Origin of the sequence: Micromonospora sp. NPDC051006 (genome assembly GCF_044456245.1) — a bacterium.
Lineage (GTDB): Bacteria > Actinomycetota > Actinomycetes > Mycobacteriales > Micromonosporaceae > Micromonospora.
The window spans coordinates 1-57,031 of record NZ_JBITFP010000033.1; the positions used below are offsets into that span (position 1 = coordinate 1).

52 protein-coding genes, 1 tRNA gene, 1 rRNA gene and 1 pseudogene (1 of these 55 cut by a window edge) are annotated in these 57,031 nt (G+C 72.7%); 37 read left to right on the top strand and 18 right to left on the bottom strand.

The window, feature by feature from the left end:
- Window positions 1–91, top strand: a 5S ribosomal RNA gene (rrf, locus tag ACIBBA_RS31185); the annotation flags it as partial.
- A gap of 91 nt (window positions 92–182) precedes the next feature.
- On the opposite strand, the gene ACIBBA_RS31190 is transcribed toward rrf, so the two are convergent.
- Complete coding sequence (locus ACIBBA_RS31190; protein ID WP_396702118.1) at window positions 183–1,904, bottom strand: hypothetical protein; 1,722 nt, start codon at window positions 1,902–1,904, stop codon at window positions 183–185.
- Between ACIBBA_RS31190 and ACIBBA_RS31195 the strand changes: the two genes are divergently transcribed.
- Window positions 1,893–2,828, top strand: a complete 936-nt coding sequence (locus tag ACIBBA_RS31195; RefSeq protein ID WP_396702235.1) for a tetratricopeptide repeat protein — start codon at window positions 1,893–1,895, stop codon at window positions 2,826–2,828. The genes ACIBBA_RS31190 and ACIBBA_RS31195 overlap by 12 nt on opposite strands.
- On the top strand, window positions 2,825–3,844 hold the full coding sequence (locus tag ACIBBA_RS31200) for an HAD-IIA family hydrolase (RefSeq protein WP_396702120.1): 1,020 nt from the start codon (window positions 2,825–2,827) through the stop codon (window positions 3,842–3,844). The genes ACIBBA_RS31195 and ACIBBA_RS31200 overlap by 4 nt, the downstream gene beginning before the upstream one ends.
- 90 nt (window positions 3,845–3,934) lie before the next feature.
- Here the strand turns inward: ACIBBA_RS31200 and ACIBBA_RS31205 are convergent, their stop codons facing one another.
- Window positions 3,935–4,273, bottom strand: coding sequence for an SCP2 sterol-binding domain-containing protein (locus tag ACIBBA_RS31205; protein ID WP_396702122.1), 339 nt, complete (start codon window positions 4,271–4,273; stop codon window positions 3,935–3,937).
- A gap of 115 nt (window positions 4,274–4,388) precedes the next feature.
- Between ACIBBA_RS31205 and ACIBBA_RS31210 the strand changes: the two genes are divergently transcribed.
- The 5 genes from ACIBBA_RS31210 to ACIBBA_RS31230 all read left to right on the top strand — a co-directional run bounded on the left by ACIBBA_RS31210 (window position 4,389) and on the right by ACIBBA_RS31230 (window position 11,313).
- On the top strand, window positions 4,389–5,081 hold the full coding sequence (locus tag ACIBBA_RS31210; protein ID WP_396702124.1) for a hypothetical protein: 693 nt from the start codon (window positions 4,389–4,391) through the stop codon (window positions 5,079–5,081).
- 148 nt (window positions 5,082–5,229) lie between these two features.
- The gene (locus ACIBBA_RS31215) at window positions 5,230–5,502 is read left to right on the top strand and encodes a hypothetical protein (protein ID WP_396702126.1); all 273 of its coding nucleotides are present in this window, start codon (window positions 5,230–5,232) and stop codon (window positions 5,500–5,502) included.
- Window positions 5,503–5,518: 16 nt separating this feature from the next.
- Window positions 5,519–6,373 carry a TlyA family RNA methyltransferase gene (locus ACIBBA_RS31220; RefSeq protein ID WP_396702128.1) on the top strand — a complete coding sequence of 285 codons (855 nt, stop codon included), beginning with the start codon at window positions 5,519–5,521 and terminating at the stop codon, window positions 6,371–6,373.
- Between the two features lie 82 nt (window positions 6,374–6,455).
- Window positions 6,456–7,340 (top strand): NAD kinase, encoded by an 885-nt coding sequence (locus ACIBBA_RS31225; RefSeq protein ID WP_396702130.1) that lies wholly within the window; start codon window positions 6,456–6,458, stop codon window positions 7,338–7,340.
- A gap of 250 nt (window positions 7,341–7,590) precedes the next feature.
- On the top strand, window positions 7,591–11,313 hold the full coding sequence (locus tag ACIBBA_RS31230) for a S8 family serine peptidase (RefSeq protein ID WP_396702132.1): 3,723 nt from the start codon (window positions 7,591–7,593) through the stop codon (window positions 11,311–11,313).
- Between the two features lie 46 nt (window positions 11,314–11,359).
- On the opposite strand, the gene ACIBBA_RS31235 is transcribed toward ACIBBA_RS31230, so the two are convergent.
- The gene (locus tag ACIBBA_RS31235; RefSeq protein WP_396702134.1) at window positions 11,360–12,343 is read right to left on the bottom strand and encodes a helix-turn-helix domain-containing protein; all 984 of its coding nucleotides are present in this window, start codon (window positions 12,341–12,343) and stop codon (window positions 11,360–11,362) included.
- Window positions 12,344–12,434: 91 nt separating this feature from the next.
- On the opposite strand from ACIBBA_RS31235, the gene recN reads away from it, so the two are divergent.
- The 9 genes from recN (at window position 12,435) to ACIBBA_RS31280 (ending at window position 25,120) form a co-directional block, all read left to right on the top strand.
- A complete protein-coding gene (recN, locus tag ACIBBA_RS31240) occupies window positions 12,435–14,192 on the top strand; it encodes a DNA repair protein RecN (RefSeq protein WP_396702136.1) in 1,758 nt (585 codons plus the stop codon).
- 119 nt (window positions 14,193–14,311) lie between these two features.
- The gene (steA, locus tag ACIBBA_RS31245) at window positions 14,312–15,490 is read left to right on the top strand and encodes a putative cytokinetic ring protein SteA (RefSeq protein WP_396702138.1); all 1,179 of its coding nucleotides are present in this window, start codon (window positions 14,312–14,314) and stop codon (window positions 15,488–15,490) included.
- 28 nt (window positions 15,491–15,518) lie between these two features.
- A complete protein-coding gene (locus ACIBBA_RS31250; protein ID WP_396702140.1) occupies window positions 15,519–16,457 on the top strand; it encodes a copper transporter in 939 nt (312 codons plus the stop codon).
- 55 nt (window positions 16,458–16,512) lie between these two features.
- Window positions 16,513–17,373, top strand: a complete 861-nt coding sequence (locus tag ACIBBA_RS31255; RefSeq protein ID WP_396702237.1) for a hypothetical protein — start codon at window positions 16,513–16,515, stop codon at window positions 17,371–17,373.
- A 1-nt stretch (window position 17,374) separates the two neighbouring features.
- Window positions 17,375–19,066: a murein biosynthesis integral membrane protein MurJ gene (gene murJ / locus ACIBBA_RS31260; RefSeq protein WP_396702239.1), complete on the top strand. Its 1,692-nt coding sequence runs from the start codon at window positions 17,375–17,377 to the stop codon at window positions 19,064–19,066.
- On the top strand, window positions 19,063–20,229 hold the full coding sequence (locus ACIBBA_RS31265; RefSeq protein ID WP_396702142.1) for a glycosyltransferase family 4 protein: 1,167 nt from the start codon (window positions 19,063–19,065) through the stop codon (window positions 20,227–20,229). Before murJ ends, ACIBBA_RS31265 begins: the two co-directional genes overlap by 4 nt.
- The gene (locus tag ACIBBA_RS31270; RefSeq protein ID WP_396702144.1) at window positions 20,229–22,619 is read left to right on the top strand and encodes a hypothetical protein; all 2,391 of its coding nucleotides are present in this window, start codon (window positions 20,229–20,231) and stop codon (window positions 22,617–22,619) included. Before ACIBBA_RS31265 ends, ACIBBA_RS31270 begins: the two co-directional genes overlap by 1 nt.
- 159 nt (window positions 22,620–22,778) lie before the next feature.
- Window positions 22,779–24,518, top strand: a complete 1,740-nt coding sequence (locus ACIBBA_RS31275) for a CTP synthase (RefSeq protein WP_396702146.1) — start codon at window positions 22,779–22,781, stop codon at window positions 24,516–24,518.
- A complete protein-coding gene (locus ACIBBA_RS31280; protein ID WP_396702148.1) occupies window positions 24,515–25,120 on the top strand; it encodes an NUDIX domain-containing protein in 606 nt (201 codons plus the stop codon). Before ACIBBA_RS31275 ends, ACIBBA_RS31280 begins: the two co-directional genes overlap by 4 nt.
- A 112-nt stretch (window positions 25,121–25,232) precedes the next feature.
- Here the strand turns inward: ACIBBA_RS31280 and ACIBBA_RS31285 are convergent, their stop codons facing one another.
- On the bottom strand, window positions 25,233–25,610 hold the full coding sequence (locus ACIBBA_RS31285; RefSeq protein ID WP_396702150.1) for a TM2 domain-containing protein: 378 nt from the start codon (window positions 25,608–25,610) through the stop codon (window positions 25,233–25,235).
- Between the two features lie 171 nt (window positions 25,611–25,781).
- On the opposite strand from ACIBBA_RS31285, the gene ald reads away from it, so the two are divergent.
- The 9 genes from ald (at window position 25,782) to ACIBBA_RS31330 (ending at window position 34,479) form a co-directional block, all read left to right on the top strand.
- Window positions 25,782–26,897 (top strand): alanine dehydrogenase, encoded by a 1,116-nt coding sequence (gene ald / locus ACIBBA_RS31290; protein ID WP_350874540.1) that lies wholly within the window; start codon window positions 25,782–25,784, stop codon window positions 26,895–26,897.
- 11 nt (window positions 26,898–26,908) lie between these two features.
- On the top strand, window positions 26,909–27,901 hold the full coding sequence (locus ACIBBA_RS31295) for a site-specific tyrosine recombinase XerD (RefSeq protein ID WP_396702241.1): 993 nt from the start codon (window positions 26,909–26,911) through the stop codon (window positions 27,899–27,901).
- A gap of 239 nt (window positions 27,902–28,140) precedes the next feature.
- Window positions 28,141–29,064, top strand: coding sequence for a ParA family protein (locus ACIBBA_RS31300; protein WP_121397670.1), 924 nt, complete (start codon window positions 28,141–28,143; stop codon window positions 29,062–29,064).
- A gap of 53 nt (window positions 29,065–29,117) precedes the next feature.
- A complete protein-coding gene (locus ACIBBA_RS31305; protein WP_396702153.1) occupies window positions 29,118–30,182 on the top strand; it encodes a segregation and condensation protein A in 1,065 nt (354 codons plus the stop codon).
- A 5-nt stretch (window positions 30,183–30,187) separates the two neighbouring features.
- Complete coding sequence (scpB, locus tag ACIBBA_RS31310) at window positions 30,188–31,162, top strand: SMC-Scp complex subunit ScpB (RefSeq protein WP_396702155.1); 975 nt, start codon at window positions 30,188–30,190, stop codon at window positions 31,160–31,162.
- On the top strand, window positions 31,149–31,919 hold the full coding sequence (locus ACIBBA_RS31315; protein WP_350874544.1) for a pseudouridine synthase: 771 nt from the start codon (window positions 31,149–31,151) through the stop codon (window positions 31,917–31,919). The genes scpB and ACIBBA_RS31315 overlap by 14 nt, the downstream gene beginning before the upstream one ends.
- Before the next feature lie 190 nt (window positions 31,920–32,109).
- Entirely contained in the window at window positions 32,110–32,790 is a 681-nt protein-coding gene (cmk, locus tag ACIBBA_RS31320; RefSeq protein ID WP_396702158.1) for a (d)CMP kinase, read from the top strand.
- Entirely contained in the window at window positions 32,787–34,190 is a 1,404-nt protein-coding gene (der, locus tag ACIBBA_RS31325; RefSeq protein ID WP_396702160.1) for a ribosome biogenesis GTPase Der, read from the top strand. The genes cmk and der overlap by 4 nt, the downstream gene beginning before the upstream one ends.
- A 215-nt stretch (window positions 34,191–34,405) precedes the next feature.
- A tRNA-Pro gene (locus tag ACIBBA_RS31330) sits at window positions 34,406–34,479 on the top strand.
- Window positions 34,480–34,555: 76 nt separating this feature from the next.
- Here ACIBBA_RS31330 and ACIBBA_RS31335 read toward each other — a convergent pair.
- The 6 genes and pseudogenes from ACIBBA_RS31335 to ACIBBA_RS31360 form a co-directional block, all read right to left on the bottom strand.
- Window positions 34,556–34,986, bottom strand: a pseudogene (locus ACIBBA_RS31335) (site-specific integrase); the annotation flags it as partial.
- Between the two features lie 144 nt (window positions 34,987–35,130).
- Window positions 35,131–35,493 carry a YciI family protein gene (locus ACIBBA_RS31340; RefSeq protein ID WP_396702162.1) on the bottom strand — a complete coding sequence of 121 codons (363 nt, stop codon included), beginning with the start codon at window positions 35,491–35,493 and terminating at the stop codon, window positions 35,131–35,133.
- Window positions 35,494–35,774: 281 nt separating this feature from the next.
- Window positions 35,775–36,302, bottom strand: a complete 528-nt coding sequence (locus tag ACIBBA_RS31345) for a hypothetical protein (protein WP_396702164.1) — start codon at window positions 36,300–36,302, stop codon at window positions 35,775–35,777.
- Between the two features lie 131 nt (window positions 36,303–36,433).
- The gene (locus tag ACIBBA_RS31350) at window positions 36,434–37,669 is read right to left on the bottom strand and encodes a low temperature requirement protein A (protein ID WP_396702166.1); all 1,236 of its coding nucleotides are present in this window, start codon (window positions 37,667–37,669) and stop codon (window positions 36,434–36,436) included.
- A gap of 118 nt (window positions 37,670–37,787) precedes the next feature.
- Entirely contained in the window at window positions 37,788–39,230 is a 1,443-nt protein-coding gene (locus tag ACIBBA_RS31355) for a dihydrolipoyl dehydrogenase family protein (RefSeq protein ID WP_396702168.1), read from the bottom strand.
- A gap of 1 nt (window position 39,231) precedes the next feature.
- Entirely contained in the window at window positions 39,232–39,789 is a 558-nt protein-coding gene (locus ACIBBA_RS31360) for a hypothetical protein (RefSeq protein ID WP_396702170.1), read from the bottom strand.
- Between the two features lie 251 nt (window positions 39,790–40,040).
- Between ACIBBA_RS31360 and ACIBBA_RS31365 the strand changes: the two genes are divergently transcribed.
- A complete protein-coding gene (locus ACIBBA_RS31365) occupies window positions 40,041–40,637 on the top strand; it encodes a TetR/AcrR family transcriptional regulator (RefSeq protein ID WP_396702172.1) in 597 nt (198 codons plus the stop codon).
- Between the two features lie 92 nt (window positions 40,638–40,729).
- On the opposite strand, the gene ACIBBA_RS31370 is transcribed toward ACIBBA_RS31365, so the two are convergent.
- The gene (locus ACIBBA_RS31370; protein WP_396702174.1) at window positions 40,730–41,185 is read right to left on the bottom strand and encodes a DUF6069 family protein; all 456 of its coding nucleotides are present in this window, start codon (window positions 41,183–41,185) and stop codon (window positions 40,730–40,732) included.
- A gap of 297 nt (window positions 41,186–41,482) precedes the next feature.
- Window positions 41,483–42,484: an RNA polymerase subunit sigma-70 gene (locus ACIBBA_RS31375; RefSeq protein ID WP_396702176.1), complete on the bottom strand. Its 1,002-nt coding sequence runs from the start codon at window positions 42,482–42,484 to the stop codon at window positions 41,483–41,485.
- 289 nt (window positions 42,485–42,773) lie between these two features.
- Here ACIBBA_RS31375 and ACIBBA_RS31380 point away from each other — a divergent pair, with 289 nt between their 5' ends.
- Entirely contained in the window at window positions 42,774–43,211 is a 438-nt protein-coding gene (locus ACIBBA_RS31380) for a DUF3995 domain-containing protein (RefSeq protein WP_396702178.1), read from the top strand.
- Between the two features lie 95 nt (window positions 43,212–43,306).
- Here ACIBBA_RS31380 and ACIBBA_RS31385 read toward each other — a convergent pair whose 3' ends face one another.
- Window positions 43,307–43,936 (bottom strand): HAD-IA family hydrolase, encoded by a 630-nt coding sequence (locus ACIBBA_RS31385; RefSeq protein WP_396702180.1) that lies wholly within the window; start codon window positions 43,934–43,936, stop codon window positions 43,307–43,309.
- Between the two features lie 39 nt (window positions 43,937–43,975).
- Here ACIBBA_RS31385 and ACIBBA_RS31390 point away from each other — a divergent pair, with 39 nt between their 5' ends.
- Window positions 43,976–45,178: an ROK family transcriptional regulator gene (locus ACIBBA_RS31390; RefSeq protein ID WP_396702182.1), complete on the top strand. Its 1,203-nt coding sequence runs from the start codon at window positions 43,976–43,978 to the stop codon at window positions 45,176–45,178.
- A gap of 28 nt (window positions 45,179–45,206) precedes the next feature.
- Here the strand turns inward: ACIBBA_RS31390 and ACIBBA_RS31395 are convergent, their stop codons facing one another.
- Window positions 45,207–45,851, bottom strand: a complete 645-nt coding sequence (locus ACIBBA_RS31395) for a response regulator (protein ID WP_396702184.1) — start codon at window positions 45,849–45,851, stop codon at window positions 45,207–45,209.
- The gene (locus ACIBBA_RS31400) at window positions 45,848–46,960 is read right to left on the bottom strand and encodes a sensor histidine kinase (RefSeq protein ID WP_396702186.1); all 1,113 of its coding nucleotides are present in this window, start codon (window positions 46,958–46,960) and stop codon (window positions 45,848–45,850) included. The genes ACIBBA_RS31395 and ACIBBA_RS31400 overlap by 4 nt, the downstream gene beginning before the upstream one ends.
- Before the next feature lie 134 nt (window positions 46,961–47,094).
- On the opposite strand from ACIBBA_RS31400, the gene ACIBBA_RS31405 reads away from it, so the two are divergent.
- The 4 genes from ACIBBA_RS31405 to ACIBBA_RS31420 all read left to right on the top strand — a co-directional run bounded on the left by ACIBBA_RS31405 (window position 47,095) and on the right by ACIBBA_RS31420 (window position 50,975).
- Entirely contained in the window at window positions 47,095–47,688 is a 594-nt protein-coding gene (locus ACIBBA_RS31405; protein ID WP_396702188.1) for a CDP-alcohol phosphatidyltransferase family protein, read from the top strand.
- On the top strand, window positions 47,685–48,155 hold the full coding sequence (locus ACIBBA_RS31410) for a VTT domain-containing protein (protein WP_396702190.1): 471 nt from the start codon (window positions 47,685–47,687) through the stop codon (window positions 48,153–48,155). Before ACIBBA_RS31405 ends, ACIBBA_RS31410 begins: the two co-directional genes overlap by 4 nt.
- A gap of 60 nt (window positions 48,156–48,215) precedes the next feature.
- Window positions 48,216–49,712: an MFS transporter gene (locus ACIBBA_RS31415; RefSeq protein WP_396702192.1), complete on the top strand. Its 1,497-nt coding sequence runs from the start codon at window positions 48,216–48,218 to the stop codon at window positions 49,710–49,712.
- 333 nt (window positions 49,713–50,045) lie between these two features.
- Window positions 50,046–50,975, top strand: coding sequence for an SDR family NAD(P)-dependent oxidoreductase (locus ACIBBA_RS31420; protein WP_396702194.1), 930 nt, complete (start codon window positions 50,046–50,048; stop codon window positions 50,973–50,975).
- Between the two features lie 259 nt (window positions 50,976–51,234).
- On the opposite strand, the gene ACIBBA_RS31425 is transcribed toward ACIBBA_RS31420, so the two are convergent.
- Window positions 51,235–51,888 carry a GyrI-like domain-containing protein gene (locus ACIBBA_RS31425; RefSeq protein ID WP_396702196.1) on the bottom strand — a complete coding sequence of 218 codons (654 nt, stop codon included), beginning with the start codon at window positions 51,886–51,888 and terminating at the stop codon, window positions 51,235–51,237.
- On the bottom strand, window positions 51,860–52,405 hold the full coding sequence (locus ACIBBA_RS31430) for a PadR family transcriptional regulator (RefSeq protein WP_396702198.1): 546 nt from the start codon (window positions 52,403–52,405) through the stop codon (window positions 51,860–51,862). The genes ACIBBA_RS31425 and ACIBBA_RS31430 overlap by 29 nt, the downstream gene beginning before the upstream one ends.
- Before the next feature lie 124 nt (window positions 52,406–52,529).
- Here ACIBBA_RS31430 and ACIBBA_RS31435 point away from each other — a divergent pair, with 124 nt between their 5' ends.
- The 4 genes from ACIBBA_RS31435 (at window position 52,530) to ACIBBA_RS31450 (ending at window position 56,332) form a co-directional block, all read left to right on the top strand.
- Window positions 52,530–53,108 carry an alpha/beta fold hydrolase gene (locus tag ACIBBA_RS31435; protein WP_396702200.1) on the top strand — a complete coding sequence of 193 codons (579 nt, stop codon included), beginning with the start codon at window positions 52,530–52,532 and terminating at the stop codon, window positions 53,106–53,108.
- Window positions 53,109–53,308: 200 nt separating this feature from the next.
- On the top strand, window positions 53,309–53,524 hold the full coding sequence (locus ACIBBA_RS31440) for a hypothetical protein (RefSeq protein ID WP_396702202.1): 216 nt from the start codon (window positions 53,309–53,311) through the stop codon (window positions 53,522–53,524).
- An 848-nt stretch (window positions 53,525–54,372) separates the two neighbouring features.
- Entirely contained in the window at window positions 54,373–54,759 is a 387-nt protein-coding gene (locus tag ACIBBA_RS31445; protein ID WP_396702204.1) for a DUF302 domain-containing protein, read from the top strand.
- Between the two features lie 184 nt (window positions 54,760–54,943).
- Window positions 54,944–56,332 carry an FAD-binding oxidoreductase gene (locus tag ACIBBA_RS31450; RefSeq protein ID WP_396702206.1) on the top strand — a complete coding sequence of 463 codons (1,389 nt, stop codon included), beginning with the start codon at window positions 54,944–54,946 and terminating at the stop codon, window positions 56,330–56,332.
- Window positions 56,333–56,518: 186 nt separating this feature from the next.
- On the opposite strand, the gene ACIBBA_RS31455 is transcribed toward ACIBBA_RS31450, so the two are convergent.
- Window positions 56,519–57,031: the 3' portion of a transcriptional regulator gene (locus ACIBBA_RS31455; RefSeq protein WP_396702208.1), read on the bottom strand. 345 nt of this gene lie beyond the right edge of the window; the window shows 513 of its 858 coding nt (coding positions 346–858); its start codon lies off the right edge, out of view; its stop codon occupies window positions 56,519–56,521.

The following is a 57,031-nucleotide window of genomic DNA, read 5'->3' on the forward strand; positions in this document are numbered from 1 at the left end:
GCCCGGTTACATTCCGAACCCGGAAGCTAAGCCCTCCAGCGCCGATGGTACTGCACTCGGGAGGGTGTGGGAGAGTAGGACGCCGCCGGACAATCTTCCAGTCGAGGGGCGCCCCATCCGGGTCGGCCCTCGACTGCGTAGCGCCACAGCTGGCGCAATCAGGAAGGATGTACCCCGTGAGTTCAGGACCGCAGGGCGACGACCGCCCCCGTCGTAACGAGGACCGCACCGACGGGCCGGGTGGGCGAGACCGAGCCCCGCGGCGGGACGACCGCGACCGGCCACCGTACCGAGGCGGCCAGGACAACCGCGGCGGTGCGCGCGGGTACTCCGGAGACCGAGGCGGCGACCGCCGCGAGGGCGGCTTCCGCCCCGGTGGTTCCCGCGGCGGCGACCGTGACCAGGGCTTCCGCGGCGGTGACCGCCGTGAGGGTGGCTTCCGTGGCGGCGACCGTGAGGGCGGCTACCGGTCGGGTCCGCCGCGCGAAGGCGGATTCCGTGGCGGCGATCGGCCCGGAGGCTTCCGTGGCGGTGAGCGCCGCGAGGGTGGTTTCCGCGGTGGCGACCGTGACGGCGCGCCCCGCGAGGGTGGTTTCCGCGGCGGCGACCGTCGTGAGGGCGGCTTCCGTGGCGGCGACCGTGACGGCGCGCCCCGCGAGGGTGGCTTCCGTGGCGGTGACCGTCGTGAGGGTGGCTTCCGTGGTGGCGACCGTCGTGAGGGTGGCTTCCGCGGTGGTGACCGCGAGGGCGGCTACCGCGGTGGAGACCGCCGCGAGGGCCAGGGCGGTGACCGTCGTGAGGGTGGTTTCCGTGGCGGTGAGCGTCGCGAGGGTGGCTTCCGTGGTGGCGACCGTGACGGCGCGCCCCGCGAGGGTGGTTTCCGCGGCGGTGACCGTCGCGAGGGCGGCTTCCGCGGCGGTGAGCGTCGCGAGGGTGGTTTCCGTGGTGGCGACCGTGACGGCGCGCCCCGCGAGGGTGGTTTCCGTGGTGGCGATCGCCGTGAGGGCGGCTTCCGCGGCGGCGACCGTGACGGCGCGCCCCGCGAGGGTGGTTTCCGCGGCGGCGATCGTCGCGAGGGCGGCTTCCGCGGCGGTGACCGTCGTGAGGGTGGTTTCCGTGGTGGCGACCGTGACGGCGCGCCCCGCGAGGGCGGTTTCCGCGGCGGCGATCGTCGCGAGGGTGGCTTCCGTGGTGGCGACCGCGAGGGCGCTCCGCGCGAGGGCGGCTTCCGTGGCGGTGAGCGTCGTGAGGGTGGCTTCCGTGGTGGCGAGCGCCGCGAGGGCGGCTACCGGTCGGGTCCGCCGCGCGAGGGCGGCTTCCGTGGCGGTGACCGTCGCGAGGGTGGTTTCCGCGGCGGCGACCGTGACGGCGCGCCCCGCGAGGGCGGCTTCCGCGGTGGCGAGCGTCGTGAAGGCGGCTTCCGCGGCGGTGACCGTCGCGAGGGTGGCTACCAGGGCGGCGAGCGTCGCGAGGGCGGGTTCCGTGGCGGTGACCGTCGCGAAGGCGGCTACCAGGGCGGCGCGTCCCGCGAGGGCGGCTACCGGGGTGGTGACCGTCGTGAAGGCGGCTTCCGTGGTGGCGACCGCGACGGCGCGCCCCGCGAGGGCGGCTTCCGCGGTGGCGACCGTCGCGAGGGCGGCTTCCGCGGTGGTGACCGTGAGGGCGGCTTCCGTGGCGGCGAGCGGCCGCGCCGGGACGACCGTGGCTTCGACGACCGCCGGCGCGAAGGTGGCTTCGGTGACCGGCGCCGCGAGGATGAGCGCGGTGCGCGTCCGGAGCGGGCGGGTGAGGGCGGTACGGCCCCCGCGTTGCCGGACGAGATCGTCGCGACCGACCTGGACAAGGACGTCCGCGCCGAACTGCTGTCGCTGGCCAAGCCGGTCGCGGACTCCGTGGCCCGGCACCTGGTGGCGACCGGTCAGCTGATCGACGAGGACCCGGCCGAGGCGCTGGCGCACGCGCTGGCCGCCCGACGGCTGGCGTCCCGGATCTCGGCGGTGCGGGAGGCCGTCGGCCTGGCCGCGTACCACGCCGGCGAGTGGCAGACCGCCATCGCCGAGCTGCGGACGTACCACCGGATGACCGGCCTGCAGAGCCACCTGGCGGTGCTGGCCGACTGCGAGCGCGCGCTCGGGCGGCCGGAGCGCGCCATCGACCTGTTCCGCGGCGCCGACCGGGACGCGCTCGACCCGGCCGTCGCCATCGAGCTGCTGATCGTCGCCGCCGGGGCGCGTGGGGATCTCGGCCAGAAGGACGCCGCGGTCGCCATGCTCCAGGTCCGCGAGCTGACCACCGACGTGGCCGAGCCGTGGACGGCCCGGCTCCGCTACGCGTACGCCGATGCGCTGCTCGCGGTCGACCGCCGCGAGGAGGCCCGGGAGTGGTTCGCCCGCGCCTCCGAGGTGGACACCGAGGGTGAGACCGACGCCGCCGAGCGGCTGCTGGAACTCGACGGGGTGGTCATCGAGGGCGACGACGAGGACGAGGAGTCGGCGGAGGAGATCGCCGCCGGTCCGGGTACGCCCGGCACCGTGCCGGCCCGCCCGGACACCGACCTCGTCAGCGACGACGCCGAGCCGGACGCGCCCGCCGAGGTGCTCCCGGAGGCGGCCGACGACGAGGCGCAGGCCGGCGACGACACGGCATCGGTTGACGGCGACGACGCGGCCGACGGCGACGACGAGGCATCCGATGACGATGCCGACCTCAGGACGGTGACCCGTGACGACGCGCTCGGCAGCGGCGGGGCGGACGACCCCGACCTGACCGTGCGCGCCGGAGGGGACGCTCCGGCGGGCCACGACGAGACGGGCCCGGTCGCCCGGTGACCACTGACGCCGGGGCGCGGCTTGTCGACGGGTACGCCCAGGTCGTCTTCGACCTGGACGGTGTGATCTACCTGATCGACCGGCCGATCCCCGGCGCGGTCGAGGCGGTCGGCCGCCTGCACGCCGAGGGCCGGGCGGTCGCGTACGCGACGAACAACGCCTCCCGCCGGTCGAGCGAGGTGGCCGACCTGCTCAGCGGGATGGGCGTGCCGGCCGGGCCCGAGGAGGTGCTGACCTCCGCGGCGGCCGCCGCCGAGCTGCTCCGGGACCGGCTGCCGGCCGGCGCCCCCGTGCTGGTGGTCGGCGCCGAGGCGCTGCGGGCGGAGATCGCCGCGGTCGGCCTCAGCCCGGTCGACCGGGCCGACGAGAAGCCGCACGCGGTGGTGCAGGGGTACGGGCCGCAGGTCGGCTGGACCAACCTGGCCGAGGCGACGGTCGCGGTCCGCGCTGGCGCCACCTGGATCGCCACCAACACCGACCGCACCCTGCCCAGCGGGCGGGGACCGCTGCCCGGCAACGGCGCCCTGGTGGCCGTGCTGCGCACCGCGCTCGGCCGTGAGCCGGACGTCGTGGTCGGCAAGCCCGAGCCGGAACTCTTCGCCACCGCCGCCCGCCGGATCGACGACGGTCGGACCCTGGTGGTCGGGGACCGGCTGGACACCGACATCGAGGGTGCCCGCCGGGCCGGGCTGGACAGCCTGCTCGTGCTCACCGGCGTCAGCGACGTACCCGAACTGCTTGCCGCCGAGCCGGCCCGCCGCCCCACCTTCGTCGCGCACGACCTGGCCGGGCTCTTCGACCCGGCAGCCGTGGTGCGGGTACCGGGCCCGACGGACGCCGGGGGCTGGTCGGTGGCCGCCCGCGACGGCGGTCTGGAGCTGACCGGCGCGGGACGGCCGCTGGACGCCCTCGCCGCGCTCTGCGCGGCGGCATGGTCGGTGCCGGCGGTCCCACCGGTCCGCGCCGGCTCGCCGGACGCCACCCGGGCGCTGACCGCGCTCGGCCTCGCGACCTGATCACCGCCCCCGGGCGCTGACCGCGCTCGGCCTCGCGACCTGAGCACCATCGACCGAGCGCCGACGCGCTCGGCTCAGCCTGCGCGCGACTCAGAGCAACTTGCGCAGCTTCATCAGGTCGAACGGGTTCGCCTTGATCGACACCCGGCGGGACGCGACCGCGCGGGCGATGTCGAGATCGCCCGCGACCAGCGCGACCAGGTCGTCGCTGCTGGTGCTCAGCGCGATCTTGGCTTTCGGGTCGTCGCCGTCGGTCAGGTCGAGCAGCCGGCCGTCGGCGATCCGGCCGTGGAACGCGGTCTCGAGGTCGGTGATCCGGCAGGCGAGCGTCCGATCGAGGTCGACGCGCTCGCGCACCGTCTCGGCGTTGCTGTCGAGCCGGGCGGCTAGCTCCTGCAACGCCTGCCGACACTCGTCCACGCTGGCCACTCGCCGCCTCCTCGCCCTACGCCACGCCGTCCCCGGCACCGTACCGCACAGGCCGGTCCCGGGTGCCCGGTAGCGTGACACCTGCACACCCCCCGCCCCGCGGAAGGACTCAGGCATGCAGGACGCGTGGCGCGCCTACCTCGAGCTGGCCATGGGCCTGACGGAGGCGCCCCGGAAGAAGGCCCAGGACGTGGTCCGCCGACTCGTCGGGTCGGGCGGCGCGACCGCCGCGCAGCTCCAGGCGCTCGGCGAGGAGCTCGTCTCCACCAGCGCGGCGAACCGGGAGGCGCTGACCAAGCTCGTCCGGTTCGAGGTCGACCGGGCGCTCGGCGCGGTCGGGCTCGCCACCGCCGAGGAGGTCGCCGAACTGACCCGCCGGGTGCACGAGCTGGACCGGCAGCTGCGCGATGCCCGGGCCGCGGGCACGCCCGGCGTCGCCGCGCCGGCCGACACCGCGCCGCAGGCCGCCGCGGAGGCCCCGGCCGGGCCGCGCCGCGCCCCGGCCCCGGTGACCGCCGCGCAGACCGGTCCGAAACCGTCGGCCGAGCCGAACACCGGCCCGGGTCCGGTGCCGTCGACCGAGTCGCTCGGCGCGCCGGTCTCCGCGCCGCCGGCCAAGAAGGCCGTGGCGAAGAAGGCGGTCGCGAAGAAGGCCGTGGCGAAGAAGGCGGTGGCCAAGAAGGCCGAGCCCGGCAAGGCGGTGGCACGCAAGTCGCCGGCCGCGCTCACGCCCACCGGCGGGGACGCCGAGCCGGCCCGGCCGCCGCAGAAGGTGGCCCGCAAGCAGCAGCCGGGCGGTGCCGAGTGACCCACCCGACCTCCCGGGGCCGGTCGTGACCGGTCCGCTCCACCCGGGTCCACCGCCGGCCGGCCGCCCCGGCCCACCGCCGTCGGCCCGTCCTGGCCCGCAGCCCGGTGACCCGTCCGCGGCCCGCCCCGGGCCGCCGCCGGGTGGCATGCCGGCAGCCCGCCCGGGGCCGCCGCCGGGTGGCATGCCCGTAGCCCGGCCCGCACCGACGCCCGGGGCGCGACCCGGCTCGCCGCCCGGTGGCGGTGCGCCGTCGTCGGCGCTCGGCGACGACCTGGACGACCAGGGGCACCCGGCGGTCGACGCGGCCGTCCAAGCGATGATCAACGCGGCGTCGCTCGCCCCGGCCGATCAGATCGCCCAGTACGAGGCGGCCTACCAGACGCTGCGCGAGACCCTCGCCACCATCGACCAGTCCTGAGACCGGAGAACCACCCATGGCACGTCGCAACCGGCTGGACGCCGAGCTCGTCCGCCGCGGCCTGGCCCGCTCCCGGGAGCAGGCCGCCGCGCTGGTGGAGGCCGGCCGGGTCCAGCTGCGCGGAGTGCAGGCCCGCAAGCCGGCCGCGATGGTCGACCCCGCCGACCCGCTGCTGGTCACCGGCGAGGACCCGAGTTCCGAGTACGTCTCCCGGGGCGGGCACAAGCTGGCCGGCGCGCTGGCCGCGTTCGGCGGGCTGCCGGTCGCCGGTCGGCGCTGCCTGGACGCCGGGGCGTCGACCGGCGGCTTCACCGACGTGCTGCTGCGCGCCGGTGCGGCCGAGGTGGTCGCGGTGGACGTCGGCTACGGGCAGCTCGCGTGGCCGCTGCGTACCGACGAGCGGGTGCGGGTGCACGAGCGCACCAACGTCCGCTCGCTCACCCCGGAGACCATCGGCGGGCCGGTGGACCTGACCGTCGCCGACCTGTCGTTCATCTCGCTGCGGCTGGTGCTCCCGGCGCTGGCCGGCTGCACCCGCGCCGACGGCGATCTGGCGCTCATGGTGAAGCCCCAGTTCGAGGTCGGCAAGGAACGGGTGGGCACCGGCGGGGTGGTCCGCGACCCGGAGTTGCGCGCCGAGGCGGTGCTCGACGTGGCGGCGGCCGCCGAGCAGCTCGGGCTGGGCCTGGCGGACGTGGCGGCCAGCCCGCTGCCGGGGCCGAGCGGCAACGTCGAGTTCTTCGTATGGTTACGCCGGGACGCGTCGCCTGCCGACCCGCAACGGGTGCGGGCGGTGGTCGCGGCCGGGCCGGAGGGCCCCACGACGTCCGGCGCGGTGCCGGGCTCGGCGGCGGAGGAGGTCGCAGGGTGAGCGCGAGGAGCGGGCGTTGCACGGCGGGCGCGGACCGGCCGGTCGCCGGCCGGCGGTGCGTCGCGACCCGAGGGCGGGCCCGGTGAGCCGGACCGCCCTGCTGGTCACCCACACCGGCCGGCGACGCAGCACCGAGCACGCCCGGGCGGTTGCCGGCGACCTGATCGCCGCCGGTTTCGAGGTACGCGTGGTGGCCGAGGAGGCCGACGACCTCGACCTGCCCGGCGTCGTCCCGGTGACGGGGCTGGCGGCCGCCGACGGCGCCGAGATCGTCTTCGCGCTCGGCGGGGACGGCACGTTCCTGCGGGCGGCGGAGCTGGCCCGGCCGGCCAAGGCGCCGCTGCTCGGCATCAACCTCGGCAAGGTCGGCTTCCTCGCCGAGGCCGAGATCGGCGACCTGGACAGCGCGGTACGCGACGTGGTCTCGCGCAACTACACCGTCGACGAGCGGCTCACCCTCGACGTCACCGCCGAGTTCGACGGCGGGCCGACGATCGAGTCCTGGGCGCTCAACGAGATCAGCGTCGAGAAGGGGGAGCGGGCCCAGATGCTCGAGCTCCTCGTCGACGTGGACGGCCGGCCGCTGTCCCGGTACGGCTGCGACGGGGTGGTCTGCGCGACCCCCACCGGTTCCACCGCGTACGCGTTCTCCGGTGGGGGGCCGGTGGTCTGGCCGGAGGTGGAGGCGCTGCTGCTGGTGCCGATCAGCGCGCACGCGCTGTTCAGCCGGCCGCTGGTGACCGCGCCGACGTCGACCTTCGTGATCACCGTGGATCCGTTCACCACCCTCGCGGTGCTCTCCTGCGACGGGCGGCGGGTCTACGACCTGCCGCCGGGCGCCCGGGTGACGGTGCGCCGCGGCGCGCTGCCGGTGCGGATCGTCCGGCTGCGCGACCGGCCGTTCACCGACCGGTTGGTGGCCAAGTTCGGGTTGCCGGTGCACGGCTGGCGCGGCTCGCGTCGCTGACGCGCCCGCGCCGCCGAACCGGCGCCGATCGTGCTCCGGCGCGGACCGGCGACGGCCCCGAAGACACCACGATCTCGGCGGTAACCTGCCCGACATCTGCGGGTCCGTCAGGTGCCCGCCGGATGTCCACCTGGCGACATGTCGCCGGTGCGGCGGGCCGCAGCTAGTGACCGTGCAGTGATCTGCGCCGCAAACTCCGATCGGTCGATCTTCACCAGAGACCGGCCCCTGGAGTAGAGGAGCGCATCGCATGCACAGGCCCCCTCGCTGGCTCGCCGCCGGCGCGGTCGGCGCGTTGGTCGTCGGACTCGCCGCACCGGCGTCCGCCGACCCGTCCGCCCGGCCCACTGGCCCTACCCCGGCCACGCCCGCCCCGGGCACCGCGCCCGTCCACATCACCCTGATCACCGGCGACCAGGTCGACCTCGTCCAGGCGGCACCCGGCCGGGTCGCCGCCACCGTCCGCCCCGGCCCCGGCCGTGAGCGGATCACCTTCCACACCGTCGAGGCCGACGGCGGTGTGCGGGTGCTGCCCAGCGACGTCGTGCCGTACCTCTCCGCCGGGGTGCTCGACCCCGACCTGTTCGACGTGCAGGAATTGGCCGCCAACGGGTACGGCGACGCCGCGCAGGGCTCGCTGCCGCTGATCGTCCGCTACCAGGAGCCGGCGGCCGGTCGGGTCCGGCCGCTCGCCGGCGCCACCGACGCCCGCCCGCTGGAGAGCATCAACGGCGCGGCGCTGCGAGTCGGCAAGGGCGACCTCGGTGGCCTGTGGACGACGTTGCGCGCCACCCCGCAGGCCCGTACCGCCGGTTCGCCGGCCCGGCTCGGCGCCGGTGTCGCCCGGATCTGGCTGGACGGGAAGGTCCGCCCGGCGCTGGAGCACAGCGTGCCGCAGATCGGCGCTCCGGCGGCCTGGGCCGCCGGCCGGGACGGCAAGGGCGTCCGGGTCGCGGTGCTCGACACCGGCGTCGACTCGACCCACCCTGACCTGGCCGGTCGCATCGCCGAGGCGCAGGACTTCTCCGGCAGCGGCAGCGCCCGCGACGGGCACGGCCACGGCACCCACGTGGCGGCCACCATCGCCGGCAGCGGCGCCGCCTCCGAAGGGTTGCGCAAGGGCGTCGCCCCCGGCGCGCAGCTGCTGGTCGGCAAGGTGCTCGACGACGGCGGCTCCGGCTACAGCTCGTCCATCATCGCGGGCATGGAGTGGGCCGCCCACTCCGGCGCAAAGGTGGTCAGCATGAGCCTCGGCGGCTCCGCGAGCGACGGCACCGACCCGATGAGCCAGGCGGTCAACGACCTGACCGCCGAGACCGGGGCACTCTTCGTCATCGCCGCGGGCAACGAGGGCACGCCGCGTTCCGTCGGCTCGCCGGGCGCGGCCACCGCGGCGCTCACCGTCGGCGCGGTGGACCGCGACGACAACCTGGCCGACTTCTCCAGCCGCGGCCCGCGGCTCGGCGACAACGGCCTGAAGCCGGAGATCACCGCGCCGGGCGTCGGCATCATCGCCGCCCGGGCCGCCGGCACCACCATGGGTACGCCGGTGGGCGACGCGTACACCACCGCGTCCGGCACCTCGATGGCCACCCCGCACGTCGCCGGCGCGGCCGCGATCCTCGCCCAGGACCACCCGGACTGGACCGCCGGAAAGCTCAAGGACGCGCTGGTCAGCACCACCAAGGCGAACCCGGAGCTGACCGTCTTCGAGCAGGGCGGCGGCCGGGTCGACGTGGCCCGGGCGCTGTCCCAGCGGGTGTACGGCTCGGCCACCGCGGACTTCGGTCGCATCTCCACCGGCGACGCGACGGTCGAGCGGAGCGTCACGTACACCAACGGCACCGCGGCCCCGCAGACCCTGCGGCTGGCCCTGGAGCTGCGCAACCTGGACAGTGGCGCGGCCGAGCCCGACGGGGTCAGCGTCGGCGGCGGCGAGGTGACCGTGCCGGCCGGCGGCAGCGTGGCCGTGCCGCTGCGCGCCGACCCGGCGAAGCTGGCCCGCGGCCCGCACGGCGGGTGGCTGGTGGCCACCGGCGCGGACGGCGTCGCGGTGCGTACCGCCGTCGGGCTCACCCTGAGCGGCCCGGTGCACACGGTCACCGTGAAGGTGCTGGACCTGCAGGGGCAGCCGGGCCTGGCGCCCGTGCTCACCCTCTTCGGCGAGCAGCCCGAGTCCGACTTCATCGGCTGGGTCGGCGGTGAGACGCAGGTGCAGGTCGAGGAGGGCCCGTACCTGGTCGAGGCGCTGATCGAGCACGGCGCGCCGCTGGACGAGCAGATCACCCTGGCCACCGACCCGGAGCTGATGGTCACCCGGGACGTCACGGTGGTGCTCGACCCCCGCAAGGGCACCCCGGTGCGGATCGAGACGCCGAAGCCGGCCGAGCAGCGAGCCGCGATCAGCTTCTACGAGCACCGGATCTTCGGCAACGGCCGGCAGGTCGACCACGGCGTGATGACCTTCAGCACCATCCAGCAGGTCAACGTCACGCCGACCCGCGCGGTGCGCCAGGGCGAGTTCGAGTTCTCCTCGCGCTGGCAACTGGTCGCCCCGATGGTGGACGCGAAGATCAGTGGGGTCTCCGGTCCGCTGGACATCAACCTGATGGGCTACTCGCCGGCGCCGACCGGGCGGCAGAAGCTGCCGCTGGTCTGGGCCGGCACCGGCACCCCCGCCGAGCTGACCCGGGTGCGCGGCGCCGCGGCGCTGCTCGTCACCAACCCGGACGCCTCGGAGGAGGAGCAGATCGCGGCGGCCGCGGCGGCCGGTGCGAAGTCGGTGCTCATCGTCCGGCCGGCGGACCAGAGCGCGTGGACGGTCTGGACCCCGCAGGGGGACCGGCTGGCCCTTCCCTCGATGGCGGTGGCGAACGACGACGGCCAGCGGTTGATCGCGGCGGCCCGCAAGGGTCGGGCGACGATCGACCTGACGCTGACCGTCGACAGCCCCTACCTGTACGACGTGTGGCAGGTCTCGAAGGGCCGGGTGCCGGAGCGGATCGTGCACACGGTCACCGCGAAGAACACCGCCGAGGTGAGCGCCGACTACGGTGACGTCGGCGGCTCGGAGTGGGCCACCGAACAGCGGTTCGGATGGCGTCCGTGGCAGGAGACCTCCTGGAACGACGACCAGCGGCTGGTGCGTACCGGCACCACCCGGCAGGAGTTCGTCAGCGCCGGGGACGCCTGGTGGCAGCACCGGGTGCTGCACCGGGTCACCTGGTCCTGGGGGCGGCTGCTCGGCGGGCTGACCCAGCAGCCCCGGCGCTACGCCGCCGACGACCGGGACACCGAGAGCTGGCACGCCCCGGTGGTCCGGCCGGCCGTGCCGGCCGGCGGCGGGGTGCCGGTGCCGACCCGCACCGGGGACACCCTGGACCTGCGGGTGGCCGAGTTCGTCGACGCCGCGGGCAACTACAGCCCGGCCGGCGGCGGCGAGGAGGCGGACACCGTCGAGGCCCGGCTCAGCCGTAACGGGAAGCAGATCGCCGACCTCTCCGGCGGCTGGGCGTCGGTGCCCACCACCGCGGAGTCGGCCCGTTACCGGCTGGACCTGGCCACGCAGCGCAGCTCGGACGAGTGGCGCTACGCCACCCGTACCGAGACGGCCTGGCAGTTCACCTCGGCCCGCCCGGCCGGGGACGCGGCCAAGGCGCTGCCGCTGCTCCAGGTCGACTACCGGGTCCCCGCCGACCTGCGCGGTGAGGTGCGGGGCAACACGTCGCACAAGCTCGGGCTGACCCTGCGCCAGCCGACCGGCGTCTCGGCGCCGACCGGCACCAGCCTGCGGGTCGAGGTATCGTTCGACGGCGGGAAGAAGTGGCGGTCGGTGCCGGTGCACGGCTCCGGCACGCGGTTCACCGCGACGGTGCCGGCCGGCCGCGGCGCGGTGTCGCTGCGGGTGCACGCCGGCGACCGGGCCGGCAACACCGTCGAGCAGACCGTGATCGACGCGTACGGGCTGCGCTGACGCACGCGGGGCGGGGCGGCCGTCGGCCGTCCCGCCCCCTCGTGGTTCAGATCCAGCCGCGCCGGGCGACCTGGAAGGCCAGACCGGGCCGGGTGTCCACGCCGGCGACCGCCATCAGGTCGGCGAGCCGGCGCTGCACGGTACGCCGGCTCACCCCCAGCTGCGAGGCGATGGACTTGTCCGGCACCCCGGCCACGAAGAGCGACAGCAGCCGGGCCTCGTCGGCGTCGGGCCGGTAGCCCTCGCCGCCGCGGTCGACCGGTGGGAGCGACGAGCGCAGCGGCGTGGCCATCAGCCAATGGCTCTCGAAGAGGGCGAGCAGCGCGTCGAGCAGCTGACTGCGGCCGATCACCGCGGCGCTCGGCTCACCGTCGCCCGGCTTCGGCACCAGCGGGCAGATCGCCGTCTGAGCGTCCACGATGGCCAGCCGGACCGGCAGCCGGTCGAGGACCCGGGCCTGCTCACCGGCGCGTACGCCCTGCTCGACATCGGCCAGCGCACCCGGTTCGAGGAGCATCTCGCGTTCGTAGATCGCCCGGTAGCGGACCCCGCGAGACAGCGCGTCGAACTCCTCGACGTTCTCCTGGCCGAGCATGGCCAGCGGGCTCGCCCGGCAGAACCAGAGCACCTCGACGCGGGCGGCGTTCTGCAGGTCACGCAGGCGCTCGCGCAGGGCCTGTGCGCCGGTGATCACCTCGACCAGGTGGTCGACGTCGTGCCGGCGCATCCCGGCCCGGTAGTCCTCGGTGAGCTGGGTGACCGCCGCGCGGGCCGCCTCCAGCGCCTCCTGCCGGCGTAGCAGCGCCCCACCGAGCGCCACGTCCGGGGCCAGCGGCCGCAGCGGCGCGTCCGGCTCCGGCCCGGTCGGCAGCACCAGCCCCTTCGCGCGCAGCGCGTCGAGCTGGGCGACGATCTCCACGCGGGGGCGGCGCAGCCGCTCGGCCAGCTCCTCGACCCGCGCCGTGGTGAGCTGCACCAGGCTGCGGTAGAGGTCCTCCTCGCCTGCGGTCAGGCCGATCACGTCCAACACGGGGCTGAACTGTACGACGCCGCCGTCCGCAGCACGACGCACCCCGCGTCGGCTGGTCAACTGTCGGGCCTCGCGTCTACTGTCGGTTGCTGTGCTGGAAGAGCTGCGCATCACCGGACTGGGCGTCATCGAGGACACCACCCTGCCGTTGACCGGCGGGATGAACGTCATCACCGGCGAGACCGGTGCGGGCAAGACCATGGTGGTGACCGGCCTCGGCCTGCTCTTCGGCGGCCGGGCCGACGCCGGTCGGGTGCGCGCCCAGCCCGGCCGGGCGATGGTGGAGGGGCGGCTGCGCCTGGCCGGCCGGGTGGCCGAGACGGTGCACGCCCGGATCAGCGACGCCGGCGGCGAGCCCGACGAGGACGGCTCGCTGCTGCTGAGCCGCACGGTCACCGTCGAGGGCCGGTCCCGGGCGCACCTGGGCGGCCGGAGCATGCCGGTGTCGATGCTCGGCGAGGTCGGCGAGCAGGCGGTCGCGGTGCACGGGCAGTCCGACCAGCTGCGGCTGCTGCGTCCGGCCGAGCAGCGGGCCGCGCTGGACCGGTTCGCCGGGCCGGAGCACGAGAAGCTGCTCGACGCGCTGCGGGAGGCCTACACGGGCTGGCGGCGGGTGGTCGACGACCTGACCGACCGGCGGCGCAACGCCCGCGAGCGCAACCAGGAGGCCGATCTGCTGCGGCTGGGCCTGGACGAGATCACCCGGGTCGACCCGCAGCCGGGTGAGGACGACGACCTGCGCGCCGAGGCGCAGCGGCTGGAGCACGCCGAGGGGCTGCGTACCGCGGCGCAGCTCGCGCAGCAGTGCGTGGCCGGCGGTGCGGAGGCGGCTGACGACACCCCCGACGCGAGCACCCTGCTCGGCACCGCCCGGCGCACCCTCGAGGCGCAGACCGGCACCGACCCGGCCCTGGGCGAGCTGGCGGCCCGGCTCGAGGAGGCCGCGACCCTGGTCACCGACGTCTCCGCCGAGCTGTCGGCCTACCTCGCCACGCTCGACGCCGACCCGGCCCGGCTGCAGGCCGTCTACGAGCGGCGGGCCGCGCTGCGCGGGCTGACCCGCAAGTACGCCGACGACGTCGACGGGGTGATCGCCTGGGCCGAGCGGGCCCGCACCCGACTGTCCGAGCTGGACACCTCCGACGATCTGCTGGACGAGCTGGACCGCGAGGGGCAGCGCCTGGCCGCCGAGGTGGCCGAGCTGGCCGGTCGGGTGTCGGCGTCCCGGCAGGAGGCGGCGGTCCGGTTCGCCGAGCAGGTCACCGTCGAGCTGGCCGGGCTGGCCATGCCGCACGCCCGTATCGAGGTGGCGGTGCTGCCCCGGCCGGCCGGTCGGGCCGAGCCGACGCTTGCCGTGGGCGGCGTCGAGGTGGGCGTCGGTCCCGACGGCGGCGACGAGGTCGAGCTGCGGTTGCTGGCCCATCCGGGCGCGCCGGCGCTGCCGCTGCAGCGGGGGGCCTCCGGCGGTGAGCTGTCCCGGGTGATGCTCGCCATCGAGGTGGTCTTCGCCGGCTCCGGCGGTCCGCCCACCCTGGTCTTCGACGAGGTCGACGCCGGCGTCGGCGGTCAGGCGGCGGTGGAGATCGGGCGCCGGCTGGCCCGCCTCGCCCGCAGCCACCAGGTGCTGGTCGTCACCCACCTGCCGCAGGTCGCCGCGTTCGCCGACCGGCACCTGGTGGTGGCGAAGGACACCGGCGGCGCGGTGACCACGAGCGGGGTCCGGGTGGTGGAGGACACCGAGCGCGCCCGGGAGCTGGCCCGGATGCTCGCGGGTTTGCCCGACTCGGATCTGGGTATCGCACACGCCGAGGAGCTCCTGGCCGTGGCCGCCAAGGAAAGGCGGTTGTGACCGCCGGTATTGTGAGCGCAAGCACACCAGCCTGCGCTCCGGTGTGCTTCCCTGGGTAGGCGGCCCTGCTCAGGCATGTCGCGACAGAAATGCCTGCCCCACATGCCAGGATGGTCACGATGCGTCTACCCACGTTGCGCCGGACCCGGAACGCGGTACCGGGTGTTCTCCTCGGCACCGCGCGCCTCGATCGCCGGACGAAACGCCTGGTCGGCCGGCTGCGCCCCGGTGACATCGCGGTGATCGACCACGTCGACCTGGACCGGGTCGCGGCGGATTCCCTGGTCGCCGTCGGCGTCGCGGCAGTGCTCAACGCGAAGCCGTCGGTCTCCGGCCGCTATCCGAACCTCGGTCCGGAGGTGCTGGTCGGCGCGGGCATCCCGCTCCTGGACGACCTGGGCGAGGGGGTCTTCGAGCGGATCCGCGAGGGCGACACCGTGCGGATCGAGGGCAACACCGTCTATGTCGGTGACGAGCCGGTCGCGCACGGCAACCTGCAGGACGCCGAGACGGTGGCCAAGTCCATGGCCGACGCCCGGGAGGGGCTCTCGGTGCAGTTGGAGGCGTTCGCCGCCAACACCATGGACTACCTCAAGCAGGAGCGCGACCTGCTGCTCGACGGCGTGGGCGTGCCGGAGATCGAGACGCAGATCCAGGGGCGGCACTGCCTGATCGTGGTCCGCGGCTACGACTACAAGGCCGACCTGGACGTGCTGCGCCCCTACATCCGGGAGTTCAAGCCGGTGCTGATCGGCGTCGACGGCGGCGCCGACGCGCTGGTCGAGGCGGGTTACACCCCCGACATGATCATCGGCGACATGGACTCGGTCACCGACGACGTGCTGCGCTGCGGCGCCGAGGTGATCGTGCACGCCTACCCGGACGGGCGGGCGCCCGGGCTGGCCCGGGTGACCGGGCTCGACGTCCCGGCGGTGCTCTTTCCGGCCGCCGCGACGAGCGAGGATCTCGCCATGCTGCTGGCCGACGAGAAGGGCGCCTCGCTGCTGGTCGCCGTCGGCACCCACGCCACCCTGGTGGAGTTCCTCGACAAGGGCCGCGGCGGCATGGCCTCGACGTTCCTCACCCGGCTGAAGGTCGGCGGCAAGCTGGTCGACGCCAAGGGCGTGAGCCGGCTCTACCGGCAGAGCATCTCCGGCTCCTCGCTGCTGCTGCTGGTGCTCTCGGCGGTTGCCGCGATGGCCTCCGCGGTGGCCGTCTCCACGGTCGGGAAGGCATACCTGGGCGTGGTCTCCGAGTGGTGGGACAATTTCGTGTTCCAGCTGGGCCAGCTCTTCTAGCTCCCCCGACGATCAAGAGGCTGCAAGCGTGATCAACTTCCGGTACCACGTGGTGTCGCTGACCGCGGTGTTCCTGGCCCTGGCCATCGGGCTGGTGGTCGGCACGGCCGCCCTCAACGGTCCGGTGGCCGACTCGCTCAAGGAGCAGGTCACCGCGCTGCGCAAGGACAACCAGCAGATGCGTCAGACGGTCAACAACGTCGAGAAGCAGCTGGAGTCGGAGGAGGCCTTCGCGGCCGAGATCTCCCAGGTCGTTCTGCCCGGCAAGCTCGCCGGCCGCCGGGTGCTGGTGCTGAGCCTGCCCACCGGGCGCGACCAGACCGAGGGCGTGCTGAAGATGCTGCAGATGGCCGGGGCGGACGTCACGGGCCGGGTCGACCTGCAGGACAAGTTCATCAACCCGGACAACAACAACAACCTGCTCGAGCTGGCGGTCACCGCCGCCCGCCCGACCAGCGCGCAGACCAGCGGCCTGCCCGGTAACGGACACGGCGTGGAGACCTCCAGCGCCCTGCTGGCCAGCGTGCTGCTGGACCGGCCGGGCGTCGCACCGGTCAGCGAGGCCGACCGGCGGGCGGTGGTCGCCGCCTACACCAACGCCGGCTACCTCACCACCGAGGACCGGGTCACCGGCCCGGCGGAGGCGGTCGTGGTGGTCAGCGGCCAGCCGTACGTCGACAAGGACTCCGCCAAGAAGGACGAGTCGGTGGTCAAGATCGCCGAGCAGTTCGACCGCACCGGCGCCATCGTGGTCGGCGGCAACGGCTCGGCCGGCGGCAACCTGGTGGCCATCGTGCGCGGTGACCCGGTGCTCTCGCAGACCATCTCCACCGTCGACAACGCCAACACCATCCAGGGCCAGCTGGTCACCACGCTCGCGCTGGTGCAGCAGCTCACCGAGAAGAAGGCCGGCCAGTACGGCGTCGGCGACAACGTCGCGTCGCTGCTGCCTAAACTGCCCCAGTGAGCGAACCGAAGCCCCGGATGTCCGCCGACGAACCGATCGGAGTCACCGCGTGAGGATGCTGGCCCGGCTGTTGACCGCCGGCGCCGGGGCGGTCGCCGCCCGGTACGCGCTGCGTGAGGTGCGCACCTCGCCGGCCGGCCCCGCCCTGCAACGGACCAACTTCCGCGGCCGTACGGTCACCCTCGCCGCCGGGCCCGCGCTCGCGGCCGGCGCGACGGGCGCAGGGGCGCTCGGCGCCACCAGCGTCGCCGCCGGCGCTGCGGCGCTGGTCGCCGGGGCCGGCGCCGGCGCCGTAGGGCTCTACGACGACGTGGTCGGCGCCCGGCCCGAGCAGAAGGCCGCAAAGGGCTTCACCGGGCACCTCGCCGCGCTGCGCGAGGGCCGGGTCACCGCCGGCCTCATCAAGATCGTCGGGGTGGGCGCCGCCGGGCTCGGCGCGGCGGCGCTGCTCGCCGCCGACCCCCGGGTCGCCGGGCACCGCCGCCGCCAGCAGCAGGGGACGCTCGGGCGCGGCGTCGACGTCCTGCTCGGCGCCGGCGTGGTCGCCGGCACCGCCAACCTGCTCAACCTGCTCGACCTACGCCCCGGCCGGGCGCTCAAGTCCGGCCTGCTGCTCGGCGCGCCGCTGACCGGCGGCCCGCACGGCGGGATCGCCGCCGGCGCGGTCGGCGCCGCCGCCGGGCTGCTCCCGGCCGACCTCGGCGAGGAGGTGATGCTCGGCGACAGCGGCGCGAACGCCCTCGGCGCGCTGCTCGGCGTCGCGCTCGCCGCCCGCACCGGCCCGCTGGGCCGCGCCGGCGTCCTCGCCGTGCTCGCCGGCCTCACCGCGGCCAGCGAGAAGGTCAGCTTCACCCAGGTGATCCATCGAACCCCCGGGTTGCGTGAGCTCGACGCGCTGGGCCGACGCGCCGACTGACGTGACCAGACCGGCACCCCTCGCCGGCGCCGGCCGGGTGGCCGGAGCGGCCGCGCTCATCGCCGTACTCACCGTGGTCAGCCGGCTCGCCGGCTTCGGCCGCACGGCCGTCTTCACCTGGACGCTGGCCGGCACCGACCTCGGCGGCACCTACGTGGTGGCGAACAACCTGCCGAACTTCATCTTCGAGATCGTCGCCGGGGGCGCGCTCGCCAGCCTCGTCGTACCGCTGCTGGCCGGCGCCGTCGAGGCGGGGGACCGGCGGGCCGTCGCCGCCACCACCGGGGCGCTGCTGACCTGGACGCTCAGCCTGCTCGTGCCGCTCGCCCTCGCGCTGGCCCTGCTCGCCCATCCACTGATCGGCCTGCTCGGCCCCGGCCTCAGCCCGGAGCAGCAGCAGGCCGGGGCCCGGATGCTGCTGCTGTTCGCCCCCCAACTGCCGCTCTACGGCGTCGGCATCGTGCTCACCGGGGTGCTCCAGGCGCACCGGCGGTTCGCCTGGCCGGTGATCGCCCCGTTGCTGTCCAGCATCACCGTGATCGCGGTCTACCTCGGCTTCACGGCGTGGCAGGGCCGGCTGGCCACGGTCGGCTCGGTGAACCCCGGCGGCGAGGTGCTGCTCGCCGGCGGCACCACGCTCGGCGTGGTGGTGCTCTCGCTGTCCCTCCTGATCCCGCTGCGCCGGCTGCGGCTGCGGCTGCGACCCGGCTACCGGTTCCCGGCCGACGCGCGGGCGCGGGTGGGCGCGCTCGCGGTCGCCGGTGTGGTGACCGTCACCGCGCAGCAGATCGCCCTGATCGTGGCCCTCAACCAGGTGACGTACGGGTCGAGGGCCAACCCGGGCGTCTACAACATCGCGCAGACCATCTACTTCCTGCCCTGGGCGGTGCTGGCCGTGCCGCTCGCCGTGGCCGCGTACCCGACGCTGGTGGCGGCGCGGGCGACCGGCGACGAGCGCACCTACCGGGAAACCCTCGCCCCGGCGGTACGCGGGGTCGTGCTCTTCAGCCTGCTCGGCGCGGCGGCGCTGGTCGGCACCGCCGGGCCGGTCGGGCACGCGTTCTTCGCCGACGACCCGCAGGTCGCCGCGACCGCCGCGGCGGCGGTCGCCGGCTTCGCTCCCGGCCTGCTCGGCTACGGCCTGTTCGCCATCCTCACCCGGGCCCTCTACGCCCGCGGCGAGACCCGCTCGGCGACCTTCGCCACCGCCGTCGGCTGGCTGGCCGTGCCCCTGCTCGCGCTCCTGCTCGGGCAGCTGCTGCCGCTGGCCGACCGGGTGCTGGCGGTGGCCCTGGCCACCTCCGGGGGAATGCTGCTCCTCGGCGGCCTGCTCGTCGCCGCGGTGCTGCGCTCCGCCGGCCGCGCCGCCCTGCTCGGCGTCGGCCGGGCCGGGGCCGCCGGCCTGCTCGCCGCCGCGGTCGCGGGGCTCGGCGGGGCGGGCACCGCACGCGCGCTCGCGAGCCTCGGCGACGGGACCCCGACCGCACCGTGGGCGCTCGCGCAGGGCATGCTGTCCGGTGTCGTGGTCGGTGCCCTGTTCCTCACCGTCGCCTGGCTGACCGACGCGCGGGACGTCCGACCGCTGCTCGCGGCCGTGACCCGCCGGCTCGGCCGCCGACGGCCGCCGACCGACCCGCAGGACGACCAGCGCCCCGGAAAGCGCGGCGACGGGAAGGAGACCGTTTCCTCATGACGGACGCCTCGTCGGCGCCGCGGTGGCCCGGCTCAGTGGCCCTGGTACTCGCCTCCAGCACCGGCGGGGTGGGGCAGCACGTCCGCTCCGTGGCCCGTGGGCTCACCGCGGCCGGCGCCACCGTCGTGGTCTGCGGGCCGGCGGCCACCCAGGAGCAGTTCGACTTCACCGCGGTCGGCGCGCGGTTCGAGCCGGTCGAGATCCCGGCCAGCCCCACGCCCGCCGACGCCCGCGCGGTCGCCGCACTGCGCCGCGTGCTGAATAGCACCGAGGTGGACGTGGTGCACGCGCACGGACTGCGGGCCGGCCTGGTCGCCGTGCTCGCCCGACCGGCCGCACCACTCGTGGTCACCTGGCACAACGCGGTGCTCGCCAGCGGGTTGCGTGGCGCCCTGTCCCGGCTGGCCGAACGGGTCGTCGCCCGCGGCGCCCGGGTCGCGCTCGGCGCCTCCGCCGACCTGGTCGACCGGGCCGCCGCACTCGGCGCCACCGACGCCCGGCTCGCCCCGGTGGCCGCGCCGACCCTGCCCGCCCCACGCCGCCGCCGCGCCGCCGTACGCGCCGAGTTCGGCGTGGACGCCGAGCGGCCACTGATCGTCTCGGTCGGCCGGCTGCACCCGCAGAAGCGCTACGACCTGCTGATCGACGCGGCCGCCCGGTGGCGTACCCGAACTCCGGCGCCGGTCGTGGTGATCGCCGGCAGCGGCCCGGCGTACCTGCCGCTGGCCGCCCGGATCTCCGCCGCCCGGGCGCCGGTGACCCTGCTCGGGCACCGCACCGACGTGGCGGAGCTGCTCACCGGCGCCGACCTGGCCGTGGTCACCAGCGACTGGGAGGCCCGCCAGCTCTTCGCCCAGGAGGCGCTGCGCGCCGGCGTACCGCTGGTGGCGACCTCGGTCGGCGGCCTGCCGGGCCTGGTCGGCGACGCCGCGGTGCTGGTGCCCCCCGGCGACGTGGACGCGCTCGACGCCGCCGTACGCGAACTCCTCGACGATCCTGAGCGCCGGGCGGCGCTGAGCCGGCTCGGCGCGCAGCGGGCGGCGACCTGGCCCACCGAGGCGGACACCGTCGCCGCGCTGAGCGGGCTCTACGCCGAACTGGCCGCGCAGCGCAGCGGCCCGACCGCCCCGGACGCGGGCGCACCGTCGACGGGACACCGGTGATGCTGCGCCGACTGGTCCCCGCCCTGCTCACCCTGATGGTGGTGGCGCTCGGCATCGCGGCGCTGGGCGCCCGGCCCGAGCACGGCGCGCCGCAGCGCACCGCCGACTTCGTCGTCCTCGCCGGGGTCGCCGGGCTGCGCTGGGAGGACGTGGACCCGCAGACCACCCCGACGCTGTGGCGGATGGCCGAGCGGGGTTCGATCGGTTCGCTGTCGGTGCGCTCCGCGCACCGGCCCACCTGCCCGGTGGACGGCTGGCTGACCGTGGGCGCCGGCAGCTTCGCGGCCTGGAACGGCAGCCGGCAGGCCGGCGGCTGCCCACCCGCCGCGGTGACGGTGGAGCAACCGGACGGCATCGGGGCGAACCTGCCCGAGCAGGAGGGCGTGGTCCAGTACAACCAGGAGCAGCTGCCCTGGGGAGCCATGCCCGGGTCACTGGCCGAGTCGGTGCGCTGCTCGGTGGCGGTCGGCCCCGGCGCCGCCGTCGCCGCCGCCCGCCCGTTCGGCCGGGTGGACCGCTACGCCTCGGCGTTGCCCGCCGACCCGGCCGGGCTGCTCGGCTCGTGCGTGCTCAGCATCGTCGACCTGGGCACGGTCGACGGCGTCTCGAAGACGGACCGGGCCGCGGCGGCCCGGGCGGCCGACGCGCAGCTGGCCCGGGTGCTCGCCGCCCGACCGCCGCGCTCGCTGGTGCTGGTGGCCGGGATCTCCGACACCGAGCAGCCGGCCCGGCTGCACGTGGCGGTCGCCGACGGCCCCGGCTGGGAGAAGGGCTGGCTGACCTCGGCCAGCACCGGCCGCGACGGATACCTGCAACTGGTCGACCTGGCGCCGACGGCGCTCGCCGCGCTGGGCCGGCCGATGCCCGACCGGCTCTTCCTCGGGCGCCCCGCGCTCGCCGTGGACGGCCGCCCCGCCGACCTGGCCGCCGCGATCGCCCAGCCGGCTGACGCCGACCGGGAGGCCGCCGCCCGGCGGAGCATCGTCGGCTGGTTCTTCACCCTGCTCGCCGCCGCCCAGATGCTGCTCGCCGTGGCGGTGCTGCCGCTGCTGCGCCGGGCCCGCCGCCACGCCGGCCCGTACGGGCCGAAGCCGGTCGCCCGGCGGGTGGTGGCGAGCGTGGAGCTGCTGCTCGTCGCCGCCGCGCTGGCCGTGCCGGCGGCGCTGCTCGCCGACGTGGTGCCCTGGTGGCGCACGGACCGGCCCGGCTGGGCCTTCGCCGCGGTGACCGCCCTGCTGGTGATCGCCGGCACTGCCGCGGTCCGGTTCGCCCCCGGGCACGCCAGCACCCTCGGGCCGCTCGGCGCGGTCGCCGGCCTGACCACGCTCACCATCGGCCTGGACGTGCTGACCGGCGCCCGGTTGCAGCTCAACGGGGTGGTCGGCTACTCCGCGCTGGAGGGCGGCCGGTACGCCGGGCTGGGCACCGTGGGGCTCGGGGTGTTCCTGGCCGGCGCGCTGCTGAGCGCGGGCTGGCTGGCCCAGCGGATGCAGCGGGGCTGGCGTCCGGCGGTCATGGTCGCCGTCGGCGGCGTCGCCGTGGTGATCGTCGGCAGCCCCTACCTGGGGGCGGACCCGATCGGCGCGATAGCGCTGACCGCCGGGCTGAGCGTCGCGGCGGCGATCAGCGCCGGAGGATGGCTGACGGTCAGCCGGCTGGCCTGGGCGGCGATGGCGGCGCTCGCGGTCACCATCGGCTTCGCGGTGCTCGACGTGCGCCGCCCGGCCGCGGAGCGGAGCAGCTTGGGCCGGTTCCTGGCCTCGATCGGCGACGGCACCGGCGGGCTCACCGTGCACCGCTCCAGCACGGCCAACTTCGACACCCTGGTCGACAGCCCGCTGACCGTGCTGGCCCTGGCCGGCGCGCTCCTGGTCTGGTTCGCGCTGCTGCAACCGTGGGGCGGGCTGATGCGGCTGTTCGGCATCTACCCGGCGATCCGGGCCGCGATGGCCGGCACCGCGGTCGCGGCGGTGATCGGCGGCGTCCTGAGCGGCTCGGCGCTGGACGTGGCCGGCGCCGCCGGCGCGCTGGTGGTGCCGATGGCCGCGCTGGCCTCGCTGCGGGTGCTCGACCACTCGACCGACCGGACCGTGCCCGGCGCCGGCCGCCCGCCCGCGGACGGCTCGGGCGTGGCCGGCGACGAAGGGCTCGGCGGCAGCGGTGAGGGTGGCTGCGGCGGCGGCGCGGACGACGGCCCGGCCGGCGGCGGCGGTCCGTCGGGCGGCTCGGCCCCGGTGACGCCGCCGGAGGACCCGGGCGCTGTGGCGCCGGACACGCAGACGCCGGCCACTCGGGCGCCGGACACCGAGCCAGGTACGCCGGAGGCGGATCGCGGCACCCCGGCCCCCCGTCAGGCCGATCGCTCGTCGCGCCAGGTCACGACGCCCTGACGGCGCGTCGTCAACCACCCGGGTCGGGGGCGTGACCTCGGTGCGGGATGCGAGTCACCCCCGGTGAGGTGTTACCGTGGAATCCCGTGGATCGCGTGATCACTTTGCTGATCGGCTCGGCGTTCTGCACGACCGCTACGGACGACACGGGAGCAGGCCTTGGCCCCTTCAGCACGGACGACCAGGCACATTTTCGTCACCGGGGGCGTGGCCTCCTCGCTGGGTAAGGGCCTCACCGCCTCCAGCCTCGGCAATCTGCTCACCGCGCGGGGTCTCCGCGTGGTCATGCAGAAGCTCGACCCCTACCTGAACGTCGACCCGGGGACGATGAACCCGTTCCAGCACGGCGAGGTCTTCGTCACCGAGGACGGCGCCGAGACCGACCTCGACGTCGGGCACTACGAGCGGTTCCTGGACCGGGCGCTCTCCGGCAAGGCGAACGTCACCACCGGGCAGATCTACTCCGACGTGATCGCCAAGGAGCGGCGCGGCGAGTACCTCGGCGACACGGTGCAGGTCATCCCGCACATCACCAACGAGATCAAGGCACGGATCCTCGGCATGGCCGACCCGGACGCCGACGGCCAGGTGCCGGACGTGGTGATCACCGAGGTCGGCGGCACGGTCGGCGACATCGAGTCGCTGCCGTTCCTGGAGGCGATCCGGCAGGTCCGCCACGACCTGGGTCGGGACAACTGCTTCTACCTGCACGTCTCGCTGGTGCCCTACCTGGCGCCCTCGGGGGAGCTGAAGACCAAGCCGACCCAGCACTCGGTGGCGCAGCTGCGCAGCATCGGTATCCAGCCGGACGCCATCGTCTGCCGCTCCGACCGGGAGATCCCGGAGAAGCTCAAGCACAAGCTCTCGCTCTACTGCGACGTGGACGCCGAGGCGGTGGTGGCTGCCCCGGACGCGCCGAGCATCTACGACATCCCCAAGGTGCTGCACCGCGAAGGGCTGGACGCGTACGTGGTGCGCCGGCTCGGCCTCTCCTTCCGTGACGTGGACTGGGGCAGCTGGGACGACCTGCTGGACCGGGTGCACCAGCCGCGGCACACGGTGACCGTCGCGGTGGTCGGCAAGTACGTCGACCTGCCCGACGCGTACCTGTCGGTCAGCGAGGCGATCCGGGCGGCCGGGTTCGGCCACCGGGCCCGGGTGAAGCTGCGCTGGGTGCCCAGCGACGAGTGCGTCACCCCGGCCGGCGCGGCGGCCGCCCTGGCCGGCGTCGACGGCATCCTGATCCCGGGCGGCTTCGGGGTGCGCGGCATCGAGGGCAAGATCGGCACCGCCCGGTACGCCCGCGAGAACGGCATCCCGCTGCTCGGCCTCTGCCTCGGCCTGCAGTGCATGACCATCGAGGTGGCCCGGCACCTGGCCGGCCTGGACGGGGCGAACTCGCTGGAGTTCGACGAGGAGGCCCGGCACCCGGTCATCGCCACCATGGCCGACCAGGAGGACATCGTCGCCGGCAAGGGCGACCTGGGCGGCACCATGCGGCTCGGCGCCTACCCGGCGAAGCTCGCCGAGGGCTCGCTGGTCGCCGAGGCGTATGGCAGCACCGAGGTCAGCGAGCGGCACCGGCACCGCTACGAGGTCAACAACGCCTACCGGGACGCGCTGACCAAGGCCGGGCTGCACATCTCCGGCACCTCGCCGGACGGGCGGCTGGTCGAGTTCGTCGAGCTGGACCGGAGCCTGCACCCGTTCTACGTGGCCACTCAGGCGCACCCGGAGCTGAAGAGCCGGCCCACCAGGCCGCACCCGCTCTTCGCCTCCTTCGTCAAGGCCGCGCTGGCCTACTCGCAGGCCGACCAGCTCCCGGTCGACCTGGACGCGCCGGACGCGGAGCAGGCGGCCCGCAACGGCGCCGCGGCCAAGGCGGCGTCCGCGTCGTGAGCGCCGTCGAGCACCGCTACGAGGTCCGGTCCCGGCAGCAGCGCTGGTCCGGCCGGATCTTCGACGTGGTCACCGAGGAGGTGAGCATGCCGGGCGGCGGCACGGGGCTGCGCGACATCGTCCGGCACGTCGGCGCGGTGGCGGTGGTGGCGCTGGACGACGCGGGTCAGGTGGTCCTGATCCGTCAGTACCGGCACCCGGTGGGGCGGCACCTCTGGGAGCTGCCCGCCGGGCTGATGGACGTCTCCGGCGAGGACCTGGCCGCCGCGGCGGCGCGCGAGCTGGCCGAGGAGGCGGACCTGACCGCCGGGCGGATGGACGTGCTGGTCGACCTGCACAGCTCACCCGGCTTCACCGACGAGCTGGTCCGGGTCTTCCTGGCCCGGGACCTGGCCGACGTGCCGGCCGAGCAGCGCCACGAGCGCCGCGACGAGGAGGCCGACCTCCAGGTGGTCCGGATCGGCCTGGACGAGGCGGTCGCCATGGTGCTGGCCGGCGAGATCACCAACGCCTCCTGCGTGGCCGGGCTGCTCGCCGCCGCCCGGGCCCGGGACACCGGCTGGTCGGTGCTGCGCCGGGCGGACGCGCCGCTGCCGCGCTGAGCCGCGGCGGCGTCGAGGAGGCGAGGACCGGGCTGCCGCCACGGCGGTGACCGGAGAAACGACGAGAAAGGGGCCGTGCGGCGTGCCGCACGGCCCCTCCGGTGTTGCCAGGTCAGTCGCGCAGCGGGCGACCCTGCCCGTCGACGCCGCCGTTCACCAGGATCAGAATGCCGTCGATGAAGCCCCAGAGGCCGCCGATGCCGCAGGTCACGACGGTCACGACGAGCTGCAGCACGCCGATCTTGGTGTGGCCCATGTAGAACCGGCCGACGCCGAACGAGCCGAGCACGATGCCGAGGATGCCCGCGACGACCTTGCTCTTGTCGGAAACGCCCTGGGGGTAGCCGGGCTGGTAAGGAGGAGTGGTCATGAGGCGACACCATATAGATCCACTGGCGTCCTGTCCGCAGCGGCACCCCGTGAGTGGGACGATAATGGACGAATACTGTCCTGACGGCTGAGGCGCCCTCCACCGCAGGCCCGGGCTCAAGCCTGACACTCCGTCAGGGCGTGCCGGCACCGGATGCCACTGTGCTGGCCCTCCCGGGCCGGCGGCGCGCCTAGACTGCCGCCGGCGGGACCGGTGGACCGCGTCGGCAAAGGGGCCGCCGCGCACCGAGCAGTCGGGGGAGCGCAGCCCCCTGAGAGAGGTGTCTGCATCGTGAAGGTCGGAATCCCCCGCGAGGTCAAGAACCACGAGTACCGCGTGGCGATCACGCCGGCGGGCGTCAACGAGTTCACCCGCAGCGGTCACCAGGTCTTCGTCGAGTCCGGCGCCGGGGTCGGGTCCAGCATCACCGACGACGACTTCGCCGCCGCTGGCGCGAAGATCCTGCCCACCGCCGACGAGGTCTGGGACGTCGCGGAGCTGGTGCTTAAGGTCAAGGAGCCGGTGGCCGAGGAGTACCACCGGATGCGCGAGGGACAGGTGCTCTTCACCTACCTGCACCTGGCCGCGTCCAAGGAGTGCACCGACGCGCTGGTCGACCGCAAGGTCACCGGCATCGCGTACGAGACCGTCGAGCTGCCCGACCGCTCGCTGCCGCTGCTCGCCCCGATGTCCGAGGTGGCCGGCCGGCTCGCCCCGCAGGTGGGCGCGCACCACATGCAGCGCCAGGGCGGCGGGCGCGGCATCCTGATGGGCGGCGTCTCCGGCGTCTACGCGGCCAAGACCGTGGTCATCGGCGCCGGTGTCTCCGGCATGAACGCCGCCGCCATCGCGCTCGGCCTGCAGGCCGAGGTGCTGCTCCTGGACAAGAACGTCGGGCGGCTGCGCCAGGCCGACGCCATCTACCGTGGCCACCTGCAGACGGTCGCCTCCAACGCGTACGAGATCGAGCGGGCCGTGCTCGACGCGGACCTGGTCATCGGCGCGGTGCTGGTGCCCGGCGCGAAGGCCCCGACGCTGATCTCCAACGAGCTGGTCTCCCGGATGAAGCCGGGCAGCGTGCTGGTGGACATCTCCATCGACCAGGGCGGCTGCTTCGAGGACTCCCGTCCCACCACGCACGCCGACCCGACCTACCAGGTGCACAACTCGATCTTCTACTGCGTGGCGAACATGCCCGGCGCGGTGCCGCACACCAGCACCTACGCGCTGACCAACGTCACGCTGCCGTACGCCCTGGAGCTGGCCAACCACGGCTGGCGCGAGGCGCTGCGCCGCGACCCGGCGCTGGCGCTGGGTCTGAACACCCACGCCGGGCAGGTCACCTACGGCCCGGTCGCCGAGGCGCACGGCATGGGCGTGCTCCCGCTGGCCGACGTGCTGGCCTGAGGGGCGGCGGGCTGACCGGAACGACGGACGGGGCCGGCGAGGGCGTGCAGCCCGCGCCGGCCCTGCGCCGTGCCGTGCGCGGCTATCTCGACCACCTGACAGTGGAGCGGGGACTCTCCGCGAACACCCTCGCCTCGTACCGCCGGGACCTGGACCGCTATCTCACGACCCTGGCCGACGCGGGCGTCACCGACCTCGCGTCGGTCGGCGCCGGCGTCGTCGAGTCGCACCTGGCCCGGCTGCGCGCCGGCGACGCCGAACACCCGCCGCTGGCCGTCTCCTCGGCCGCCCGGGCCGCCAGCGCGGTCCGCGGCCTGCACCGCTTCGCCCTGCGCGAGGGGTTGGCCGGCGCCGACCCGAGCCGGGACGTCCGCCCGCCGACCCCGCCGCGCCGGCTGCCCCGGGCCCTTCCACTCGACGACGTGGTCCGGTTGGTGGAGACGGCCGGGCCGATCACCGCGACCGGCGAGGCGGCGCCGCTCGCGCTGCGCGACCGGGCGCTGCTGGAGTTCCTGTACGGCACCGGAGCGCGGATCTCCGAAGCGGTCGGTGCCGCGGTGGACGATGTGGACCCGGCCGAGGGGACCGTGTTGCTGCACGGCAAGGGCGGGCGTACCCGCCTGGTCCCGATCGGCGGGTACGCGGTCGAGGCGCTGCGCGCCTACCTGGTCCGGGCCCGGCCCTCGCTGGCCGCCGCGGGCCGAGGCACCCCCGCGGTCTTCCTCAACGCCCGCGGCGGCGCGCTCTCCCGGCAGGGCGCCTGGGCGATCCTGCGCCGTGCGGCCCAGCGTGCCGGCCTGCCGGTCGAGGGCCCGGCCGCGGTCTCCCCGCACACACTGCGCCACTCCTACGCCACCCACCTGCTCGACGGCGGCGCGGACGTGCGGGTGGTGCAGGAGCTGCTCGGGCACGCCTCGGTGACCACCACCCAGGTCTACACGCTGGTCACCGTCGAGCGGCTGCGCGAGGTGTACGCCACCGCGCACCCCCGCGCCCTGGGCTGATCCGGCGCTGTCGTCGCCGGATCCGGGCGGTGGCCCACACCGGTGCGGGCGGCGCCGTCGGCTGATCCGGTGGGCGCCGGCCGACACGCCGAGCGGCTAGCGAACGGCCTGCTGGTCGGTGGCGTACAGTCGGCATCGGCGCGGACCTCCTGGGTGGTGAACCGGGGTGCGCAGCGGCGCCGCGAAGGACGTCGGACGGCTCCGACGCCGGGTGGTCGTCGGGAGGGGGCAACGAGGACATGGCTGGCAACGGTGACCGTGCCGAGACCTGGACGTCGGAGCTCCGCGAGCAGCAGGCCACGCTCGGCGCGGACCTGGGCCCCGCCGATCCGGCCGCCTACACGATGCGCAAGCCCATCCCCGAGCCGATGCCCACCGACCGGCACGGGCCGGCGCGGATCATCGCGATGGCGAACCAGAAGGGTGGCGTCGGCAAGACCACCACCACGATCAACCTGGGCGCGGCGCTCGCCGAATACGGCCGCAAGGTGCTGCTGGTCGACTTCGACCCGCAGGGCGCGCTCTCGGTCGGGCTGGGGGTCAACCCGCACAACCTCGACCTGTCGGTCTACAACCTGCTGATGCAGGACGACGTCACCGCCGAGGACGTCCTGATCAAGACCGACGTGGCCGGGCTGCACCTGCTGCCGGCCAACATCGACCTCTCCGCCGCCGAGATCCAGCTGGTCAACGAGGTCGCCCGGGAGATGGCCCTGGCCCGGGTGCTGCGCTCGGTGCGCAAGGAGTACGACTACATCCTGATCGACTGCCAGCCGTCGCTGGGCCTGCTGGCCATCAACGCGCTGACCGTCGCGCACGGCGTGCTCATCCCGCTGGAGTGCGAGTTCTTCAGCCTGCGCGGGGTGGCGCTGCTGCTGGACACCATCGACAAGGTCCGCGAGCGGCTCAACTTCGACCTGGAGCTCGAGGGAATCCTCGCCACCATGTACGACAGCCGCACCACCCACTGCCGGCAGGTGCTCCAGCGGGTGGTGGAGGCGTTCGGCGACAAGGTCTACCAGACCGTGATCACGAAGACGGTCAAGTTCCCAGAGTCCACCGTCGCCGGTGCCCCGATCACCACGCTCGATCCGGCCTCGTCCGGCGCCCGCAACTACCGCCAGCTGGCCCGCGAGGTGATCGCCGCGCAGGCCGAGCGGTAGGCCCGGGTGCCCCGTCGCGCCCGCCGTCGCGGCCCGTCGACTACGGTCGTGCGGTGACCGCCCCGCCCCTCGACCCGCCCGCCGCGCCCGAGCAGTCGCTCCCCGCGCGCGCCACCGGCCCCGCCGGGGCCGGCGCGACGGCGGACGCGGGGACTGACGGGGGCGGGACCGACGCCCAGGAGCAGGCCGGCGAGCCCGACGCGACACCGCAGGACGGCGGCGGTTTCACCGTCCGGCTGGCGAACTTCACCGGCCCGTTCGACCTGCTGCTCCAGCTGATCGGCAAGCACAAACTGGACGTCACCGAGGTGGCGTTGCACCGGGTCACTGACGAGTTCATCGCCTACATCCGGGCGATGGGCGACCAGTGGGACCTGGACGAGGCGAGCGAGTTCCTGCTCATCGCCGCCACCCTGCTGGATCTGAAGGCCGCCCGGCTGCTGCCCGCGGCCGAGGTCGAGGACGAGGAGGACCTCGCCCTGCTGGAGGCGCGGGACCTGCTCTTCGCCCGGCTGTTGCAGTACAAGGCGTACAAGGAGGCCGCCGCGCACATCGCCGAGTTGGAGGCGGTCGGCGGTCGGCGCTACCCCCGCGCGGTCACCCTGGAACCCCGCTACGCCGAGGCGCTGCCCGACCTGGTCCTCGGCATCGGCCCGCAGCGGCTGCTCAAACTCGCGATCAAGGCGCTGACCCCGAAGCCGGTGCCCGAGGTCTCCATCGCCCACGTGCACATGGTCCGGGTCAGCGTCCGGGAACACGCCGCGATCATCACCGAGCGGCTGCGCCGGGCCGGCACCGCCACCTTCTCGCTGCTCTGCGCCGACTGCGAGGCGACCCTCGAGGTGGTGGCCCGGTTCCTGGCGCTGCTGGAGCTCTACCGGGAAGGTCTGGTCGCCTTTATGCAGGAGCAGGCGCTGGACGAGCTGACCGTGCGTTGGACCGGCCCCGCCGACGGCGGCACCGACCTGCACATCGACGAGTACGCCGGCACCCCGGCCGAACCCGACGCCGAGCCGGCGACCCCCGGGACGCCGCCGGACGACGCCGCCGCCGAGGAGTCGGGCGGCACCGTGCCCGGGGCGGCGGCATCCCCGGACGCCGGGACGAGCGAGGAGTGACCGCGATGAGCAACGAGGAGCGCCCCGACTCCCTGGCCGACCAGGCCGCCGCCTGGGTGCCACCCTGGGAGCGCCCCGCCTCGCCGCCGGCCGACGCTCCCGCAGATCTTGGTACCGGGCCGCTAAAGGGGCCGGAATCCGCCAAGATCTCGCAGGACCCCGACCCCGAGGCGACAGACGTCGGCGAGATCCCGGGGGAGCCCGGGGGAGAGCGGCCCGAGACAGAGCCGGCTGCCGCACCGCGGCCCGAGGCGGAGCCGGCCGCGACCGAGCAGGCCGAGGTGGGGCAGGTCACGTCCGAGCCGGTCGCGCCCGAGCCGGTCGCGTCCGAGCAGGCGGAGGCGGGCCGAGCCGACGACACCCCGGCCGTACCGGTCCGACAGGGGACCGGGCGGCGGCGGCCGGCGCCGGTGCCGGAGCCCGCGCCGGTGCTCGACGACGCCGAACTGCGCGGGGCGCTGGAGGCGATTCTGCTGGTGGTGGACGAGCCGGTCAGCGAGCTGACCCTGGCCCAGGTGCTGGAACAGTCGCCCGAGCGGGTCGGCGCGATGCTGGACGACATTTCCGCCGGCTACACCGCCGCCGGGCACGGCTTCGAGCTGCGCCGGGCCGCCGGTGGCTGGCGTCTCTACACCCGCCCGGAATACGCCAGCTATGTCGAGCGCTTCGTCTTGGAGGGGCAGTCGGTCCGGCTGACCCAGGCCGCGCTCGAGACCCTCGCGGTGGTCGCCTACAAGCAGCCGGTGACCCGGTCGCGGATCTCCGCGATCCGGGGCGTCAACTGCGACGGGGTGATCCGTACCCTGGTCACTCGCGGACTGGTGGAAGAGTGCGGCACCGAAGCGGAGAGCGGCGCGTTCCTCTACCGGACCACCACCCTGTTCTTGGAGAAGCTGGGGTTGAACACGGTCGACGAGCTACCGCCGCTCGCGCCGTTCCTCCCCGACGATGTGGAAGAGCTGACCGATGCGACGCGATGACCGCACCCCCCGACCCGACGCCCCCGCTCCCGACGGGGCCGAGCGCCTGCAGAAGGTGCTCGCCGCCGCCGGCGTCGGCTCCCGGCGTGCCTGCGAGGACCTGATCTTCCGGCGGCGGGTGACCGTGGACGGGCGGGTCGCGCAGCTCGGTGACAAGGTCGACCCGGCCACAGCGGTGATCCACGTCGACGGTGAGCGGCTGGTCGCCGACACCACCCTGGTGTACCTGGCGATGAACAAGCCACGCGGTGTGGTGTCGACCATGGCCGACGAGAAGGGCCGCACGGCCCTGGCCGACTTCATCGGCAACCGGGTCGAGCAGCGGGTCTACCACGTCGGTCGGCTCGACGCGGACAGCGAGGGCCTGCTGCTGCTCACCAACGACGGCAACCTGGCGCACCGGCTGATGCACCCCTCCTACGGGATGCCCAAGACGTACCTCTGTGAGGTTGCCGGTCCGATTCCCCGTAACCTCGGCAAGCGGCTGATGGCCGGCGTCGAGCTGGAGGACGGCCCGGTGAGCGTCGACGCGTTCAAGGTGGTGGACACGCTGGGACGGACCGCCCAGGTGGAGCTGACCCTGCACGAGGGACGCAAACACATCGTCCGGCGACTGCTGGCCGAGGTCGGCCACCCGGTCTCCCGGCTGATCCGTACCTCGATCGGGCCGATCCGCCTCGGTGACTTGCGCGCCGGGCGGACCCGGCGGCTCACCAACGCCGAAGTCGCCGCCCTGTTCAAGGCGGTGGGTGACTGACCCCGTCGGACGGGGGTACGGCTGCCGGTAGGCTCGCAGCGGCCGGGCGACGGCCGCGCCGGTGGCGCGGGTCGCGCCCGGCGGCGTCGCGCGCGCCCCGTTGGGGGCGGCGGGCATCATTGACGAGGGACATCCGCTTGCGGCGCCGGAAGGCCGGCGATCCGTGAGGTACGGGCTGAGGAGGACGACGGTGGAGGAAAACGTACGGGCCGGGCGATGCGTGGTCGCTGTGGACGGGCCGTCCGGTTCGGGGAAGTCCACCGTCTCGCGGCGGCTGGCCGCCGGCATCGGTGCCCGCTACCTGGACACCGGGGCGATGTACCGGGCGATCACCTGGGCGGTGCTGCGCTCCGGCGTCGACCTGACCGACGCCGAGGCGGTGGCCAAGGTCGCCGGTGAGGTGGACCTGCGCATCGGCACCGACCCCCAGGGGTACGGGGTGACCGCCGACGGCGTCAGCGTGGACGCGGAGATCCGCGGGCCCGAGGTGACCGGGTCGGTCTCCGCCGTGGCCGCGGTGCCCGCGGTGCGGGCGCTGCTGGTCGCCCGCCAGCAGGAGATGATCCTCAACGCCGGCCGGATCGTGGTCGAGGGCCGGGACATCGGTGCCGTGGTGGCGCCGGATGCCGACCTGAAGGTCTACCTGACCGCCTCCGAGCTGGCCCGAGCGGCCCGGCGCAGCGCCGAGGACGCCGCCGACGCGGCGGCCACTGCCGCCGACCTGGCCCGCCGGGACCGGCTCGACTCGACCCGTAAGGTCTCGCCGTTGCAGCAGGCCGCGGACGCGGTCGTGCTGGACACCACCGAGCTGGGCATCGACGAGGTCGTCCAGCAGCTGCGCGACCTGCTCACCGAACGGGGAGTGGCATGACCGAGCCTGGTGGTTGGGTCGAGTTGCGCGAGCCCGACGTGGAGGTTGAGGAGCAGTCCGGTCCGCAGCCGGTGGTGGCCGTGGTCGGCCGGCCCAACGTGGGCAAGTCGACGCTGGTCAACCGGATCATCGGCCGCCGGCAGGCGGTCGTCGAGGACGTCCCCGGGGTGACCCGGGACCGGGTGCCGTACGACGCGCAGTGGTCCGGCCGGGCGTTCACCGTGGTGGACACCGGCGGCTGGGAGCCGGACGCCAAGGACCGGGCGGCGGCGATCGCCGCGCAGGCCGAGGCGGCGGTGGTCACTGCGGACGTGGTGCTCTTCGTGGTCGACGCGGTGATCGGTTCGACCGATGTGGACGAGGCCGCGGTGAAGATGCTGCGACGCAGCGCCAAGCCGGTCATCCTGGTGGCGAACAAGGCCGACAACACCGCGATCGAGATGGAGGCCACCTCCCTCTGGTCGCTCGGCCTGGGCGAGCCGCACCCGGTGTCGGCGCTGCACGGCCGGGGTTCCGGCGAGCTGCTCGACGCGATCCTGGACGCGCTGCCGGACGCGCCGCCGATCGTGGAGAACCGGCCGCGCGGGCCGCGCCGGGTGGCGCTGGTCGGCCGGCCGAACGTGGGCAAGTCCAGCCTGCTCAACCGGTTCTCCGGTGAGGAGCGGGCGGTCGTCGACTCGGTCGCCGGCACCACCGTCGACCCGGTCGACAGCCTGGTGCAGATCGGCGGGGAGACCTGGCACCTGGTGGACACCGCCGGCCTGCGCAAGCGGGTCGGCAAGGCCAGCGGCACCGAGTACTACGCCAGCCTGCGCACCGCCGCGGCGATCGAGGCCGCCGAGGTGGCCGTGGTGCTGCTCGACGCCAGCGAGCCGATCAGCGAGCAGGACCAGCGGATCCTGTCCATGGTGACCGAGGCCGGCCGGGCCCTGGTGATCGCCTTCAACAAGTGGGACATGGTCGACGCCGACCGTCGGTACTACCTGGACAAGGAGATCGACCGGGAGCTGCGCCGCATCCCCTGGGCGCTCCGGCTCAACCTGTCGGCGATGACCGGCCGGGCGGTGGACAAGCTGGCTCCGGCGCTGCGCAAGGCCCTCGCCAGCTGGGAGACCCGGGTACCGACCGCGCAGCTCAACCAGTGGCTGACTGCGCTGGTGCAGGCCACCCCGCACCCGGTGCGGGGCGGTCGGGCGCCGCGGATCCTCTTCGCCACCCAGGCCGGGGTGGCGCCGCCGCGCTTCGTGCTCTTCACCACCGGGCCGATCGACGCCGGCTACCAGCGCTTCGTCGAGCGCAAGCTGCGCGAGGAGTTCGGCTTCGAGGGCAGCCCGATCGAGATCTCGGTACGCCCACGCAAGAAGCTCGGTCCCGGCGGCCGAGGCAAGGCACACGGCTGATCGATCCTCAGAGGGGCCGGGTGGGGCTTTCCCACCCGGCCCTTCTGCATTGCCAGTCACCCCACCCTCCTAGGACGCTTTAGAGGTGGTGAGGTGTCGCATTGGGCCCGGTGCGGCGCCGCGCCGACCGGCGGGACGAGTGGGGCCTGTGCGGACGAGGGGGAGATGCTGCGCTAAGCTGTACCGGCTGTCGCGGGGAGATCGCGCGGGAGCATCGGGACGTGGCGCAGCTTGGTAGCGCACTTGACTGGGGGTCAAGGGGTCGTCGGTTCGAATCCGGCCGTCCCGACGCAGGTCAGAGGCCATTCGGGATCTTCCGGATGGCCATTTCTGATCTTGTACAGCAGCGAAGTAGCAACGGCTCATTAATCGAGGCTTTCGCCGAGCCTCCGCAGGGCTTCGCGGGTCGTCTTGGACGAGACCGGGCTTAGATCTCCATCGTGATCGAGAAGTCCGCGTGCCGCAGGATCGCCTTCGCGACCCGGGGGTTCACGTCCAGGTCGACCAGCAGTGAACCGCAGGTGCGTCGGGCATCCTGAAGGGTGATCTTTCGGATACCGGCACGGGCGATGCGGCCGTCGTAGGAGCGGCTGAAGTTGCGTGGTTCGACCGGCAGTCCATAGCGGGTCGTGAAGATCATGCCGGTGTCGTTCCAGACGTCGCCGGCTCTCTCTCGTGCGGCCTCCTGTTGTCGTTAGCGGTGCCGCAGTGCGGTGATGCAGATGGCCGGCAGCGGTAGGGGAGCGTCGGATTCTTCGGTCTTGGTGGCTCGGTGCAGCAGCTGGCCGCGCTGGCGCGGCACCTTCTCGCCGCGCCCAGCGCCGTTACCGCTCGAATCTTCGCGATGCCGATAGGACAGGTCATCCCGTGAAGCCGCAGCAGCACCGTCGCCCCCGGTGTCGGCCACGCCTTGACACAAGCGTCGGTCGACGGGCGACGATCATCCCCGGGCTTCGCGCCACGGCTTGAAGCGGCGAACCTCCTGGGGCCAGCCGCACGCTTCCGCGATCTTCCCGGCCCACATCCTGGCCGTCTCCTCGTCGGGCACGTCCACGATGGTCAGCCCGCCCAGGAATTCCTTGGTCTCGACGTAGGGCCCGTCGGTGAAGATCACCGCACCGCTTGTGGCGTCGGCGCTGAAGACCGGACCGTCCTCTTCCTCCAGCCCGCCGGCGAAGACGTAGGCTCCGGCGGCCTTGATCTCATCAACGACCGCACTGGAGAGTGGACCGCGCCCGCGGAACCATTCCTCGGTGTGGTCACCCACCCACTGCTGGTTGAAGTAGATGAGGTACTGGGGCATGTCCGCTCCCTCTGTTCGTCCGGACCCGGTGTCCGTCTCTACATACGCTACGAACGGCATCCGACAGGTCCGACGCCATCGGGCTGGAAAATCTGCCCGAGCCGCGGCTAGCCGTCGCTCTCACTTCGGCTAGAAGCGGATGCCAGAGACACCAACGTGGTGGACGGCCGGCGTCACAGGCCGTGTCCGGCATGCTCAAGGCCGGGCAGGCGGGGCCGACGCGATCGACGGCATCCTGGCCGCGCCCGAATCCCGGCGGGCCCGCGCGTGACGGGCGGCTGCTAGCGGTCACCTCGGCGCGCGGGGCCGCCGTAGAGATGGACACGGTTGTCGACATCGCGGTCCGGTTCGCCGCTCAGAAACCGGTCGCGTGCGACCTCGCCGTTGCTGACATGGACCACCCAGTCCTCGTAGTACCAGCTGGGGTCGCACGCGCAGTCGGTGAACCGGAACCGGAAGTTGGCTCTGTACCGGCCGACCTGCCCGTGCGTGAGGGTGAACAGTCGGGTCGACACTCCCGTCCGGGGAAACGCAGCCCTGCCGGGCAGGCGCTCGACGGTTACCGCCGAGCCGTCGAAGGTGAGCCATAGGGTGAGGCTGCGGGCGATGCTCACGCCGCCAGTCAGTACGTCGGCGCGTGGTGCGTAGCTGGCGGCCTCATCAGCCAGGACGTCATGGACCACAACATCGCCTGTCGGCAGCGGCGCAGGCAGTATCAACGGGCGGTTGAGTCCTCGACGGGCGTCGGCCTGTGGCGCGCCGCGCCCAGCCGCGCTCCATCGCACGCGCACCCGCTGGATGACGATCACCCCCAAACCATGGCTCACGGGCTGCACGCCGCGCCAGCCGGTATTCCCTTCTGCCGCTCCGGGCGGGCTGCCTTCATTGCCGCTGGTTGGTACAGCTCCGGGGCGACGGAGCGCTTCAGTAGCCCGAGCGGTCACGCCTCGGACCCGGGATTGCCGGGCGTCTCCCGCCCGATCGGCGAGGCGGATTCCTCGAGCGGCCGCTGTCGGCTTTGTAACGCGTCGAGCAGTGCGATAAGGGCCAGCACTCCGGCCACCACGCTCAGTCCGACCATCGGCGACCACTGGGCCAACGCCGCCGTGATCAGCAGCAGGACCACCAAGCCGATCATCCGTGACCCGGAGAGCCGGCCGAAGATCTCGTACTCCAGCCGCACCCGGGCGACGAGGAAGAGCGCCGGACCGCCCACCACGAACAGAAGCCACGTCGGCCGCGGCGGCCCGAACGGATGGGCGATCACCAGCTCGTAGCCGACGGCGGTGACGAGCACGCTGAACACGATCAACGCATGCGTCCGACCCGACGCCGTACCCAACTGACCGGGCATACGCGCCCGACCCAGCGCCTCGTGCAGCAACCGACCGGCGCGGTGAAAGTAGATCCGCCACAGCAGCGCGCTGGTGGTGAACGCGACCGTGAAGGCGGCGGCGCGCTGCGCGGAGTAGTCCGCACCGCTGAAGACGACGCCGATGACCAAGATCGTCTCACCGAGCGCGATGAGGAAAATCTGCTGGTGACGTTCGCCCAGATGCTCCCCGGCGATTCGCCACTGACCGATCGCCGCGGCCCCGAGCCGCGGCAGCGGCCAGCCCAGAGCCCAGGCGAGGTAGTCCACGGCAAGCGCGGCAGCCCACAGCGGCAGGCGAAGGTGGTCGGGGCCCAACGCGCCGACCAGCCAGATCGGCGCGGAAACCGCTGCCCATGCGGCGAGGCGAAACGGCACCAGCCGTCGTGGATGGCCACGCAGCGCGGCAGCGACCACCAGCGGCCGCACGACCATCACCATCAGGTACGCGACCGTGAACGGCAAGGCCCGTTCCTCCATGGCGCGCGGCAGCGTCACCGCCATCACCAGGGCGGCGAACATGGTGCCGACCACGACCGCCTGAATGATCGACCGCTCGGGCTCGTAGCGACTGGTGATCCAGGTGGTGTGCGACCAGATCAACCAGAGCGCCAGGAACAGCAGCAGGGTGCGACCGAGCCCGGCAACGAGCGTCCAGCCGGTGTCGCTGCCGAGGTCGGCGAACCGTTGCGAGACGCGGGTGAGGGCGACAACGAAGGCCAGGTCGAAGAAGAGCTCCAGGAACGTGGCGCGCCCCGAACTCGTCGCAGAGCGCAGCAGCCCGGCACCGCGTCCCGCCACCATCGTCCGCCCCCGTCCGCCCCTGTGGCAGCAACGAGTCGGCCGCCGTCAGGGTTGCGTCGGCCCCTGCCGGTGCTCCCGTCGCCCTCACCCGCCCGGTCGAGCGATACTCGGCTCGCTGTCAGCGGCCGTACGCCTCCAGCAGGCGCAACCAGACCTCGCTGACCGTCGGGAACGCGGGAACGGCGTGCCACAGCCGATCCAGCGGCACCTCGCCGACGACCGCGATCGTCGCCGCATGCAGCAGTTCCGCGACGTCGGGACCGACGAGCGTGAAGCCGACGATCACCTGCCGGTCCTCGTCGACGACCATCCGGGCGTGCCCCTGGTATCCCTCGGCGTGCAGAGCGGATCCCGCGACCGCGGCCAGGTCGTAGTCGACGACCCGGATCCGCAGCCCGACGGCCTCGGCGGCGGCCGCGGTCAGCCCCACCGACGCGACCTCCGGGTCGGTGAAGACGACCTGCGGCACGGCACGCTCGTCGGCAGTGGCGACGTGCCGGCCCCACCGACCGTCCTCGACCGCTTCGCCCTTGGCGCGCGCCACGATGACGTCGCCCACTGCGCGAGCCTGGTACTTGCCCTGGTGAGTCAGCAGTACGCGCCGGTTGACGTCACCGGCGGCGTACAGCCATCCGTCGCCGATCAACGCTCCGTCCTCGTCGAGGACCCGCAACGTGTCGTCGACCGTGAGCCACGCGCCGGGCTTCAGGCCGATCTTGTCGAGGCCGACGTCCTGTGTGTTCGGCGTACGGCCGGTCGCGACCAGGAGTTCGTCGGCTTCGACCTGCTCGCCGTCGGTGAGCGTGATGTGCACGGTGCCGTCGCCGTCCCGGTTCACCGACGCGGCCTCGGCACCGAGCCTCACGGACACACCGGCTTCCCGCAACGACTGCGTGACCCGCTCGCCGACGAACGGCTCCGCCAGGTGCAGCAGACCGTCACGGGCCAGCACCGTCACCCTGGATCCGAGACTCGCGTACGCGGTCGCCATCTCCGACGCCACCACGCCACCACCGATGACGGCGAGCCGACCGGGAATTTCGGTCGCGGCGGCCGCCTCCCGGCTGGTCCAGGGTGCCGCCTGGCGGATACCGGTGAGGGCCGGGATCAGCGCGCTGCTTCCGGTCGCGACGACTACCGCATGCCGGGCGGTGAGCGAGATGCTCGGGCCGTCCTCGCCGCTCCACACCTCGACTACCCGGTCGGAGCTGATCCGTCCCTGGCCGCGATACAGCGCGATCCCGGCCGAGTCGAGCCAGGACACCTGGCCGTCGTCAGACCAGTTCGAGGCGAAGGAGTCGCGACGGCGCAGCACGGCGGCGGCGTCCAGGTCGCCCGTTACCGCCTCACGCGCGCCGGGCAGCCGACGTGCCGCCCGGAGCGCGGTCGCGCTGCGCAGCAACGCCTTGGTCGGCATGCAGGCCCAGTACGAGCACTCACCACCGACCAGTTCCCGCTCGACGATGGCCGCGGTCAGGCCGCCCTGCACGATCCGATCGGCGACGTTCTCTCCGACCGGTCCAGCGCCGATCACGACGACGTCATAGGTAGCGCTTTCCATGTCAGTTCGCCTTGGCGGCGCGGCCGAGGCGGATGGCCGAGATGAGGAAGAAGATGGCGCCGGGGATGGCGTAGCCGATCGCGTTGGTCAGCACCGGGTTGTCCGAGGAGGCAGCGGCGATGAACGATCCGCCGGCGAGTACGGAGATGCCGCCGCTGATGATCATCGGCCACTGGCCGCCCATCGCGCGGCGGTTGACCGCCACGATCAGCTGAACCAGGCCGGCCACGACCGCCCAGGCACCCCACACGCGCAGGACCGCCGGGATGCCGGACGCGCCGGCGAAGGCCAGGCCGACCGCGGCGAGCAGGCTGACCGCGACGTTCACGTACAGCAGGTTGGGCGATCCGGTGGCGCGCGACGCGCGGGCGTCGATGACGGCGGCGGCCACGTCGAACAGCGGGTAGAGCACGAGCAGCGTCGCGGCGAGCGGGCCGAGGTGCTCGGCGGTCGTGAACATCACGAGGGCCCAGACGATGGCGAACGCGAAGCGGACGAAGTACAGCCGCCGCAGGGTGGACGCCGTCGTCGAGATCCCGGGTGCGGTAACGGTGGTCATGGTGATCCTTCGGTGGTTACTGAGAGGGGTACGGCGGCCAGCGGGCGCCGCGGGTCGGAAGCACCGCCCCGAAGAACGATCGTTCTACCTTGCCAATGATGACGACTTCGCGTCGAGCCGTCAAGACAGAACGTTCTACCCCCTGTCTACCCGCGCCTGGTTCGCGCTGGGCGAGGTCATCAGCGAGGAGCGGCCGGAACCCGATGGACCGACGGCGCGAGACCGAACGTTCTATTCGCTATCATGGGCTCATGGCACGTAGCGAGACCGACATCCGGCCGTCCGAGGCGCGACAACGGCTCCTCGACACGGCGACCAGGATCTTCTACGGGGAGGGAATCCACTCGGTCGGCGTCGACCGGATCATCACCGAGGCGAAAGTGACCCGGGCCACGTTCTATCGGCACTTTCCCGGTAAAGAGAATCTCGTCCTCGCCTATCTGCAGGCGGCCGATCAAGCCATTCGCGGCCAGGTCGACACGGCCGTCGCCGCCGGCCTACCGGCGCCCGACACCCTGAGGGCCGTTGCGGAGTCGATTGCCCAGGGCATCCAGTCCGCCGGTTTTCGCGGCTGCGCCTTCCTGAACGCCGTGGCTGAGTATCCCGACCCCGACCATCCCGTGCACCAGGCCGTCCTCACGCATCGACAGTGGTTCCTCGACACGATCAACACCTTGATGGCGAGCATCGAGAAGACCGAGGCCGAGGCCGCCGCGCAGCACTTCGTCATGCTCCGCGACGGCGCCATGGCGGCCGGCTGCCTCTTCGACCGGGTACTGATCTGCGAAACCTTCCTCCGCGGCGTCGAGGGACTCATCCGCACTCACGCCGCTCGCCAGCCGGCCTGAGCTGCGCTCGGCCTGCGTCCCGCCCGCCGAACCGTACGTCGTCGAAGAGGCCCGCATGCCCTCGCGCCGCGCGTCGTCCCGTTGCGGGATCCTCAATCGGTCCGGCTGCGGAGGCTCCGCGCCAGGGTGGGGATCATCACCGCCGCGGGGACGAGGTGTAGCCCGAGGAGGGCGCTGGCGGTGGCGGTGTTGGCCCCGGCGAGGAGGGGCGGGACCAACGAGACCGCGGTCAGCGACACTGCCGTCCACACGAATCGATCGGCGGGGCGAGCGCTCCACCGAAGCAGGGCGACGGCGATGACGATGCCCACGACCGAGAAGAAGCCGGTCACGACGGCGAACCCGGGCAACGGGATCGTCTCGCCGCCATCGGGGACCTCGAAGTCGACGCCGGCGGCCTGGGCGAGCGCAGCGGCCAGGGTGGTGGCCGCCATCGCCGTGAGCGTGGCGACGAAGCCGGTGCCGACGAGCCCGCGGAATCGGTGGCTGTGGCTGGTCTGGCCCGATGCCGGGTTTGCGACGACCTCGTTGTCACTCATGCTGTTCATGTCGTTCCTCCATCAGTCGATAGCTGGGCGTACGGGGGGCGTTGACCGGCAGGTGACGTGCTTGCTCTGGGCGTGACGATGCGTACCGTCGCCGTGCGACGGCCGGGGTTGCGCAGGGCGCGGACGCCGGTGCCGCGGAGCCAGAACCCGGCGCCGCGTCCGAGGACCGGTCCGGGCTCGCCGTCGCGCAGCTCCAGCTGGACCTGGCCCCGGGTGACGACGGCGAAGGCGTGGGACCACTCCGCCGGGACCACCGGGACGCGCGCGCCAGCGCGCAGCGCGAGCGTCCACACCGGACTACTCCGTGCCGTCCGCCGGCAGGCGCTCCGGCAGCCCGAGGCGCGGGAACTGGTCGTTGTGGAAGATGGTGATCTCGGTGATCGCGCCGCCGGTGATGCGAAGTACGTCGATGGTCAGCGGCAGGTACGCCTGCTCCTGCTCGCGCCAGAGGTAGAAGGCGATGGCGGGCTGGCGGTTCACGGAGGTGGGGACGGTGCGCAGGCGCCCCAGGCCCTCGAAGCCGCTCTCGGTCCAGTCCCGCACCACCGCGTCGCGGCCGACGTGAAGGCCCGGGGTGGGCGGCATCGAGCAGCGGACATCGTCCCGCAGGAGGGTGGCGACCGCCGCGACGTCGGTGGCCACGCTGGCGTCGGTGAAGCGGCGCACCAGCTCGCGCGTCCTGGCGTCCTCCTCGCCGCCGGTCCAGTCCTGCCGTTCGGCGGGCAGGTGCTCGCGCATGCCGGCGCGGGCCCGCTGCAACGCGCTGTTCACGGAGTTGACGGAGTCCCCGAGCAGCTCCGCGACGTCCTTCGCCGGCCAACCGAGCACGTCGCGCAGGATCAGCACGGCCCTCGGGCGCGGAGCGAGGTGCTGGACCGCGACCAGGTACGCCAGCTCGATCGTCTCCCGCGCGACGGCGACGGTCTCCGGCTCGTCCGCGTCACCCGCGGGCAGCTCGTCGAGCAGCCGGTCCGGGTAGGGCTGCAGCCACAGCACCTCTCCGCCGGTCGCGGGCTCCGGGCGGCGCTTGGCGAGCAGGTCCAGGCAGGCGTTGGTGGCGATCCGGTACAGCCAGGCCCGGAACGTCGACCGCCCCGCGAAGGTCTCCCGCCGCCGCCAGGCACGCAGGAACGTCTCCTGAACGGTGTCCTCGGCGTCCTCGAACGACCCGAGCATCCGGTAGCAGTGCACGTGCAGCTCCCGCCGGTGCCGCTCCGCCAGCCCCGAGAACGCCGGCTCGTCGACCTCGCCCAGACCGCTCACGCCCAGCTCCTCCAGCCGCGTGTCCGCACCCATCACGTCATCCTTCCGCCTCGTCGTGTTCCGTCGTAGGTATGACGGGTGCGGGCGCGACAACTCATCACTCGGGTCGGTCGGCACGGCTGATCGAGTGTCCGGTTGGTGCCTGAGCGACCTCTGGCATCGACGGCGTGGGCAGCTTCGGCGCGCCTGGAGGGGTCACCGCTGGGAGCGTCCCTCTCGCGAGGGGGATGGCTCACCTCAGGATGGGAGGCGTCATAGCGTCCGAATCCACGATCCTGCTGGTGTGAGAACTCATCGCGGCCCTCGTTGGGCGTACGGCGCGTTCGTGTGGTTGATCTTTTTCGTCGTGTCCCACGTGGTAGCGGTGTTCTTTCCGGGTGATGATCCGACCGGTGGCGGACCGTGGGATCTACGGGCATACGTGATCTTCAACGTCATTCTCATCCTCATGTCGGCCGTGGGGGCGGTCGTCGTCATGGGCACCGTCCGGCCGTGGGGACGGCGCGTCCCTCGGTGGGTGCTCCTTACGCCGCTGTGGTTCGGCAGCGCGCTACTGGTCGTCCGGGGGGTTCCCGGGATGGTCGAAAACCTGCTCATGGCCGCAGGCATCCGCCGAGGCGGTTTCCTGGGAGCGGACGACATCTCCACTGCGGAGTTCTGGGCCGGCATTGGCATCAACACCTATTTCTTCCTGGGCGGGGTGCTGATGGTCGCGACGACGGTCTCCTACTTCCGTCGATCACGAAGCGATGTGCGCGGCTGACGGCGCCATCTTCCGGACGTCCAGAGTGCCTGCGGCAACACCGGTGTGTTCGCCGAACGTGCCCGGGCGAGGTGACCTCCGGCGTAAGGCTGCGGTTACGCCGAGGTCGACTGCAGTCGGCGTGTCAGACGTGCCAGGCCGTCGAGACGCAGGTCGCCGTCCAGGCCTTTCAGCGCCGCGGTCATCGCGCCGGCGGCGCGCCCTGCCTGCAGCCCCACCTCGGCGTCCTCGACGACCAGGCACCGCGATGGCGATACGCCGAGCAGTTCGGCGGCACGCAGGTAGCCCTGCGGATCCGGCTTGCCCGCGCTGACGTCTTCCACGGTGACCAGCACGGGCGGATCGATGCCGGCGGCGCCGAGCCGGACCTTGGCTAGCCGGGCGTCGGCGCTGGTCACCACCGCCCAGGGCAGCCCCAGCCGGGCCAGTGTTGCCAGCAGTTCGTGGGCGCCGGGGGTGGGTCTGACGTCGGACAGGTCGTCGTACTGCAGCGCCAGTTGCCGTGCCGCTGCGCCGGTGACCGCAGCGTCGTCGAGCAAGGGCAGCAGCCGGCGAACGGTGTGATCGGCGGGACTGCCGTGCGCGATCGCCAGGGCCGCTGTGGGGGAGACCCCGTATTCGGCTGCCCATGTTCGCCAGGCCCGCTCGACAGCGGCGTCGGAGTCCACCAGAGTGCCGTCCATGTCGAACAGCACCGCGTCGATGCCTGACAGGTCCACGACCACGCTCCCGCTAATATGCTCGTGAGGCGAGGATAAGGGGGAATGATTTCGGTGGCAAGCCCTTCCCGTCAGCGCGCCGACACGGCCCGGTGGCACACGGCGTCGCAGGTACTGGCACAGGTGCACCGCAATCCCGGTATCACCCGTGCCCTGCTGGCCCAGCGGCTGGAGCTGACCAGCGGGCTGGCCACGGAGATCACCACCCGGCTCCGTGGCCTGCGACTGCTCGCGGAGGCGCCGGCTCCGGTGCAGGGCCGAGGAAGACCCACGACCGTCCTGCGGCCGCATCCCGACGGCCCGATGGTTCTGGCGGTCGACCTGCGACAGGAGGACTGGCGCTGCGCCGTAGCGGCCATCGACGGGCAGCTGCATGACCTGCGGGTCCGCCAGCACGACAGCCGTGAGCCAACCGCGGTACTGGCCGCCGTGCGCCGCGGCGTCGAGCAGGGCCGCGCCCGATACGGCCGCCGGCTGCGTGCGGTGTCGCTGGCCGTGGCCGGCACGATTCACGACCGTCACCTGGTACAGGCGTCCACGCTCGGCTGGGGGCCGGTCGACCTCAGCGTCGTCACCGAGGGAGGGCAACTGCCGTTCCTGCTCGGCAACGACGCGACCCTCGCCGGCGTCGCCGAGGCCCGCACCGGCGCGGCCACCACTGCCACCACCGCGCTGCACCTCATCGTCGAGGTCGGTGTCGGCGGCACGGTCACCGTCGACGGAAGGCCGATGACGGGCGCCCACGGGGCCGCCGGCGAGTACGGGCACCTGCCGTTCGGCGACCGGACCCGACGCTGCCCCTGCGGCGCCCGCGGCTGCTGGGACCTCGACGTCGACGGGCGGGCCCTGGCCCGCCACCTCAACGAGCCGACTCCCGCCGACCCCCGTAGCTACGCCCGCCAGATCCTCGCCCGTGTGAACGACAACCTGCACGCCCGGCAGGCGGTGTCCGCTGTCGCGGCAGCCCTCGGCGCGGGTGTCGCCGGTCTCGTCAACCTCCACGACCCTGACGTGGTCACCCTCGGAGGGATCGGCGCGCCACTGCGCAGCGCCGCCGCCGCGTCCTTCAACACCGCGTACGCCGACGGCCTGATGGCCTTCCACCGGACACAACCCCCACCCGTGGTGGACGCCGCGCACGGCGACAAGGGGGCTCTGTACGGCGCCGCGATCGTCGGCCTCGACCACGTCACCAGCGAAGCCGCCCTGGCGCAGTGGGCCGCGGACCTACGACACGAGCAGCCCTGAAACGGCGCCGTCGGATCGCCGATCTCTCCTACGAAAGGCCAGCCTGGATGGCCAGGATGGCGGCTCGCACGCGGTCGCGGCTTCCGGTCTTTGCCAGCACGTTCGCGACATGGGTTTTGACTGTGCTCATCGACAGATGAAGACTTCGCGCGATCTCGTCGTTGTTCAGCCCGGCGCCGATCAACGTGAGCACGTCGGTCTCGCGGGCGGTCAGCTGGTAGGTGGTGAGGTCCACGCGGGTCGCCGGGCCGGTCGACCGTACGCGTTCGAGGACGGCGCCGGTGATGTCGGCCGAGAGGATTGCGCCGCCGGCCGCGACTGTGCGTACGGCGGACATGAGGTCGTGGGCGCTACTGCGCTTGAGGAGGAACCCGCGCGCTCCGGAGGCGATGGCGTCCAAGACGTACGCATCATCGTCAAAGGTGGTGACGATGATGACGGCCGGGGCGTGGGGGATCGCGGCCAGTTCCCGGGTGGCTTGTAGGCCGTCCAGCACCGGCATGCGGATGTCGACGAGGGCGACGTCGATGCGGGGATCACAACGGACGGCGTCGAGGAGCTGTCGCCCGTCCGCGGCTTCGGCGGCGACGTGGATGTCCGGCTGGGAACGCAGGATCTGGCTGAAGCCGTCGCGGACCAGCTGCTGGTCGTCGGCGATCGCGACACGGATCATGGCTTCGCCACCGGCAGGATGGCCTCCAGCACCGTACCGCCGCTGGGGCGCCGGCCCACGTTCGAGCTGCCGCCGAGCGCCCGCGCGCGTTCCTCGATGCCGAGCAGCCCCGAGCCGCGTGTTGCGGCCTGGGGCGGTCCGATCCCGTCGTCGCTCACCCGCAGCCGGGCGTGGTCGCCGACGCGGATCAGCTCAACCCAGGCGGTGGTGGCGCTCGCGTGGCGGGCGATGTTGGTGATGGCCTCCTGAGCGATGCGGTATGCCGCCAGCACACCCACCTCGTCGAGTCCCGGCTCGGCGTCGAGCCGGACGTGCACCGTCACGCCCTGCTGGCGCAGCGGCTCGGCGAGCAGTTCGTCGATGTCGGACAGGCGCGGCGGGGCGCTCACGGTTATCGACGCGTCCGGGTCGCGTAGATGTACGACGAGCGTGTCCAGTTCACGTAGGGCGGTGCGGCCACTGTTCGCGATTGTCCGCAGCGCCACTGCCGGGTCGCTGCTGTACTGTCCGGCCTCGGCCTGGACCACCATCGCGGTGACGTGGTGACCGACCACGTCGTGCAGTTCGCGGGCCAGGTTTGTGCGCTGTTCCAGCCAGGCAGCCTGGTCACGTAGCACGCTCGTCTCCCGGGTGAGGGCGTTGCCGCGCGACCACGAGCGCATGAGGACGGCAAGGAGGTAGCCGGCCGCGACGAAGGCGAACGGCTGTTCGTAGGGCCCGCGATGGTTCAGCAGAGCGATGGCGAGGGCGCCGGCGGCGCCGGCAGAACCAGCCACCCATCCCAGCCACGGTCGGCGGGCAGGATCCTCGCAGGTCGAGACGAATACGAATGCGGCCGCCGCCAGGCCCAGCTGGACCGACTCACCGGTGCTGACGATCGCCACGAACCCGGCGCAGGCGGCGAAGACCAATGTCCGAGGGCCGGGAGGTAGGGCCATGGCCGTGAGGGCGGCGGGCAGCACCAGCCACACCCAGCCCGCCGGTACGAGCACGTTCTGGTCGACCGTCGTGACCACGGCTACGACGATCAGACCTGCCGCGCCATAGGTGAGCCGGCGCACGCCTTCGAGGCTGCGCACCCATCGCCCGATCGCTGTCACCACCTGCACAGTCTCGATGATCCGCCCTGGGGTCAGCCAGGTACTCAGGTACCAGCCGAACCGGCACCCCGGTACCGCAGCCGCACCGAGGTCGGCACCCCGGTACGTTCCGCCGTACGCCCCAGGAACCGCACGCTGCAGCGGTGACTCTCGTCGACTCCCGGCCCGCCCTGCAGGTCGGCCCGCTTCTCACCATCCCCAACTACATCACCATCACCCGGACGCTCGCCGCCGTCACACTCGGCATCGTCGCCCTCGTTTCCGGTTCCGTCGCCTTGATCGCAGTGGCGTACGGCGTCTACTGGCTCGGTGACATGCTCGACGGCCTGGCTGCGCGCCGGCTCGGCCAGGAGACCCGGGCCGGTGCCGTCCTCGACATCGTGAGCGACCGGGCATGCACCGCCGTGCTCTGTATGGGCCTGGTCGCCCTGATGCCCGATGTTTCGCTGGTCGCCGTGGTGTTTCTGCCATCGTTCATGGTCCTGGACACAATGCTGTCGCTGGCGTTCCTGTGCTGGCCGGTCATCAGTCCGAACTACTTCCATGTCGTTGACCGGCGCGTATGGGCATTGAACTGGTCGCCGCTGGCGAAGGCGGTCAATACCGCCGGGGTCATCGGCGCCGTGGCGTTCGGCCGATACTCGTTGGCAGTGACCGTGGCATTGGCCGTCCTTGTGATCAAGATCTGGTCCGCCGTGGCGGTGGCCAAACTGCTGAACCGGGACGGCCCGGCATGAGCGGTGTCCTGGAGGCCGCGGCTGCGCTCGGATACGGTTTCGCCTCGGCCCTTGTTCCGGTCGTCAACGCGGAGGCCTACGCCGTAGTCGCCGGGCAGCCGGGCGGGTACGCCGTGATCGCCGTGGTCGCTCTGGCGGTCGGGCAAACCGCTGGGAAGCTGCTGCTGTTGGAAGCTGCTCGTCGAGGAACTGGCCGGTTGGCCCGGAGGCACGCACGACGCAACCAATCGGGGCGCGTGGCTGCCCGGGCTGCCCGGTGGGCCGAGCCCGTCCGGCGCTGGCTCTCTCACCGCCGCACCGGTCTGCCGACGGTGCTCCTTTCCGCCTCCGTCGGCGTCCCACCACTCGCCTTGGTCAGCGTGGCCGCCGGAACCGCCGGCCTGCGACACTGGGAGTTCGCCGTCGCCTGCCTGCTCGGACGCGTCGTCCGTTTCGCGATCCTCGCCCTGCCCTTGGCCCTTGCGTGAGCCCGACCGCCACCGTGGCGGCTCCGAAGCATCGGAAACGGACGAGTCCCTGATGACCGCATGCCCCGGCCGCTGCATGCCGACGAAATGCGTCCCGCTGACCCGCTGACCGGGATCGCACTGTACGGGTGGGAACGCACCGCCCTTTCTGCTCTCAAGAGAATGACTCGATCGATCCGCACCGAAAGCCAATCATTGCGGGAATTTCCTGCACCAGCAGTTCCTCACGTTGATCGTTGCTCCTTTTCGGATGGAGGACTGATGCTGGCTCCGCTGCGATACGGCGCGTTCCGCTACCTCGCTGCTGGCCGGCTGGTCAACATGCTGGGCAACGGTGTCGCTCCCATCGCGCTGGCCTTCGCCGTACTCGATCTGACCGGCTCGGTGCGCGACCTGGGCCTGGTGGTCGGCGCCAGATCGCTGATGACCGTGCTGTTCGTGCTCTTCGGCGGGGTCGTGGCCGACCGGATTTCACGCCGGCTGGTCCTGGTCGGCTCGAACGTGCTGGGTGCGCTGACCCAGGCCGCGGTGGCCGCCCTGGTGCTCACCGGCACAGCGACGATCCCGCTGCTGCTGGCGCTCGGTGCAGCCAACGGCATCGTGAGCGCCCTGTCCCAGCCAGCCTCGGCCGCAGCGACGCCGCAGACGGTGCCGCCGGAGCTGATTCAGCCGGCCAATGCGCTCATCCGGCTCGGCGTCAACGCGGGCATGATCGGCGGGGCCGCGCTCGGTGGCCTCCTGGTGGCCGCCGTGGGGCCGGGGTGGGGGCTCGCCGTTGACGCGCTCACATTCGCTATCGCCGCTATCGCGTTCACCGGGGTCAGGGTCGCTGCTCCGCCGGCGAAGAGCACCCGCACGAGCATCGTCGCTGACGTTCGGGATGGCTGGGTCGAGTTCACCGCGCGGACCTGGGTCTGGGTGGTGGTGCTCGGCTTCATGATTCTCAACGGGGCCCTGGCCGGCGGCGTGAACGTGCTCGGCCCGGCCGTCGCGGACCAGACGATCGGCCGTAGCGCCTGGGGTGTGGTGTTGGCGGCGGAGACCGCCGGCATGGTCGTGGGCGGGCTGATCGCCCTACGCATCCGGGTTCGCCGGCTGCTGCTACTCGGGGTGGCCTGCATGTTCGCCGAGTCGTTCCTGCTGTTGGGGCTGGCCCTGGCGCCCACCATCGTCGTGCTGTTGCCGGCTGGGGTGGCGGTCGGCATCGCCGTCGAACAGTTCGCCGTCGCCTGGGACACATCGATCGCGCAGCACATCCCGGCCGACCACCTGGCCCGCGTCTACTCCTACGACATGTTGGGGTCGTGGGTCGCCATCCCACTCGGCCAGGTGACGGTCGGACCGGTCGCCGCGGCGATCGGTACCCGCGACACGCTGCTGATTCTCGCCACGATGGTGGTGCTCGCCGTCCTCGGCATGTTGGCCAGCCGGGACGTCCGCGGGTTGGAGGCGGTAGCCCTCGCCCGCGCCGCCGTCGCCCAACAGGCCGAGTCAGCCGACGGCGGATCGGGTGATGGTCCTGCCGCCACGCCCGCCGAACCAGCCGCCCGCGCCTGACCCGGCGGCAAGACTTCCTCGGGCCAGCCGCATCGCCAACTCGAGAAGCAGGATCAGCCGCCACCATGCCAAGGCAAAGGTGCGATCGGACCGTGGGGGTGGGCAGCCTCGGTTCTTGTTCTGCGCCGTGCGTTCGCACTAGTGACGGGCCGTGAGGCCGGTGATCAGAGGAGGTTCGTGGCCAACAACGAAGCGCTCCTGGCATTCCGAGCGGCTCGGCAGGCAGCGTGATGCACCCTGGGAGTGATTGTCACGCCCGCGGGTAGACGGTTGATCTCGTTCTGCCGTGTTGCGGGAGGTGTGATGGCCAAGCGTAGGACGTTCCGTGACGCCGTGGTGCTGATCACGGGGGCGTCGAGCGGGATTGGCCGCGCGACCGCGTTGGCGTTCGCTGACGAAGGGGCCAGGTTGGTACTCGTCTCGCGCAGCCAAGAAGCGCTCGCGGAGGTCGAGCACGACTGCCGGGCACGGGGTGGGCAGGTGCTGGTTGTGCCGACCGACATTGCGGATCCAGTGGCTGTGGAGCGGTTGGCCAGGCTGGCGGTGCAGCGGTTCGGGAAGATAGACGTCTGGGTTGAAGCGGTGGCCGTCGGCGTTGCCGGGCCGTTGGGCTCTGAATCGGTGGACGAGATTCGTCGGCTGGTGGACACCAACGTATTCGGCACCGTGCTGTGCACCCGCGCCGCCCTAGCTGTATTTCAGGCGCAGGGCAGCGGCAACCTCGTGCTCGTCGGGTCACTGCTGTCTGTGTTCCCGAACCCGCTTGTGCCGCTCTACTCCATGACGAAGTTCGCCATCAGAGGGCTGGCCCTGAACCTTCAGCAGGAGGTTGCCCGGCATCCTCGGATACGGGTCTGTCTCGTGTTACCCGGCCCGGTCGACACGCCGTTCTTCCAGCGGGCCGCCAACCACTCGGGCCGCCAGCTACGAGCTATCCCGCCCGCGTACGCACCGGAGCGTCTCGCTGCCGCGATCGTCGCATGCGCCCGCCGCCCGCGCAGGCAGGTGACAACCGGGGTGGTCTCGCACCTGGCGCTGTTCGCCCACCGGGTGGCACCGCGTGTCACCGAGTCGTTGGTCGCCCGGTGGAGCGCGACGTTCTTGACCAGGCCCGCCGCAGCCGCACCCGGGTCGGGGTCGCTGTTCGATCCACCACCGACCGGGGCCGTGCACGGCGGGTATCGCCGCATCCAGGTTCGTCGTCGGCTCGGCGAGTGGCTGGGCGTGGCCCAAGCAGGTAAGAACCGACAAAGCCCTGGCTGACCGTCACGCCAATCCGGCGCAGCGCTCGAGAAGCTGTGGGGGCGCGTAGACGCGAGCCTGTAGGCGCTACCTCGTCCTGTGGCCTCTGCCGTGAGCATGGCTTGCCTGATCTGACGGGTACCGGGGCGTAGGTCGGCCAACGATCGCCCGAAACCCGCTTCTGGTTGTTGACCTCTTCGGCGGATCCGAGTCCTCAGGTGGGTGCTTCCGCTTGTCGCGTGGCGCCGTCCGCACACGCCGATGAGCGCATACCCGCCCGTCACTGGGTGTCGGCCACCACGGTGTCGGTGGTGACTGGCTGCCTGAGGATGGTGCGCTGCTTGTCGGGTGCGACCTTGCGATAGTCGCTGAGGTAGATCTCGTGGTGGGTTCCGGCCATGCGAAGCCCGTTGCCGGGGATGAACTGATGATGCAGTTGTGCGAGGACGTCGGCCTCGTCATCGAAGGAACCGACGTGCAACGTCTGCACGCACCGCCCCTCGGACAGCGTTTGGAGGCGGACGCCGTCGAGACGCGTCGGCCGGTGCCTGGCAGCGGTTTGCTCGACGGCGGTGGTGAACATGATCTGGTTGATCCACTCGGGGACCATCAGCATCAGCGTCCAGTCCCACCGCGACTTGTCCCGTGCCACCGTGAAGGAGGCCATGTCCTCGGCCCACCACAGGCCTTCCAGAGGCGGGACGACATAGTCGCGCCCGAGGTCTCGCTTGCTGGCGAACTTCAGCTTGTAGGCCACTGGGTAGAGCGCTTCGACCGGCTCTGTGAAGGCGGGCGAGGTGTTGGGGTCGCCGTGGCCGTCGATCATGAGGTACTGCATGTCGGGTACGTCGACTATCCGGAACCGGCCTCGTTGCCCTTGGTAGGCGTCAAGGGTCTTCTTGAAGTCAATCTTGTCGTCGGTCTTCTTGGTCACGGGGCACCTGGACTCGGGTGGCGAGCCACTGCCTTTCTGCATCCATGAGGCTCAGGGAGTAGGAGAACACCTCACGCGCTGCGAGCGGGAGGTTGGCTTGTGCCTGCTGCGCCGCCTGGACTGCGGCGATCCGGGCTTCGAGCTGCGCCAGCCGGGTGCGCAGTGCCTGTGCGTACTGCTGCGCCGAGAGCAGGGACAGATTGGCGACGCCGACCAGCAGTGACTGTGGGACCGGTCGCGCCTCAGCGACGAAGGCCAGTGCGTTACGTGCCGCAACCCGGCGGCCCTCGGTGGTGGCGTGGAAGACGCGGCGGGACTTGGCGGCGGCCGGAGCCTCCGGGACATCGAGCAGGCCGCGCTGCTCCAGCTTGGTGAGCAGGTAGTAGATCGAGGAGAACCCGATGTCGGTCCACTGCCGTATGCCGCGCTGCTCGATCACCTGCTCCAGGTCGTAACCGTGCTGCGGCCGTTCGATGACCAGGCCCAACACGGTCAGCTCAGCGGGAGTCAACTCCACGACCGTACTCTAGCACTAGAATAGCTCCGGCGGGTCAACGCCACCTGCATCCAGGCCCCGGCTTCGCAGGGGCCGGCAGCGGGTATCGAACCGGATCGTCACGAGGGCGCGAAGGAGGATCGTCATGGCAGGCACCCGGCGGTTCCTGTTCATCCAGGGCGGCGGCGCGGGCGTGCACGACGAATGGGACAACAAGCTGGTCGACAGCCTGAGGCGCGAGCTCGGCGACGGGTATGAGGTCCGCTACCCGCGCATGCCCGACGAGGGCGAGCCCAGCTACGCCGGGTGGAGCGCGGCCATCCGGCGTGAAATGACGGCCTTGGGCGACGGCGCAGTCGTCGCGGGCCATTCGGTGGGCGGGACGATCCTCATCAACGCGCTCGCCGAGCGGCCACCGGAGCAGAAGCTCGCGGCGATCGTGCTGATCGCCGCCCCGTTCGTCGGTGCGGGCGGATGGCCCGGCGACGAGTTCGAGCTGCCGCACAACCTCGGCGCGAGGCTGCCGCAAGGCGTGCCGGTGCATGTGTTCCATGGACTCCAGGACGAAACGGCCCCGCCGTCGCACGCCGACCTGTACGCCCGCGTCATCCCGCAGGCACGACTGCACCCGCTGCCCGGGCGCGATCACCAGCTCAACAACGACCTGAGCGAGGTGGCGAAGGCGATTGAACTCGACGACCACGGACCCGCCACCCAGGAATAGCGGGCAGCCCAGAGCCCTCCTGACGACAGCCACGGCTTCGGCGCTCGGGCTTCCTGAACACGACCACCACGTCACGCTCCGGACGCACTCAACGGCACCCAACACCAACGAGCCGCCACCGAAGTTCCACGGAACTCGGGTCAACCTCGAATCCCGGACCGGATCATGGGCCATGGACCGCCGGCGGCGGTGACCTACGGATGCTCCGCGAGCTGTTCGGTCGCTCCGCCGCCGGCGCCATGCGCTACATCGAGACCGTCAACAGCCCGACCCGGCGGGAAACTACCGGATCTGACCTCGAGCACCTGGAACCAGATCCGTGGCCCGACCCGGTCAGGGTCGACGACGGAGCCTGCGCGTTCACCCTCGTCGCCGGTATCGGGCTGGCCCTGACCTTCGTACGCGCCCGGTCATGAGCGACCGCGCGCGGACCGCCGCGTGATGTAGTCCGGGGCAGGGCCACCTTGCCTCTCCCTGCGGCTCGGGCCCACGGCGGCGGCTCATAGCAGGACGAACGAGAAGCTCTGGTGAGGTCTTCGATTGAGCTGAACGCCGATCTTGACGCAGCGAGCGATCTGCTCGCGGCTGATGCCCAGCCCTCTGGGCGATGAACCGTTCGGGGCGAGGGGAGAAGTCCTGGTCGCAGGTGACGCAGGCGACCAGGCGCCAGACGTCGCGGAGTTTGTCGTTGGCACTGACGCGGAACTTCCCATCGCCGGTGGTGGCGGGGTCGGAAAGGCCGGTGCTGGCGGGGCCGGAAGGGCGGTGGACGCAGCGGAAGGCGAGCTCGGGAAGGCCCGTGCGCGCAAGGGTCCAGGACAGAACGATATGAGGACGCGTAGACATGATCTCTCTCAAGACCTGACGGAAGGCATGGGAAATGAGCCGACGGCGACGTCGGCGACCGATGCGGGAAGGTGTCAGGTCTAAAGAGCAGGCGGCGTCACGCGGGGTGGAGTCCTCTCGTGATCGGGTCGGAGAAAGCAGATCCAGTTACAAGGTAGGTCGGGACGGGCTGGCGAGGCGATCCGTTTTTGTCCTGCCATCGACTCAGATCACACCGAAGCGCTTCTGGTCGAGGATGTGCTCGAGGAACTGCTTGCTCGTGAGCCGCCTCGCATGCGGTGTCACGTGCGGTCACGGCAGGTAGGGGCCCTGCGGGGAGGGCCGGCGGGCCGTTTATGGCAAACCTCCCCGCACTGGCCTCGGTTGCGGGCAAGATGAGACGGGTTCGCCCAGCGACACGGTGATCGGGGGGTCGGCCGTGAACGACGGATTGGTGACCAGGCGGAGCGCCCACGATGTCGGAGCGACAATCTCGGCGCTGCGGGCTGAGGCCGAACGCGTAGGCGCTGCGGTGGCGGCGGTGGTCGACCATGCGGCGGCCGCTCGCAAGGCCGGACTGAATATGCCCGACACACAGGTCATCATCTTTGGGAACCCGCAGGCGGGCACTCCGCTCATGCAGGCCCGACCCGAGATCGCCATCGACCTGCCAATGCGACTCATGGTGCGGGACGACGGCCAGCCCGGCTCGCTGGTCACCTGGCAGGACCCCGCGTACCTCGCCCAGCGGTACGGACTGGGCGAGGACCAGCTTGCACCCCTGAACGCCCCAGCCAAGATCGCCTCCGCCATCGACGGCCATTGAGCACGGCCCGAATCGGCCGCAGGAGACGTCACTCTTGTGCACAGCGCGGCGATGCGACGAGAGGCTCGAGCTGTCGAGGCCCTGCGGATCGGTGACGAGGCCCAGCGCCCCCCATGTGTAGGCGCCCGGCCAGTCCGGCTCCACCCTCGCGTGTAGGAGGCGACGGGACCGGGAAGGCTACGAAATGGCGTACGTCATCGACCGGGACAATCTGGCCCGGCTGACCGCGGAGGTCGCCGGCCCGGTTCTGGTGCCCGGCGACGAGGGTTACTCCGCGGAGACCGCCACATGGAATACGGCCCTGGCGCAACGCCCGGTCGTCGCGGTCGGTGCCACGTCCGCCGCCGACGTGCAGGCCGCCGTCTGCTTTGCCGACGCGAACGGTCTGCCGGTCGCCGCGGTCGCTACGGGGCACGGTGCGGTCGTGCCCGCGGACGGCGCCGTCATGATCAATCTGCGCCGGATCAGTGGCGTCAGCGTCGATGCGGGGTCGCGTACGGCGACGATCGGCGCCGCCGTCACAGCCCAGCGACTGATCGAGGCGGCGGCCGAGGCCGGCCTGGCGCCGCTGGCCGGTTCGTCGCCCAACGTCGGTATGGTCGGCTACGTCCTCGGCGGCGGGCTCAGCCCGACCCTCGGCCGCACGTACGGCTACGCCGCCGACCATGTGCACACCGCCGAGATCGTCTCCTCGGACGGCTCGCTCCGGAGGATCGACACGGACCACGAGCCGGACCTGTTCTGGGCAATCCGGGGTGGCATGGGCAACTTCGGCGTGGTCACCTCGCTCACCATCGGCCTGGTGCCGGTGACGAGCCTGTACGGCGGCGGGCTGTACTTTGCCGGCGAACACGTCAAGGAGGTGATCGACGCGTACTGCCGGCTGGTTGCCGCCGCCCCGGAGGAGCTGACGGTCTCGTTCGCGTTCCTGCGGCTGCCGTCGGTGCCGTCCGTGCCGGAACCGTTGCGAGACCGCTTCACCGTCCACGTGCGGATCGCCTACCTGGGGCCAGCCGCCGACGGTCAACGGCTCGTCGCGGACCTGCGCGCCGCGGCGCCGGCGCTGATCGACACGGTGGCCGAGATGCCGTACACGGGGATCGCCGCGATCCACGCCGATCCTGTCGCGCCGGCCCCGACGTACGAGATGTCGGCGCTGCTCCGCGATTTTCCGGCGGAGGCCGCCGAGGCGCTGATCGCCGTCGCCGGCCCGGGCGCCGACACCCCGGCGACGATCGAGATCCGCCAGCTCGGCGGCGCGCTCGGCCGCGAACCGCGTGTGCCGAACGCCGTCGGCAACCGGGACGCCGCCTTCCAGCTCTCCGCTGCCGCGTTCGGCGCGCCCGGCATGGCGCACGAGTTCCGCGCGCCGTTGGCCGCGCTCGCCGACGCGATGGCCCCCTGGGCGACGGGCGGCAAGCAGGCCAACTTCCTGACCGGCTACGACACGACGGTTGAGGCGGTGGCGCGGGCCTACGATCCGGACACCTACCACCGTCTGGTGCAGGCCAAGCGTGCCTTCGACCCAGGCAACATGTTCCGCGTCAACCACAACATCAGTCCGGGACGGTGAACGACGAGCCCTGGCGACGCCCCCCCGGGATCCCCGGGCCCACGTGGTCAATCCCCGAAGCTCATGTCGACGCACCGAGCCTCCGTCAGAACGATGAGGCTCCGGCCACGAGTGCCCGGGCGGAGTCCGTCCACCAGTAGAGGACCTCCCGGCCCGACCGGCGTTTCTGGAGCAGGCCGGCCTCCGTCAGCACGCGCAGGTGACCACCGACCGTGCCGAGCGGCAGTCCGGTCGCGGCGACCACGGCCGTGGTGCTGACCGGCTCGGACGCCTGCACCAGAATCCTGCATCGAGATCTCCAAGCAGGCGGCGCAGAGGATCCGGTGTGGAGAGAGCCGTCTCGGTGAAGATCCCCGTCACCGGATAGACGATCCCGAAGCGGTCGGGCAACCTCCAGGAGATCCAGCCGCCCCGGCAGTGAGCCGCGAAGAAGGTCAGCGTCCCGCCCCGCACGTCGCACGGTGGGTAAGGCCGCTGCTCGACCTGCAGCCGGCCGTCGCCGATCCAGTGCATGCCCGGCCGCATGTCGTTGATGACCCCGGACCATCCGTCCCTGCCGAGGCGGGAGATCCGGGACACCACGTCGGCGCGCAGCACCGACTGTCGGCGCGGCCAGTCCGGCTCGATCGTGTGGTGCCAGACCCAGCGCAACAGAGCGGCCGTCCGGCCCGCTAACCCTGTACCGCGTAGTTCCGGGGC

Excerpts from the sequence above, each read along its gene's own strand:
- ACIBBA_RS31370 (WP_396702174.1), bottom strand. The coding sequence starts at position 41,185 with ATGAACAGCATGAGTGACAACGAGGTCGTCGCAAACCCGGCATCGGGC.
- ACIBBA_RS31265 (WP_396702142.1), top strand. The coding sequence starts at position 19,063 with ATGACGGACGCCTCGTCGGCGCCGCGGTGGCCCGGCTCAGTGGCCCTG.
- steA (WP_396702138.1), top strand. The coding sequence starts at position 14,312 with ATGCGTCTACCCACGTTGCGCCGGACCCGGAACGCGGTACCGGGTGTT.
- ACIBBA_RS31350 (WP_396702166.1), bottom strand. The coding sequence starts at position 37,669 with ATGGTGGCGGGACGCGGTGCCGGGCTGCTGCGCTCTGCGACGAGTTCG.
- scpB (WP_396702155.1), top strand. The coding sequence starts at position 30,188 with ATGAGCAACGAGGAGCGCCCCGACTCCCTGGCCGACCAGGCCGCCGCC.
- ACIBBA_RS31315 (WP_350874544.1), top strand. The coding sequence starts at position 31,149 with ATGCGACGCGATGACCGCACCCCCCGACCCGACGCCCCCGCTCCCGAC.
- ACIBBA_RS31230 (WP_396702132.1), top strand. The coding sequence starts at position 7,591 with ATGCACAGGCCCCCTCGCTGGCTCGCCGCCGGCGCGGTCGGCGCGTTG.
- ACIBBA_RS31340 (WP_396702162.1), bottom strand. The coding sequence starts at position 35,493 with ATGCCCCAGTACCTCATCTACTTCAACCAGCAGTGGGTGGGTGACCAC.
- ACIBBA_RS31440 (WP_396702202.1), top strand. The coding sequence starts at position 53,309 with ATGCTCCGCGAGCTGTTCGGTCGCTCCGCCGCCGGCGCCATGCGCTAC.
- ACIBBA_RS31365 (WP_396702172.1), top strand. The coding sequence starts at position 40,041 with ATGGCACGTAGCGAGACCGACATCCGGCCGTCCGAGGCGCGACAACGG.
- ACIBBA_RS31410 (WP_396702190.1), top strand. The coding sequence starts at position 47,685 with ATGAGCGGTGTCCTGGAGGCCGCGGCTGCGCTCGGATACGGTTTCGCC.
- ACIBBA_RS31210 (WP_396702124.1), top strand. The coding sequence starts at position 4,389 with ATGCAGGACGCGTGGCGCGCCTACCTCGAGCTGGCCATGGGCCTGACG.
- ACIBBA_RS31220 (WP_396702128.1), top strand. The coding sequence starts at position 5,519 with ATGGCACGTCGCAACCGGCTGGACGCCGAGCTCGTCCGCCGCGGCCTG.
- ACIBBA_RS31415 (WP_396702192.1), top strand. The coding sequence starts at position 48,216 with ATGCCCCGGCCGCTGCATGCCGACGAAATGCGTCCCGCTGACCCGCTG.
- ACIBBA_RS31255 (WP_396702237.1), top strand. The coding sequence starts at position 16,513 with ATGCTGGCCCGGCTGTTGACCGCCGGCGCCGGGGCGGTCGCCGCCCGG.
- ACIBBA_RS31300 (WP_121397670.1), top strand. The coding sequence starts at position 28,141 with ATGGCTGGCAACGGTGACCGTGCCGAGACCTGGACGTCGGAGCTCCGC.
- ACIBBA_RS31360 (WP_396702170.1), bottom strand. The coding sequence starts at position 39,789 with ATGACCACCGTTACCGCACCCGGGATCTCGACGACGGCGTCCACCCTG.
- ACIBBA_RS31355 (WP_396702168.1), bottom strand. The coding sequence starts at position 39,230 with ATGGAAAGCGCTACCTATGACGTCGTCGTGATCGGCGCTGGACCGGTC.
- ACIBBA_RS31435 (WP_396702200.1), top strand. The coding sequence starts at position 52,530 with ATGGCAGGCACCCGGCGGTTCCTGTTCATCCAGGGCGGCGGCGCGGGC.
- ACIBBA_RS31270 (WP_396702144.1), top strand. The coding sequence starts at position 20,229 with ATGCTGCGCCGACTGGTCCCCGCCCTGCTCACCCTGATGGTGGTGGCG.
- ACIBBA_RS31215 (WP_396702126.1), top strand. The coding sequence starts at position 5,230 with ATGCCGGCAGCCCGCCCGGGGCCGCCGCCGGGTGGCATGCCCGTAGCC.
- ACIBBA_RS31450 (WP_396702206.1), top strand. The coding sequence starts at position 54,944 with ATGGCGTACGTCATCGACCGGGACAATCTGGCCCGGCTGACCGCGGAG.
- der (WP_396702160.1), top strand. The coding sequence starts at position 32,787 with ATGACCGAGCCTGGTGGTTGGGTCGAGTTGCGCGAGCCCGACGTGGAG.
- ACIBBA_RS31390 (WP_396702182.1), top strand. The coding sequence starts at position 43,976 with ATGATTTCGGTGGCAAGCCCTTCCCGTCAGCGCGCCGACACGGCCCGG.
- ACIBBA_RS31395 (WP_396702184.1), bottom strand. The coding sequence starts at position 45,851 with ATGATCCGTGTCGCGATCGCCGACGACCAGCAGCTGGTCCGCGACGGC.